The 56,753-nt window shown below is 73.6% G+C and carries 47 protein-coding genes, 1 tRNA gene and 1 pseudogene (2 of these 49 cut by a window edge); 27 read left to right on the top strand and 22 right to left on the bottom strand.

The window, feature by feature from the left end:
• Window positions 1-305 carry the start of a TetR/AcrR family transcriptional regulator gene (locus tag ACZ45Q_RS16630; RefSeq protein ID WP_468261079.1) on the bottom strand. It extends 340 nt beyond the left edge of the window, so 305 of the gene's 645 nt are visible here — the first part of the coding sequence; the start codon lies at window positions 303-305; the stop codon falls past the left edge of the window.
• A 345-nt stretch (window positions 306-650) separates the two neighbouring features.
• On the opposite strand from ACZ45Q_RS16630, the gene ACZ45Q_RS16625 reads away from it, so the two are divergent.
• From ACZ45Q_RS16625 to ACZ45Q_RS16610, 4 genes are all read left to right on the top strand, one after another.
• Window positions 651-1,931 (top strand): M6 family metalloprotease domain-containing protein, encoded by a 1,281-nt coding sequence (locus ACZ45Q_RS16625; RefSeq protein ID WP_468261075.1) that lies wholly within the window; start codon window positions 651-653, stop codon window positions 1,929-1,931.
• 247 nt (window positions 1,932-2,178) lie between these two features.
• Window positions 2,179-3,936, top strand: a complete 1,758-nt coding sequence (locus ACZ45Q_RS16620; RefSeq protein WP_468261072.1) for an IclR family transcriptional regulator domain-containing protein — start codon at window positions 2,179-2,181, stop codon at window positions 3,934-3,936.
• A gap of 84 nt (window positions 3,937-4,020) precedes the next feature.
• Window positions 4,021-4,093: transfer RNA gene (locus ACZ45Q_RS16615), tRNA-Arg, on the top strand.
• A gap of 170 nt (window positions 4,094-4,263) precedes the next feature.
• Window positions 4,264-4,878, top strand: a complete 615-nt coding sequence (locus ACZ45Q_RS16610) for a hypothetical protein (protein ID WP_468261070.1) — start codon at window positions 4,264-4,266, stop codon at window positions 4,876-4,878.
• Between the two features lie 67 nt (window positions 4,879-4,945).
• Here ACZ45Q_RS16610 and ACZ45Q_RS16605 read toward each other — a convergent pair whose 3' ends face one another.
• Entirely contained in the window at window positions 4,946-5,902 is a 957-nt protein-coding gene (locus tag ACZ45Q_RS16605; protein WP_468261067.1) for a peptidoglycan recognition protein family protein, read from the bottom strand.
• Window positions 5,903-6,187: 285 nt separating this feature from the next.
• On the opposite strand from ACZ45Q_RS16605, the gene ACZ45Q_RS16600 reads away from it, so the two are divergent.
• Window positions 6,188-7,081, top strand: a complete 894-nt coding sequence (locus ACZ45Q_RS16600; RefSeq protein ID WP_468261064.1) for a phosphorothioated DNA-binding restriction endonuclease — start codon at window positions 6,188-6,190, stop codon at window positions 7,079-7,081.
• A 109-nt stretch (window positions 7,082-7,190) separates the two neighbouring features.
• Here ACZ45Q_RS16600 and ACZ45Q_RS16595 read toward each other — a convergent pair whose 3' ends face one another.
• The gene (locus ACZ45Q_RS16595) at window positions 7,191-7,481 is read right to left on the bottom strand and encodes a GlsB/YeaQ/YmgE family stress response membrane protein (protein WP_468261061.1); all 291 of its coding nucleotides are present in this window, start codon (window positions 7,479-7,481) and stop codon (window positions 7,191-7,193) included.
• Window positions 7,482-8,031: 550 nt separating this feature from the next.
• Here ACZ45Q_RS16595 and ACZ45Q_RS16590 point away from each other — a divergent pair.
• Window positions 8,032-8,757 (top strand): hypothetical protein, encoded by a 726-nt coding sequence (locus tag ACZ45Q_RS16590; RefSeq protein WP_468261058.1) that lies wholly within the window; start codon window positions 8,032-8,034, stop codon window positions 8,755-8,757.
• A 65-nt stretch (window positions 8,758-8,822) separates the two neighbouring features.
• Here ACZ45Q_RS16590 and ACZ45Q_RS16585 read toward each other — a convergent pair whose 3' ends face one another.
• Together ACZ45Q_RS16585 and ACZ45Q_RS16580 are read right to left on the bottom strand one after the other, a co-directional pair.
• Complete coding sequence (locus ACZ45Q_RS16585) at window positions 8,823-9,887, bottom strand: PP2C family protein-serine/threonine phosphatase (protein WP_468261055.1); 1,065 nt, start codon at window positions 9,885-9,887, stop codon at window positions 8,823-8,825.
• A gap of 183 nt (window positions 9,888-10,070) precedes the next feature.
• Window positions 10,071-11,309, bottom strand: a complete 1,239-nt coding sequence (locus ACZ45Q_RS16580; protein WP_468261052.1) for an MFS transporter — start codon at window positions 11,307-11,309, stop codon at window positions 10,071-10,073.
• Between the two features lie 281 nt (window positions 11,310-11,590).
• Here ACZ45Q_RS16580 and ACZ45Q_RS16575 point away from each other — a divergent pair, with 281 nt between their 5' ends.
• The 3 genes from ACZ45Q_RS16575 (at window position 11,591) to ACZ45Q_RS16565 (ending at window position 14,270) form a co-directional block, all read left to right on the top strand.
• On the top strand, window positions 11,591-12,712 hold the full coding sequence (locus tag ACZ45Q_RS16575; protein WP_468261049.1) for an ArsR/SmtB family transcription factor: 1,122 nt from the start codon (window positions 11,591-11,593) through the stop codon (window positions 12,710-12,712).
• 9 nt (window positions 12,713-12,721) lie between these two features.
• Window positions 12,722-13,240, top strand: coding sequence for a glutathione peroxidase (locus ACZ45Q_RS16570; protein WP_468261046.1), 519 nt, complete (start codon window positions 12,722-12,724; stop codon window positions 13,238-13,240).
• An 88-nt stretch (window positions 13,241-13,328) separates the two neighbouring features.
• The gene (locus ACZ45Q_RS16565) at window positions 13,329-14,270 is read left to right on the top strand and encodes a MerR family transcriptional regulator (protein WP_468261043.1); all 942 of its coding nucleotides are present in this window, start codon (window positions 13,329-13,331) and stop codon (window positions 14,268-14,270) included.
• Between the two features lie 226 nt (window positions 14,271-14,496).
• Here the strand turns inward: ACZ45Q_RS16565 and ACZ45Q_RS16560 are convergent, their stop codons facing one another.
• From ACZ45Q_RS16560 to ACZ45Q_RS16550, 3 genes are all read right to left on the bottom strand, one after another.
• On the bottom strand, window positions 14,497-14,688 hold the full coding sequence (locus ACZ45Q_RS16560) for a DUF397 domain-containing protein (RefSeq protein WP_468261040.1): 192 nt from the start codon (window positions 14,686-14,688) through the stop codon (window positions 14,497-14,499).
• A 217-nt stretch (window positions 14,689-14,905) separates the two neighbouring features.
• The gene (locus ACZ45Q_RS16555) at window positions 14,906-15,772 is read right to left on the bottom strand and encodes a helix-turn-helix domain-containing protein (protein ID WP_468261037.1); all 867 of its coding nucleotides are present in this window, start codon (window positions 15,770-15,772) and stop codon (window positions 14,906-14,908) included.
• A gap of 351 nt (window positions 15,773-16,123) precedes the next feature.
• Entirely contained in the window at window positions 16,124-16,876 is a 753-nt protein-coding gene (locus tag ACZ45Q_RS16550) for a GOLPH3/VPS74 family protein (RefSeq protein WP_468261034.1), read from the bottom strand.
• A 178-nt stretch (window positions 16,877-17,054) separates the two neighbouring features.
• Here ACZ45Q_RS16550 and ACZ45Q_RS16545 point away from each other — a divergent pair, with 178 nt between their 5' ends.
• From ACZ45Q_RS16545 to ACZ45Q_RS16535, 3 genes are all read left to right on the top strand, one after another.
• On the top strand, window positions 17,055-19,667 hold the full coding sequence (locus ACZ45Q_RS16545; protein WP_468261031.1) for a serine hydrolase: 2,613 nt from the start codon (window positions 17,055-17,057) through the stop codon (window positions 19,665-19,667).
• 64 nt (window positions 19,668-19,731) lie between these two features.
• Window positions 19,732-21,588: an MFS transporter gene (locus ACZ45Q_RS16540; protein ID WP_468261028.1), complete on the top strand. Its 1,857-nt coding sequence runs from the start codon at window positions 19,732-19,734 to the stop codon at window positions 21,586-21,588.
• 210 nt (window positions 21,589-21,798) lie between these two features.
• Window positions 21,799-23,355, top strand: coding sequence for a sodium:solute symporter family protein (locus ACZ45Q_RS16535; RefSeq protein ID WP_468261025.1), 1,557 nt, complete (start codon window positions 21,799-21,801; stop codon window positions 23,353-23,355).
• Here the strand turns inward: ACZ45Q_RS16535 and ACZ45Q_RS16530 are convergent.
• The 4 genes from ACZ45Q_RS16530 to ACZ45Q_RS16515 all read right to left on the bottom strand — a co-directional run bounded on the left by ACZ45Q_RS16530 (window position 23,352) and on the right by ACZ45Q_RS16515 (window position 29,992).
• Window positions 23,352-25,628 carry a protein kinase domain-containing protein gene (locus ACZ45Q_RS16530; protein ID WP_468261022.1) on the bottom strand — a complete coding sequence of 759 codons (2,277 nt, stop codon included), beginning with the start codon at window positions 25,626-25,628 and terminating at the stop codon, window positions 23,352-23,354. The genes ACZ45Q_RS16535 and ACZ45Q_RS16530 overlap by 4 nt on opposite strands.
• A gap of 34 nt (window positions 25,629-25,662) precedes the next feature.
• Window positions 25,663-28,008 carry a protein kinase domain-containing protein gene (locus tag ACZ45Q_RS16525; protein WP_468261020.1) on the bottom strand — a complete coding sequence of 782 codons (2,346 nt, stop codon included), beginning with the start codon at window positions 28,006-28,008 and terminating at the stop codon, window positions 25,663-25,665.
• A 246-nt stretch (window positions 28,009-28,254) separates the two neighbouring features.
• Window positions 28,255-29,373, bottom strand: a complete 1,119-nt coding sequence (locus ACZ45Q_RS16520) for an ADP-ribosylglycohydrolase family protein (RefSeq protein ID WP_468261017.1) — start codon at window positions 29,371-29,373, stop codon at window positions 28,255-28,257.
• A 199-nt stretch (window positions 29,374-29,572) separates the two neighbouring features.
• Window positions 29,573-29,992, bottom strand: a complete 420-nt coding sequence (locus tag ACZ45Q_RS16515) for an ATP-binding protein (RefSeq protein WP_468261015.1) — start codon at window positions 29,990-29,992, stop codon at window positions 29,573-29,575.
• Between the two features lie 114 nt (window positions 29,993-30,106).
• Between ACZ45Q_RS16515 and ACZ45Q_RS16510 the strand changes: the two genes are divergently transcribed.
• Genes ACZ45Q_RS16510 through ACZ45Q_RS16500 form a run of 3 tightly spaced genes read left to right on the top strand, consistent with a single transcriptional unit; the run spans window position 30,107 to window position 31,607 of the window.
• Window positions 30,107-30,919 carry a helix-turn-helix domain-containing protein gene (locus tag ACZ45Q_RS16510; RefSeq protein ID WP_468261012.1) on the top strand — a complete coding sequence of 271 codons (813 nt, stop codon included), beginning with the start codon at window positions 30,107-30,109 and terminating at the stop codon, window positions 30,917-30,919.
• Window positions 30,916-31,110: a DUF397 domain-containing protein gene (locus ACZ45Q_RS16505; RefSeq protein ID WP_468261010.1), complete on the top strand. Its 195-nt coding sequence runs from the start codon at window positions 30,916-30,918 to the stop codon at window positions 31,108-31,110. Before ACZ45Q_RS16510 ends, ACZ45Q_RS16505 begins: the two co-directional genes overlap by 4 nt.
• Window positions 31,110-31,607, top strand: a complete 498-nt coding sequence (locus ACZ45Q_RS16500) for a DUF2165 domain-containing protein (RefSeq protein WP_468261007.1) — start codon at window positions 31,110-31,112, stop codon at window positions 31,605-31,607. The genes ACZ45Q_RS16505 and ACZ45Q_RS16500 overlap by 1 nt, the downstream gene beginning before the upstream one ends.
• Here ACZ45Q_RS16500 and ACZ45Q_RS16495 read toward each other — a convergent pair.
• Complete coding sequence (locus ACZ45Q_RS16495; RefSeq protein WP_468261004.1) at window positions 31,591-32,157, bottom strand: hypothetical protein; 567 nt, start codon at window positions 32,155-32,157, stop codon at window positions 31,591-31,593. The two genes, ACZ45Q_RS16500 and ACZ45Q_RS16495, sit on opposite strands and share 17 nt — an antisense overlap.
• 84 nt (window positions 32,158-32,241) lie before the next feature.
• Window positions 32,242-34,848: a bifunctional FO biosynthesis protein CofGH gene (locus tag ACZ45Q_RS16490; RefSeq protein ID WP_468261002.1), complete on the bottom strand. Its 2,607-nt coding sequence runs from the start codon at window positions 34,846-34,848 to the stop codon at window positions 32,242-32,244.
• A 210-nt stretch (window positions 34,849-35,058) separates the two neighbouring features.
• Between ACZ45Q_RS16490 and ACZ45Q_RS16485 the strand changes: the two genes are divergently transcribed.
• Complete coding sequence (locus ACZ45Q_RS16485) at window positions 35,059-36,579, top strand: CehA/McbA family metallohydrolase (RefSeq protein ID WP_468260999.1); 1,521 nt, start codon at window positions 35,059-35,061, stop codon at window positions 36,577-36,579.
• A 14-nt stretch (window positions 36,580-36,593) separates the two neighbouring features.
• Here the strand turns inward: ACZ45Q_RS16485 and ACZ45Q_RS16480 are convergent, their stop codons facing one another.
• Window positions 36,594-37,409: an endonuclease/exonuclease/phosphatase family protein gene (locus ACZ45Q_RS16480; RefSeq protein WP_468260996.1), complete on the bottom strand. Its 816-nt coding sequence runs from the start codon at window positions 37,407-37,409 to the stop codon at window positions 36,594-36,596.
• Between the two features lie 115 nt (window positions 37,410-37,524).
• Here ACZ45Q_RS16480 and ACZ45Q_RS16475 point away from each other — a divergent pair, with 115 nt between their 5' ends.
• The 3 genes from ACZ45Q_RS16475 (at window position 37,525) to afsS (ending at window position 41,458) form a co-directional block, all read left to right on the top strand.
• Window positions 37,525-37,932 (top strand): nitroreductase/quinone reductase family protein, encoded by a 408-nt coding sequence (locus ACZ45Q_RS16475; RefSeq protein WP_468260993.1) that lies wholly within the window; start codon window positions 37,525-37,527, stop codon window positions 37,930-37,932.
• A 164-nt stretch (window positions 37,933-38,096) separates the two neighbouring features.
• Window positions 38,097-41,060, top strand: coding sequence for an SARP-family global regulator AfsR (gene afsR / locus ACZ45Q_RS16470; RefSeq protein ID WP_468260989.1), 2,964 nt, complete (start codon window positions 38,097-38,099; stop codon window positions 41,058-41,060).
• A 212-nt stretch (window positions 41,061-41,272) separates the two neighbouring features.
• Complete coding sequence (gene afsS / locus ACZ45Q_RS16465) at window positions 41,273-41,458, top strand: regulatory protein AfsS (RefSeq protein ID WP_468260986.1); 186 nt, start codon at window positions 41,273-41,275, stop codon at window positions 41,456-41,458.
• Window positions 41,459-41,761: 303 nt separating this feature from the next.
• Here the strand turns inward: afsS and afsK are convergent, their stop codons facing one another.
• On the bottom strand, window positions 41,762-44,173 hold the full coding sequence (gene afsK / locus ACZ45Q_RS16460; RefSeq protein WP_468260983.1) for a protein serine/threonine kinase AfsK: 2,412 nt from the start codon (window positions 44,171-44,173) through the stop codon (window positions 41,762-41,764).
• A 181-nt stretch (window positions 44,174-44,354) separates the two neighbouring features.
• Window positions 44,355-45,095: an AfsK-binding protein KbpA gene (gene kbpA / locus ACZ45Q_RS16455; RefSeq protein ID WP_468260980.1), complete on the bottom strand. Its 741-nt coding sequence runs from the start codon at window positions 45,093-45,095 to the stop codon at window positions 44,355-44,357.
• A 134-nt stretch (window positions 45,096-45,229) separates the two neighbouring features.
• Between kbpA and ACZ45Q_RS16450 the strand changes: the two genes are divergently transcribed.
• A complete protein-coding gene (locus ACZ45Q_RS16450; protein WP_468261172.1) occupies window positions 45,230-45,856 on the top strand; it encodes a TetR family transcriptional regulator in 627 nt (208 codons plus the stop codon).
• Between the two features lie 193 nt (window positions 45,857-46,049).
• Here ACZ45Q_RS16450 and ACZ45Q_RS16445 read toward each other — a convergent pair whose 3' ends face one another.
• Complete coding sequence (locus ACZ45Q_RS16445) at window positions 46,050-46,502, bottom strand: Lrp/AsnC family transcriptional regulator (protein WP_468260978.1); 453 nt, start codon at window positions 46,500-46,502, stop codon at window positions 46,050-46,052.
• Between the two features lie 82 nt (window positions 46,503-46,584).
• Here ACZ45Q_RS16445 and ACZ45Q_RS16440 point away from each other — a divergent pair, with 82 nt between their 5' ends.
• The 4 genes and pseudogenes from ACZ45Q_RS16440 (at window position 46,585) to ACZ45Q_RS16425 (ending at window position 49,794) form a co-directional block, all read left to right on the top strand.
• Entirely contained in the window at window positions 46,585-47,211 is a 627-nt protein-coding gene (locus ACZ45Q_RS16440; protein ID WP_468260975.1) for a LysE family translocator, read from the top strand.
• Between the two features lie 72 nt (window positions 47,212-47,283).
• Complete coding sequence (locus tag ACZ45Q_RS16435) at window positions 47,284-47,709, top strand: pyridoxamine 5'-phosphate oxidase family protein (protein WP_468260972.1); 426 nt, start codon at window positions 47,284-47,286, stop codon at window positions 47,707-47,709.
• Between the two features lie 34 nt (window positions 47,710-47,743).
• Complete coding sequence (locus ACZ45Q_RS16430; protein ID WP_468260969.1) at window positions 47,744-48,409, top strand: pyridoxine/pyridoxamine 5'-phosphate oxidase; 666 nt, start codon at window positions 47,744-47,746, stop codon at window positions 48,407-48,409.
• A 120-nt stretch (window positions 48,410-48,529) separates the two neighbouring features.
• Window positions 48,530-49,794: pseudogene (locus tag ACZ45Q_RS16425) on the top strand (flavin-containing monooxygenase).
• Window positions 49,795-49,799: 5 nt separating this feature from the next.
• On the opposite strand, the gene ACZ45Q_RS16420 reads toward ACZ45Q_RS16425, so the two are convergent.
• Window positions 49,800-51,131 carry an MFS transporter gene (locus ACZ45Q_RS16420; protein WP_468260966.1) on the bottom strand — a complete coding sequence of 444 codons (1,332 nt, stop codon included), beginning with the start codon at window positions 51,129-51,131 and terminating at the stop codon, window positions 49,800-49,802.
• Window positions 51,132-51,203: 72 nt separating this feature from the next.
• On the opposite strand from ACZ45Q_RS16420, the gene ACZ45Q_RS16415 reads away from it, so the two are divergent.
• Window positions 51,204-52,232, top strand: a complete 1,029-nt coding sequence (locus ACZ45Q_RS16415) for a GlxA family transcriptional regulator (RefSeq protein WP_468260963.1) — start codon at window positions 51,204-51,206, stop codon at window positions 52,230-52,232.
• Window positions 52,233-52,607: 375 nt separating this feature from the next.
• On the opposite strand, the gene ACZ45Q_RS16410 is transcribed toward ACZ45Q_RS16415, so the two are convergent.
• The 3 genes from ACZ45Q_RS16410 to ACZ45Q_RS16400 form a co-directional block, all read right to left on the bottom strand.
• Window positions 52,608-53,066, bottom strand: a complete 459-nt coding sequence (locus ACZ45Q_RS16410; protein ID WP_468261169.1) for an ATP-binding protein — start codon at window positions 53,064-53,066, stop codon at window positions 52,608-52,610.
• Between the two features lie 750 nt (window positions 53,067-53,816).
• Window positions 53,817-54,329 (bottom strand): EF-hand domain-containing protein, encoded by a 513-nt coding sequence (locus ACZ45Q_RS16405; protein ID WP_468260960.1) that lies wholly within the window; start codon window positions 54,327-54,329, stop codon window positions 53,817-53,819.
• A 162-nt stretch (window positions 54,330-54,491) separates the two neighbouring features.
• Complete coding sequence (locus ACZ45Q_RS16400; protein WP_416526418.1) at window positions 54,492-54,872, bottom strand: STAS domain-containing protein; 381 nt, start codon at window positions 54,870-54,872, stop codon at window positions 54,492-54,494.
• A 331-nt stretch (window positions 54,873-55,203) separates the two neighbouring features.
• Here ACZ45Q_RS16400 and ACZ45Q_RS16395 point away from each other — a divergent pair, with 331 nt between their 5' ends.
• Window positions 55,204-55,785, top strand: a complete 582-nt coding sequence (locus tag ACZ45Q_RS16395) for a sigma-70 family RNA polymerase sigma factor (RefSeq protein WP_468260957.1) — start codon at window positions 55,204-55,206, stop codon at window positions 55,783-55,785.
• Window positions 55,782-56,753: the 5' portion of a zf-HC2 domain-containing protein gene (locus tag ACZ45Q_RS16390; RefSeq protein ID WP_468260954.1), read on the top strand. Its footprint extends 594 nt past the window's final position; only the first 972 of its 1,566 coding nucleotides appear in the window; it begins with the start codon at window positions 55,782-55,784; its stop codon lies off the right edge, out of view. The genes ACZ45Q_RS16395 and ACZ45Q_RS16390 overlap by 4 nt, the downstream gene beginning before the upstream one ends.

Below are 56,753 nucleotides of genomic sequence, written 5' to 3'. Positions count from 1 at the left end.
GCGTGCACGAAGCGCTCCAGCGCCCCGAACGCGTCGCCGTTCTCCGCGAGCGCCAGTTCGGCCGCCCGCACCGTGCGGTCCATGACCGAGCAGACGACCTCGCGGACGAGGGCGTCGCGGTCGGGAAAGTTGCGGTACACCGTGGCGTTGCCGACACCGGCCCGGCGGGCGACCTCGTCGAGCGGTACCTCGGGGCCGTGCTCGACGAACATCTCCCGGGCGGCGGCGACGATCCGCTCCCGGTTGCGCAGGGCGTCGGCGCGCGGCCGGGTCGCCTTGCGCGGCGCGGGGGTGGCGGTCTGCACGGCGTACTCCTCGAAGAGGGAGAGACTGGTGTGCGATCCGGGGACCCTCTCCCCGTTTCGCTCGGACACCTGGCTAAACGGGGAGAGGGTCCCCGGTTATTTCCCCCACCGACCCCTCTTTCCGTGACCTGCGTCACACCCCCAGTGTGCGGCGGACGCCCGCACCACAGGCCGTCGCGCACCCGCGCCACAGGCCGTCACGCGCCCGCGTCACAAACTCCCGAGCGGCTACCGCCGGGAAACCCACGATCGGTCTCCTCCAGCGCGCGCCCCCGCAGCACCCGTCGGAGGGTGAGCCCAGGGAGCAGCCGGAGACGGGCGGCTGCCGTGGCCCGGGAGGTCTGCATGCAGCCGCTGCGCCGTCGGATACGCCCGCGCCGCGTGGTCAGCCTGGCGACCGTCACCGCGGTGACCCTCGCGGTCAGCACCTCGGCCGGCACCGGGCAGCTCGCGCCGGGCGCCGCCCCGGCCGGAGCGGGTCCCGCCTCCCTCTCCCGCTCCTCGGCGCACGGCCCCTGCATGATCACCGGCGGCCCCGAGGTCCAGATGTCGGAAGGCATCCCGACCGCCGCGCACTACACCCGCTCCACCGGCACCGTCCGCGCCCTCACCCTGATGATCGACTTCTCGGACGCCCCCGGCGAGGGCAAGGCCCTGGACCGCTACGCCGAGTTCTTCCCGCAGACCGAGGAGTGGTTCCGCACCAGCTCCTACGGCCGCCTCGACTACCGCCCCGCCGTCCCCGTCCGGGACTGGCTGCGCATGCCGAAGCCCTTCACCGAGTACGGCATAGAGCGCGGCGCCCCCTTCGACCCGGGCTACCGCAAGCTCGTCGAGGACATCGTGGCGACCGCCGACACGGACGTGGACTTCAAGGCGTACGACCTGCTGAACGTGCTGGTCACCCCTAACGCGGGCCCCTCGGCCCTGGACACGGTGCTGTCCGTCACCTTCGCCGGCAACACCGAGGCACCGGTCGCCGACGGCGTGCCGGTGGCCAACGCGTCCTTCGTCTACTCCCGCCAGGACGACGGCTCCGGCTCCTACGACCGGACCGGCTACCGCGTCCTGCCCCACGAGAACGGCCACGTCTTCGGCCTGCCCGACCTGTACACGGCGGAGGGCGGCGGTGCGGTCGGCCACTGGGACATCATGAGCGAGGACTGGGGCGCCAACAACGATCTGCTCGGCTGGCACAAGTGGAAGCTGGGCTGGCTGGACGCGGACCAGGTGCACTGCGCGTCGAAGCCCGGCACGACGGAGTACGAGCTGACACCGCTGCCCCACAAGGGCGGCTCCAAGCTGGTCTTCGTGCCCCTGAACGCCCGCTCGGGCTACGCCGTCGAACTGCGCACCCGGGACGGCAACGACGAGGCGGTGTGCCGCCCCGGCGTACTGATCTACAAGGTCGACGCCGACGTGGACACCGGCATGGGACCGGTACGGGTCTACGACTCCCGCCGGGACAGCGGCGGCTGCACCCGCACCCCCAACGTCCACGCCGAACTCTCCGACGCGACGTTCATCCCGGGCGAGACCTTCAAGGACCCGCGCACGGGCGTGACGATCACGGTGGCCGGGGCGGACCTGGAGGGGGACCACCAGATCCGGGTGACCCGGAGGTGAGGCGCGGGCGGACGGACGCCCACCGCCGAGCGGGGCGTGCCGGCGGCGAGGGTCGTGCCGGCGACGGGGGCCGTCCCCGCGCCGTGCCCGCGCGGGGCGGACTACGGTAGGCCTGCCCGCCTCGACCGCCGCCCCCGGACCGACCGGACACCCACCGGAACCGACCGGAGACCACCGGAGACCACCGGAGACCGACCGGAGCCCCCCCCCCGGAGCCCCCGGAGACCGACCGGAGACCGACCCGACGATGCCCGCCCACACCCCGCCCGACACCTCGGACACCTCTGCCACCCCGGAGGCCCCCACCTCCGTGGCCCCGGCCGGCGAGGCCTCCCCGGGGTTCGAAGCGGCCCCCGCCCCGGCGGAGGCGGTCACCCCCCTCCTGCGCGGCATCACCGTCCTGCGGCACCTGACGGACGCGGACGGCACGCTCAGCCTCAGCGCACTGGAGCGCACCACGGGCCTGGCCCGCTCCACCGTCGACCGCATCACCTCGACGCTCGCCCGCATGGGATACGTCCGCCTGGACGGCCGCGACGTGACCCTGGCCCCCCGCCTGATGGAACTCGGCAACGCCTACCTGGCCGCCCTGCGCCTCCCCGCCCTGCTGTCCTGGCGGGCCGACACCCTGGCCGACGAACTGGACGAATCGGTCTCCCTGGCGGTGGGCGACCGGGACGGCATCCGCTTCATCCACCAGGCCACCCGCCGCCGCGCGATGTCCCTCAGCTTCCGCATCGGCGACCTGCTGCCCGCCGAGCGCACCGCGCCGGGCCCGCTGTTCGCCACGGAGTGGACCGAACGGGACTGGCACCGCTGGCACTCCCGCAGGGCACGCGATCCGCGGGACCACGGTTTCCCGGCCGTACCGCCGCGGGAACCCGGCGTCGCCGGCGAGGACGTCGACGGCGAGGACTTCGTGGCCCGCACCGCCCGGGCGGCGGCCGACGGCTGGGCCGTGGACGACCAGCTGATCGAACCGGGCCTGGTCGCGGTGTCGGCACCGGTACGGCACCCGGGGACCGGCCGCGTGGCCTGCGTGGCCAGCGTGGTGAGCCACACCAGCCGCCACACCGCCCAGGACCTGGTGTCGACGCTGCTGCCCCGCCTCCGTTCGGCGGTGACCACGATGGAGGAGGACCTGCGTACGGCCCCGCCCCCGGAGCCGGCGCCGCCGCCCACGGGCCTGGCCACCTGGACGTCGGCGTCGAAACAGGAACTGGGCCGGGACTTCGTCGAGTCCCTGGCCCGCGGCCTGACGGTCCTGACGGCCTTCGGCGAGGGCCGCTCCGCACTGACGCTGACGCAGGTGGCCCAGGCGACGGGCCTGGCCCGGGCGACGGCCCGCCGCGCCCTCATCACGCACGAACACGCGGGCCTGGTACGTCCGGCCCCCGACGGCCGCACCTTCCACCTCACCCCCCGGGTCCTGTCCCTGGGCTTCCCCCCGCTCTCCCGCACGTCCCTCCCCCGCATCGCCGAGCCCCACTTGGCGGAACTGGCCGAGCGGATCCGGGAAACGACCTCCCTGGCCGTCCTGACGGACTCCGGTACGGAGATCCAGTACACGGCGCGGGCTGCGACGGGCCGCGTGATGACCACGGACATCGCGGTCGGCACCCGCCTGCCGGCGTACGCGACGTCCCTCGGCCGGGTCCTCCTCGCGGCCCTCCCGGCCACGGAACGCTCGTACGGCCCCCTGCGCCCCCTCACCCCCCGCACGATCACGGCCCCGGCCCGCCTGACCGCCGCCCTCACCGACGTCCGCTCGCAGGGCTACGCCCTGGTCGACGAGGAACTCGAACCGGGCCTGCGCTCCATCGCGGTCCCGGTCCACGACCGCACGGGCCGCGTGGTCGCCGCCCTCGACGCCTCCCTGCACGCGGCCCGCCGCACCCCCGAGGCCTGCGTCGAGGACATCCTCCCGGAACTGACCCGAACGGCGTCCGCCGTCGAAACGGACCTCCGCGCAGCGGGCCGCTTCCACCGCGTCCCCCTGACCTGAACCCCCGGAACACCCCACCCGCCACCCGCTACACTGTCGGCGGTGGCACCGCCGCGCCGGCGACGCCATCGTGCACCACGACCGGCCTTCGTAGCTCAGGGGATAGAGCACCGCTCTCCTAAAGCGGGTGTCGCAGGTTCGAATCCTGCCGGGGGCACAGAGAAAGGGCCGGCCCGGGAGGGTTTCCTCCCGGGCCGGCCCTTCGTCGTGTCCGGCGTCCTTCTGGCCGCGTCGAGGTGGCGCTCGTCGGTCGGAGGTGTCACCGGAGGTGTTCAGCCGACAGGGCATCGGGTAGGGGAAAGCCGCGCTCGTGTGCGGGGAGGGGCGATGGCGACCATTCTGATCTCTGTCCTGGCCGTTCTCGTGTCCATCGGCTCGCTGGCCGTCGCCTACGCGTCCAGCCGGCGGTCCCACATGCCCGTCCTGCAGTTCATGTGGGAAAGCGGACAGGGGGGTTCGAGTGAGCCGAAGTGGTGGCTCGTCAACGTGGGGACGGGTCCGGCGACGAACATCGTGGTTGCCCAGGCCGAGAAGACCGGGCTCAGGCGCGGGCTCGACGGCGAGGTCTGGTACAACCCCGTGCTCGTGCCGTCGATCCCGGCAGGCGGAAGGCTGGCTCTCACCTGGCTCGGCGGAACCATGGGGCTGGAGTGCGGCCTGGGAGCCAGCTACACGGACGTCGAGCGCTACTTCTACACCACCAAGTGCGGGGACGACGTATCGATGTTCTTCGCGGGCCTGCACCTCCCGCGGTGGCCGCTTCTGAGACTGCACGGGAACAAGGCCGTCAAGACGTGGTGGGGTGTGGAAGACCTCTCCGGCCCTCAGTGGTCCTCGGTCGACCCCGGTCGGGTCAGGCGGCGTTGGTGGCTTCCCCGGCGCTTCGGGCTGTCCCGTCGGCTGGGGGGCTGGGCGGACCCGGTGCTGTCGTACCGGCCGTGATGACGGATCGCCCGGGTGTCGTACGCCCGTGGAAGCCACCGGGCACCGCTGAGGAGGGTGCGCCGCGTCAGCGTCGCCAGACGTGGGCCTTGATCTCGGCGCGCTCGATGGTGATCGGGGCGTTGCCGTAGTGGGCGATCTGGGCCTTCACGCGGCGGTCGGCGCCGGCGACGCCGACGATGGGTACCCAGCCGTAGGTGTCACCGCTCGTGCCGACGACCTCGACGGGCGGGAAGTGCTTCACGGTCCTGCCGTTTAAGTCGTCCTCGACCAGCCGCACCTGGATCTCGCGGCCCGCGGTGAGGCCGCCGGCCCGTACGTGGAGGGCGCCGTTGTAGTGGGCCCTGTGGGCGAAGGTCTGCCCGCCCTGGTAGTGCACGCCGGCGTCGTCGGACCATTCGGTGTCCCACACCAGGGACTTCCACCGGCCGGGCGCCAGCTCGAAAGCGCGGGTCATGCCGAGGGAGAGGTAGTCGGGCATGTCGTCCTCCTGGGGGTTGGTGGCGCGGGCGACGATTCCGGGGAACACCACCTCGCGGAACTGGCGGATGCGGGCCTTGCCGGGGCAGGCGGTGCCGGACGTCGACCACTGCGGGAACATCGAGTGGTAGCCGTAGCCGGGGTCGTCGTGGCGGCGGCAGATCCGCAGGGGGATGCCGTGCCGCTGGTGCACCCATACGCCGATGGCGATCAGGTCTTCGAGCTGTTTGGCGTTCCACGGGTCCGAGGCCGAGGTGTTCGACGCCGTCTCCACGGAGATCGCTCCGGTGCCGTCCGGCCGGCGGTTGGCACCGGCGTTGGCGTCGGCGCGGGTCTCGGTGCCGATGTACTGGCCGATGGTGCCGTGGTAGTCGACGCCGAAGTGGGATTCCAGGTTGGTGGAGTCACGCCAGTACTCGTAGGTGCGGCGGGCCGTCCACGGGGCGACGATGCTGTGGACGATGAGCTGCGTCGGACGGATCGCCGGCTGAGCGTCCGACTCCGGTTGCAGCTCCATCTTGACCGCGCCGGGATACCAGGCCAAGGGGACCTCCGGGCATCAGGCCCCTGCCATCAGGGCCGGGGCGTGGGGATGAGGAGAGGAGGGGGGCGGGGCAGGAGGGGGCGGGGCAGGTGGTGGGGATCGGGTCGTGGGGGTGCGGTGGGGAGCGGACGTAGCCCCCAGTTCGTCCGGCCGCAGAGACGTGATGCCCGCGCTCCGGCCGGTCATGCCGCTCCGGTGGCCGCTGTGCACAAGTACACCCGAAACGGCGAATTGCCGTCGGTACCGGCCGAGTCGGTGGTGGCGGGGTGCGTCTACGATCCCCGCATGGACTGGCTGGAGCGGGTCGCGGGGCTGAGGCAGTGGGCCAGGAGCGGGGTACGGGCTCCGCACAAACCGCTGCTTCTCCTGTACGCCCTCGGCCGGTTCCAGGAGGACGCGGACCGGGGCCTGCGGTACAGCGCCGTGGAGGAGGACCTGCAACGCCTGCTGGCCGAGTACGGGCCGCCGAACCGCACCACGCCCGCCTATCCCTTCCACCACCTGGTCAGCGATGGTGTGTGGGAGGTGCGCACCGACCGGGGGCCCGGTAGCCCGGGGACCGGCGTCCGGGACCTTCGGGAGACGGGGGCCACGGGGCGGCTGGCGCCCGAGTTGAGAGCGGCGCTGCTACGGGAGCCGCGGCTCGTCGGCCGGATCGCGCGGTTGCTGCTCGACCGGCACTTCCCGCCCTCCCTGCACGGCGAGTTGTGCGAAGCCGTCGGACTGGAGCTGGAACCGGCCGACGGCGAGCGGCTCGCACCGGCACGCAGGCAGCGGGACCGGCGGATGCGTGAACTGGTGCTGACCGCCTACGAGTTCCGGTGCGCGTTCTGCGGGTACGACGGCCGGATCGGCGCCGTGCCGGTCGGGCTGGAGGCCGCGCACGTGCGCTGGTGGGCGTTCGGGGGTCCCGACGAGGTCGAGAACGGGCTGTGCCTGTGCTCGTTGCACCACAAGCTCTTCGACAAGGGCGTCCTCGGCGTGGGGGACGACCACCGCATCCTGGTCTCTCAGCGCTTCGTCGGCCACAGCCCCGCGGCCCGCGAGCACGTCACGGCCCTCGCGGGCCGGCCGCTCGTCGGGCCGCAGCCCGGTGCGCGGCCGGTCGCCGCCGGTCACCGGGACTGGCACACCCGTCAGGTCTTCCACGGCGAGCCGCGTCCCGCGGCGGCGGACTGACGAGGGTTCCGGGGCCGGCGCCGCGTACGCCGACGGCTCCCGTCCCGTCGAGCGGGAGGGAGCCGTCGGGAGGTGGTCGCACGCGTGCGTCGTCAGCGGGTGACGCCGGTCACGCGTGGCGGTGCGAGTGGCGGTGCGAGTGCCGGTTGCCCGCGACGAGGCGGTACAGGCCGAGCAGGATGAGGGAGCCGACGATCGCCGCGATCCACGTGGACAGGTGGAAGAACCCGTCGATGGAGTCGACGCCGAAGATCGCCTTGCCGAGCCAGCCGCCGAGCAGACCGCCGGCGATGCCGATGAGCATGGTGATGATGATGCCGCCGGGGTCCTTGCCCGGCATGATGGCCTTGGCGATGGCACCGGCGAGCAGGCCGATGAGGATCCACGCGATGATTCCCATGAGCTGACTCCGTCTCTCCGTCTCGTCGTGCAAGAGCTGTGGTGGTTCTTCGGGTGAACCGTCATCGCCCGTACAAACGTCTGGTTTTGGCGTCCGCATTGACGTCCGCATTGACATCGGCTTTGACGTCTGGCTTTCGAGTCCGCTTCGGATCGCGGTCACGAGGGGGCGGATCACATCGTCGTCGGCCAGGGCGGAACGGCGGGCGCAGCGCAGCAAATGGCGTTCGCCTCCTCGGCGCCGGCCCCCGTCAAACCCCCCGACCTGGCTTCCCTCCGGGCCGCCCGCCGGTCTCGGTGGGCGGCCCTCGGCGAGCCCCGGTCAGTAGCTGCCGTTGGACAGGATCTCGCCGTCCTTGTCGTCGACCAGACCGCCGGTGAAGTCTGGACGGGCCCCCTCCGGCCTCGCCCTCCGCGCTCCGCCCCACGCGCTCCGCCCATGCGCTCCGTCGCGGCTCGTCCTCCCCCGGGCGATAATCGCCGCATGATCGCGCGCCCCCGCCACCGCCACCGCCACCGGCCCCAGCGCCGCTCCCCGCTCCCCCGCGCCCATGTCTGAGCCGCCCGAGGCCCTTCCGGCCGATCTCGTCGCCGCGGGGGAGCCGTACGGGCTGCTGCTGGCGGGAGGTCACGCGGCGCGGGCGCACGGGCTGGTGGAGCGCGCCGGGCCGGGTGTCACCGTCGCGTCGGACACCTCCGCGGAGATGGGTGAGGTCGTCGGCGGTGTCCGGCACGGGCTCGAGGAGCGGGGGTGGGTCGTGCCGTCCGTGGAGACGGACCCGCTGGCGGCGCGGCTGGTCGTACGGGAACCGGTCAGCGGCACCGACTTCGTCGTGGACGTGGTGAAGGAGGTGCTGTGGGGGCCGCCGGTCCGCTCGGAGCTCGGGCCCGTGCTGTCGCTGGAGGACTTCATCGGCACCGGGGTGCGGGCGCTGGTGGACCGCGGGCTCGCCCGCGACCTCGTCCATGTGCACGCCGCGTCGCGGCTGCGCAGCCGGCCCGAGCTGGAGGAGCTGGGCCGCCGCCACGCGCTCGACGCCTTCGATCTCGCCGACCTCCAGTCCCGGCTGACCGGCGCCGAGTGGGTCGACGACGGCGCGTTCGCCGCCTGCGGGCTCGACGGGGAGGCGGTCACGCGGCTGCGGCGCTGGGCGCAGGAGTGGGCCGACGACATCGCGGAGCGGCTCGCCGAGGCGGAGGTGGTGCCGGGCGAGGCGCCGGCGGAGGGGGCCGACGACTACTCCGGCGGAGGCTTCGACGGGGAGTCCGACGGGTAGTCCGAGGGGGAGTCCGACGGGGTGTGAACGGCCTCGCCGCTTCCGCGGCGGCGGGGGGCGAGGCGCTAGTGGTGGCCCTGGTAGCGCAGCAGCAGCATCGCCGCGTCGTCGTGGTGCGGGCCGGCCGCGTGGCGGACCAGGTCCTCCCGCAGGGCGTCGAGGGCGCGGTGGGCGTCGGGGTCCTTCAGCAGGTGGACGCGCTCGGCCAGCGGGTAGAAGCCGCCGTCGTGGTCGCGGGCCTCCGTGACGCCGTCGGTGTAGAGCAGCAGTTGGTCGCCGGGGGTGAAGTCGACGCGGTGCGGTTCGGGGCCGGCGCCGCTGTGGGCGCCCAGGCCGAGCGGCAGGGCGTACGACGGTGGCTGCGGGAAGTCGGCGGTGCCGTCCCGGTGGACGAGCAGCGGGGCGGGGTGGCCGTAGTTGAGGAAGACGGCCGAGCGTTCCGTGCCGATCTCCGCGAGGATCGCGGTCACGAACTTCTCGTCCTCCAGGTCCCGGGCGACGCTGCGTTCCAGCCGCTCGCCCAGTTTCACCAGGTCGGGTTCGTCGTAGGCCGCCTCCCGGAAGGCACCGAGGACCACGGCCGCCGTCTCGACGGCCGCCAGGCCCTTGCCCTGGACGTCGCCCACGATCACCCGCACGCCGTGCGGGGAGGCCACCAGCTCGTACAGGTCGCCGCCGATCCGGGCCTCCGCGACCGCCGACGTGTACGACACCGCCGCCTGGAGCGGGCCCGCGGTCAGCGGGACGGGGCGGAGCAGCACGCGCTGGGCGACCTCGGCGATCGACCGGACGCTGGCCAGCTCCGCCTCCCGGCGCGAGCGCATCACGGCCGCCGCGATGCCGACGCCGGTCACGCCCGCCACCGACGCCATGGCGCTGAAGCCCCGGCTGTTGTCGAACAGGCCGTTGTAGACGCCGAGTCCGAGGCACAGCAGCAGGGCGAGCAGTCCGATCAGCGCCGTACGCCGCCAGCCGCCGACCAGCCCGGCGAACGCCGGCCCCAGCGACACCAGCGGCAGGAAGCCGACGTCCGGCCCGGCGACGACGTCCACCACGGCCACCACCGTCATGGTCGCGACGGGCATCCAGTTCAGCGCCACGGCACTGGGTGTCGACTTCTTCGCGGTCATGACTACTCCGGCGTCGCAGCGCTCAAGGGCCACCCTCTGCGGTCGTGCACGGGCCTCAGACGCCCCTCCCCGGTCCGTTGGATCCGTCCCTTAGATTATGCAAGCGTCCTGCCTTCGCAGGTCTACCGAACGGGTCCGTAATCCGATCGAAGCCCGGGGCCCGCGCCGTCGTGCCCGTCCGGTTCAGGCCGCGTCGCCCGCGTCTGGCGCCGCCGCCGCGGGGGCCGGGGAGCGCCGTGGGAAGAGGCCGCCGTCCGGGGTCGTCGTGCGGCTTCTCTTGGTGAGGGTCAGGGTTGTCGCCAGGGACGCGAGTGCCAAGGTCGTCATCGCCGTCGCCGGGGAGGTCGCCTGGGCGAGGGTGCCGGCCAGGGTGGCGCCCACGCCCTGCATCGTGAGCATGCCGGCGGAGTGCAGGCCGAGGGCGTGGCCGGAGAGGGTGTCCGGGGTGAGGGTGACGAGGCGTTCCTGCTGGACCAGGCTCGCGGCGAAGCCGACCGAGGCCAGGGCCGCCAGCGCGGCGGCGGCCGGCAGGGGTGGGCGGAGGGCGTAGAGGAGGTAGGGGGCGGCCAGGAGGAGCAGGAGCGGGATGCCCAGGCGGGGGCGTCGGCGGGGTGGCAGGACACGGCCGACGAGTACGTCGCCGGCCAGCATGCCCAGGGCCGCGCAGGCGAAGAGGGTGCCCGCGGCCCGGGGGTCGTAGGAGACGAACAGCGACTCGCAGCCGACGATCAGGCCGTTGGGGATCCACAGGGCGAGATAGACGTGGCGGCGGGGGCGGGCGGACCACAGGGCCGCGTTCGCGCGCCAGGTCGCCGACACCGACGGGCGGCCCGTGGCACGCGGCGGGCGCCGGGTCAGGCCGAGGCGGAGGCCGGCCGCCGCGACGGCGTACAGGCAGGCGCCGAGCAGCAGGCAGGTGCGCGGCGAAAGCAGGAACACCAGGACGCCCCCGGCGGCGTAGCCGGCGATCTGCATGAGGCCGTTCATCATGTTGAAGACCGAACGGCCCAGGAGGTAGCCGTCCTTGGCCAGGATTTCGTTCAGCAGCCCCCAGCGGACCCCGCCGCCCAGCGCCGCGACCAGGCCCGTCGCCATGATCACCGTGAACATCGCGGCGAGCGGCAGACCCGGCAGGGCGAGTGCCGAGGTGGCCACCGCGAACGTCAGCGAGATGCCCGCCAGCGTCGCCCGCGGCGGCAGACGATCGGCGCCGGACAGCAGCAGGGTCGCGCCCAGCACCTGTGCCAGCGACGGGCCGAACATGCTCAGCGCGGACAGCAGCGGCGACTCGGTCGCCCGGAACACCAGCGTGCCGAGGGCCAGTCCGCTCACCGTCTGCGCGGCGACGTGCGCGGAGGACGAGAGGAAGAGCGGGGTGAACTCCGGGGTGCGGAAGAGGGATCGGTAGGTACGGGTGGACATGCGCGGAGTCTGTGACGACGCCTCACGGGGCGGTTAATGTTTCGCGCGGGTGCGAAAGAATGCGGAAGAGGCGGTTGCGCCCGGGGCCGGCGCTTGGGCTGGGGAAGAGGGTTGTACCTGGGCAGAGGGCAGAGGGCAGAGGGCAGAGGGCAGAGCAGAGGGCAGAGGGCCGCATGTGGGCACGGGGTGGAGGGGGAAGGAGGGCGGGCACGGGCTGAGGGGGCGGTGGTGCGCGGGGATCGGGGAACGGGGCGGGCGAGGGGCTGGGAGAGGGGGCGGGGATGGGATGGTGGCAGGTCAATGCCGATACGCTCGCGCGCAGCCGGTTCGTCCTCTCGCCGCTCGCCGAGACGTTCGCCTGTCTGAAGCTGCTCCACGCGGGCGTCGCCGCCCATCCCGGTGAGCGGGCCTGGCTGGACGCCCATCTGCCGGGCTACCGGCGCCGGCTGGCACGGAACCCGGTGACCGGGCTGCTCGTCCGCTCCGGGGCCGGACGGGCCTGGATCGCCGACTTCCTCACCCCCACGCCCCGGGACGGTGAGACCTTCGAGGAGGGCGTCGCCCGTGTCCGCGCGGTCTCCTCCGAGCGGGCCCGCGCCGACCTCGCCGTCTCCCTCGCCGGGCCGCTGCCCGCCGCGCTGGACCGGGACGACCTGCCCGAGCGCGCCGCCGCGCTCCTGGAGTACGTCTGGGCCGAGACCGTACGTCCGTCCTGGGACCGGCGGCGCCGCGTCCTGGAGGCCGATGTCGTCGCGCGCACCGCGCAGGTCAGCCGGGGCGGGTGGGCGTCCGTCCTGGACGCCCTGCGGCCGGGCACCCGCTGGCTCGGCGGCAACCGGCTCCAGATCAACCTGCACGCCAATCCGCCGCGCGAGATCTCCGGCGCCGAACTGGTCCTCGTACCCGTCACTCCGCAGCGGCACGGCTGGGTGTCGTGGGAGGAGGCGGAGCGGTACGCGGTCGTCTACCCGTGCGCGGGCGTGCTCGCCGACGGGGGCGGGCGGGAGGCGGTGCCCGCCGGTCTCGGCGCCCTGCTCGGGACGGCTCGGGCGGCCGTGCTGGTGCTGCTCGGCACGCCGATGAGCACCAGCCAGCTGGTCGCCGTCACCGGGCAGGGGCTCGGCTCGGTCGGGCGGCACCTGCGGCTGCTGCGGGACGCGGGACTGGTGGAGCGGCGCCGGGCGGGCCGGTCGGTGCTCTACGCGCGCACGGCCGCGGGAGAGGTCCTCGTCGAGGCGTCCGGCGCGGCCGGAGCGTCCGACGTGGCCAAGGGCTCCGGAGCGTCCGAGGTGGCCAGGGGCTCCGGAGCGTCCGACGTGGCCAAGGCCTCCGGGGCGGCCGGGGCGGCCTGGGCCTCCGAAGCGTCACGCCCCGGTCATGGTGGTGTCAGTCGCCGGAACTAGCATCCGCCCATGACTACTGACGCATCCCACACCGCCGGCTCCCCGCTCGGCGTCGAGATCGGCGCCCTCCAGGGCGGCTCGGCCGGCCTCGGGCAGTACGCCGGGCAGGTCGTGCTCGTCGTGAACGTCGCCTCCAAGTGCGGGCTGACTCCGCAGTACTCCGGTCTGGAGCAGCTGCACGAGCGGTACCGGGACCGGGGGTTCACCGTGCTCGGCGTGCCGTGCAACCAGTTCATGGGGCAGGAGCCGGGCAGCGCCGAGGAGATCGCCGAGTTCTGCTCGGCGACGTACGGCGTGACCTTCCCGATGACGGAGAAGGTCGAGGTCAACGGCGAGGGCCGGCACCCGCTGTACCGGCGGCTGGTGGACTTCGCCGACGCCGAGGGGCACAGCGGTGACGTCCGCTGGAACTTCGAGAAGTTCCTGATCGGGCGGGACGGGCAGGTCGTGGCCCGGTTCGCGCCGCAGACCGAGCCGGAGGCGGCCGAGGTCGTCGCCGCCGTCGAGAGGCAGCTCGCCGCCGCTTGACCTTCCCCCAGGGGCAGGGTCGAGCGTCCTTCTCGCCGGGCGGCACAAGGGCCGTCCGGTGACGGAGGACGCGGCACGGGGCCGCCCGGTGACGGAGGATGACGGCGTGCACGACGACCGGCTCACCGACGATCCCCATGGCGGCGAGCTGCTGACCATCGGGGCGTTCGCCGCCCGTGCCCGGCTCTCGGCGAAGGCGCTGCGGCTGTACGACCGCCTGGGCCTGCTGGTGCCGGCGCACGTGGACGAGGTGACCGGCTACCGCTACTACCGCGCCGGCCAGGTCGAACGCGCCCGGCTCGTGGCGCTGCTGCGCCAGCTGGACATGCCGCTGGCGACGGTCGCCGAGGTGGTCGACGCGGGCGAGTCGGGTGACGGCGCCGGCGCGGCCGAGCGGCTCGGTGCCTACTGGCGCGGTGTCGAGGCGCGGCTCGCCGGGCAGCGCACGCTCGCCGAGTACCTCCGTGGACGACTGTCGGGGAGGAGCTCCGAGATGTACGACAGGTTCGTGGTGGAGACGGTGGACGTGCCCGAGCAGGTGCTGATCACCGAGACACGGCACACGCTGGCGGGCGAGCTGCCGGCGTGGATCGGCGCGTCGCTGGGGCGGCTGGTGGAGGCGGCCGGGGCGTGCGGAGGGGTGACGGCGGCGCCGTTCGTCGTCTACCACGCCGAGGTGTCGATGGAGAGCGACGGCCCCGCGGAGGCGTGCGTGCCGGTCGCGGACGAGGCCGCGGCACGGGCGTGGGCCGAGGAGCGGGGGCGGGCCTGGCAGACCCGGGTGCGGGTGGAGCCGGCCAGGCGGCTCGCCTACACCCGGATCAGCAAGGCGCAGGTGGCGCATCCGCAGATCCTGGCCGCGTTCGAGGCGGTGGAGGAGTGGATCGCCGCCGAGGGGCTGACGCAGGCCGGGCCCTGCCGTGAGGTGTACTTCGCCGACTGGGACGCGGCGGGCGCGGAGGACCCGGTGTGCGACGTGGCGTTCCCCGTGGGCCGGGCGGCCCGGACGGCCCGCGCGGCCACGGTCTGAGCAGACGCCGAGCCCTCTCGGCAAGGACGGCGAAACTGGTCGAGAGGGCTCTGCTGGCGATGCTGGACGGACGATGGTCGTCGGATGGATCGGACGGGGTCTGACCGGGTCAGAGCGTCTCGGACGGTGCCGGACGGTGCCGGACGGTGTCGGACCGTGTCGGACCGTGTCGGACGGGCAGACGGTCAGACGGGATCGGACACGGTCGAACGGTCCGGTCCCGGAGTCAGGCCTTGACCGAGCTGACGAACGCCGTCCAGGCGTCCGTCGGGAAGGCGAGCGTCGGACCCTCCGGGACCTTGGAGTCACGGACGACGAGCGCCGTCTCGGCCGGGGACTTCACTTCGACGCACGCACCGTTTCCTCCGGAGTAGGAGGACTTGGTCCAGGTGTCCGTGGCGCCCTGAAGAATTGCCATGGTTGCTCCGTTTGCTCCGGTAGCGAGTTGCTGTCGCCCTGCCGTGGGTCCGGGCGGACCCGCGGCACGGTTTGCGCCAATGTCATGTGATCGTTGGCGTGATCGACGCTACTCGCTGCCCTCCTCTTTCGGAGCAGCCATTCACCCGACCGGATGGCATATTCCGGGCGAGGCTTCCAGTTCTCCCCGCCGGGGGTGTAGCATCCAGCGCTCCCCGTCAGGAGGCGTACTCGGCGTACTTCTTCGCCACGTCCTCGATGAGCTGACGCGACTGCTCCACGTTCAGCGCCTGGGCGCGCAGATGCTCGTACATCACCGTGTACTTCTGCACGTCGTGCGCCTTCTCCAGGTACAGGTCGCTGGTCACGCCCTCGATGTACACCACGCTGGAGTCGGCGGCGTCGGCGAACTCCAGGATGGAGTACTGCCCGTTGATGCCCGGGTGCGCCCCGACGTCGAACGGCAGCACCTGCACGGTGATGTGCGGCTGCTGCGACATCTCGGCGACGTGCTCCAACTGCTCGCGCATCACCTGCGGGCTGCCCACCACCCGGCGCAGCGCGGCCTCGTCGAGGACCACCCACAGCCGCAGCGGGTTGCCGTCGGCGGTGATGCGCTCCTGGCGCCGTATGCGCACCTGCACCCGCTTCTCGATGTCCGCGACCGAGGTCTCCGGCAGCGCGCCCTGGATGAGCGCCTCGGCGTACTGCCGGGTCTGGAGCAGGCCGGTGATGATCTGGGGCTCGTACGTGCGCAGCGACTCCGCGTCCGTCTCCAGGCCGATGTAGACGCTGTACGGGATGTCCCCGAAGGCGTGCCACCAGCCCTGCTGTCTGGAGTCCTTGGCCATCTGCATCAGCGAATCGACGATCCGCTGGTCCTCGACCTCGTACACCCCGCACAGGTCGCGGACGTCGCGCTGGCTGATGCTGCGGCGGCCGTTCTCCAGCCGGCTGATCTTCGACTGCGACACCAGCAGCCGCTCCGCCACCTCTTCGGCGGTCATGCCCTTCAGCTCGCGGAGCCGGCGCAGCTCCTGCCCCAGCCGGCGCCGCCTGACGGTGGGATTGACATTGGACGCCACGGGACGTGCACCTCCGGCTGCGTGCCTCGAACTTGCCACTTTGCGTATCTGCTGTTGAGCAGACTGCCACCAAGGTGCTTACTACCGCTGGGAAACGGTCGATATGCGCCGCGTACACGCCAGTTCGGGGGCTCCCCCGGACATGCGACCGCGCGGGGCGGCGGGACCGGGTCGTCGTCCGGACGTGCGGTCCTGCCACCCCGCGCGGCCTGCGGCTCCCGTACCGGTCCGGGGACGGTGGGTGCGGCTTCGGCGTGCGGTCGGTGCGAAGTGGTGCCCCGGTGCGTGGTGCGTACTGCGTGGGGCGTATCGCGTGGTGCGTACGGCGTGGTGGTGCGTCCGTGCCGTGGCTCAGTGGGCCACGGCACGCGCCATGGAGCCACGGCGCGGCTGCGCGGGAACGCCTCGGGCGGGCTCCTGCGCGGGCCTGGCCGCGGCGGCCTGGCGGCCGGCCGGACCCGGGCTGCGGCGCGGCTGGGCCGCCACGCCGTTCTGGACGTCCATCACGGCGTGCGCCACGAGGCCGCCCATGGGGTCGTGCCTGATGAGGTCCCGCAGCCGGGACCGCGACGACCTTCCCTCGTTGCCCGGGTACAGGTGCTTGCCGAGCCCCACCGCGTGGGCGAGCGCCGCCAGCGCCGCCGTCCGCGGGTCCGGCGGCACGCCGGTACGGATGGCGGAATCGAGCCGGGCCCTGATCTCCCGGCTGATCGCCGTGTCCGTCGCCTGGTAGCGCGTCGTCGGCAGAACCCCGCACATCTGGCCCTCCACGGCATGGACCATGCCGCAGCGCTCCAGGTGTGAGAGATAGGTCTGGCGGAGCCCGAGACGCGGCCCGCCGATCCAGTGCACGGCCCGTACCGGAGCGCCGCGCCTTCGCAGCAGCTCCAACGCACAGTCCAGTGTCGGATCTCCAGTCGGCCGTGGCACCACCACGGCGATACGATCCCCGTCTGGGGCTATCCGTCCGGCCAGCGCCAGCTCCACGAGCTGCGCTCCGGCCAGGCCGAGGTCGAGCGACTGCGGCTGCGCAGTGGTACCCGTGGCCGGGTCCAGTGCCAGCAGCAGAAGCTCCTCCGGAATTGTTCTGCGGCTCCTGCCCATCCATGCCTCCCCGCGTGGATGAATGACAGGGTGACCCCTCTCACATTGGTCTGTCGAGGGTGCGTGACCGGTTCGTAGTGGAACCGGTAGGTATGTCGTTCTCGTCTACCGCAGGGGTTCTCCCCGTACACAGGACACTGGTACATGGTTCGTTATGCGCACGCGGTGCGTGCGGCGCATGGAGGAGGCATCGGTGGCGGGCGAGTCCCCCGACAGGTCGAAGCAGCGCGAGTCGTCGGCAGAACCGACGTCGGGGAGCCCGGGTCCGGTTCCCGAGGCGAGGACCGAGCAGAGCGAGCCGGCCGGACCGGCCGAGAAGCACGATCCGCGGCTGGCGCTGACGCGGGAGACCGACGTCGCGGCGGTGCGCGCCGCTGCCGCCGGTGGCGCCGGTGGCGTCGACACGGCCACACGGGTGCTGTCCGTCCGTGACGCGGAGGCGGACACCGAGGCGGAGGCGGACGAGAAGGCGGACGAAACGGAACCGGAAGCCGGCTCGGCGTCGGAGACGGAGACGGAGAGGGACGGGGAGGCCGCGGACGCCGCCGGGGACGCCGGGGACGCCGGGACCACTCGGCCGGCCGAGTCCGCGGAGGCCTCCTCCACCCCCGGTACCACGGAGTCCGCCGCCGAGAGCGACGACCGGCTGCGGAACGCCGTGGCCGCCTGGGTGCGTTCCGCGGACGACGGCCCGGCGAAGGACGACGAACCCGCCGACGCCGCCCAGGCCGGTGAGGAGCCCTCCGAGGAGCCCTCCGACGAGCCCGTGGAGGCCCCCGAGGCCCCGGCCGGGGCCCCCGCCGCCGAGGACGACGCCGAGGCCCCTGAAGACGGCGGCCAGGACGCCAAGGACGACAGCCGATCCGCGCAGGACGACGAGGACGACGAGGACGACGAGGGCGACGAGGGCGACGAGGACGACGAGGACCACGACGCCCACGACGCCCGCGATGCCCGCGAGGACTCCGAAGCCGACGAGGACCCCGGGGACGACAAGGCCGGCGGCCGCCCCGTCGACCAGCCCACCGCCGTCTTCAAGGCCGTACGCCCCGCCGCGCCCGCCGTCGACCAGCCGACGACCACGCTGAAGCTGGGCGACGGCAAGGCACCCGGCAGCAAGGACGGCGGCGGCAAGGCCCCCGGCGGCAAGGACGGCGAGGGCAAGGACGCCGAGGGCGAGTCCGCCGACGAGGCCCCCGCCGGGTCCGACGAGGCCCCCGCCGAGCGCACCAGCAAGTTCGTCGCGCTCAAGCCGCTCGACGATCCGTCGACCCGCAAGCCGCCGCCCGCCGCCGAGGCCACCACCGCGCTGCCGCGGGTGAACCGGCCCGCGCAGCCCTCCCGGCCGGCGGAGCCGCCGAAGGAGCCGCGGTCCCCGAAGGAGCCGCGGCCCTCGCAGGGCCCCCGGCCCCCGCAGGACTCCGGGTCCCCGAAGGCGGTCCCCGCCGAGGCCACCACCTCGGTCCCGCAGGTCGGACCCGAGCGGACGACGCAGCAGCCGCTGCCGCCGAAGCCGCCGCTGGACCTGCTGGCGGAGCTGACGAACACCCCGCCGCCGCCGGAGACGCCGCTGCGCACGGCCGTGCGCCGGGTCAAGATCTGGACGCCGCTGGTGGTGCTGCTGCTCATCGTGTTCGCGGTGGTGCAGGGGATGCGCCCGCTGCCGGAGCCCACGCTCGACCTGACGGCCGAGGAGAGCTTCACCTTCGAGGGCGGCAAGCCCGAGATCCCGTGGCCCTCCGCCGGGCAGGCGGCCCTCGACGTGCAGGGCATCGGCTCGTTCGGCTCGTCGGGCGAGCAGAAGCCCGTGCCGATCGCGAGCGTCGCCAAGGTGATGACCGCGTACGTCATCCTGCGCGAGCACGAGCTGGGCAGCGGCGAGGAAGGCCCGAAGATCCCGATCGACCAGGCCGCCGAGGACCAGTCGGACGCCGGTCAGGAGTCGACCGTCAACGTCTACGCGGGCGACTCGATCTCGCAGCGCGAGGCCCTGGAGAGCATCCTGATCGCGTCCGCGAACAACGTGGCGCGGCTGCTGGCCCGCTGGGACGCCGGGTCGGAGAAGGCGTTCGTGGAGAAGATGAACGCCACCGCCGAGGAACTCGGCATGACCAACACGACGTACACCGATCCGTCGGGGCTGAACGACACGACGGTGAGCACGGCCGTCGACCAGGTGAAGCTGGCCAAGGCCGCGATGAAGGAGCCGGCGTTCCGCGAGGTCGCGGCGATGATGTCGTACGACGACTACAAGGGCGTCAACCACTCCAACTGGAACCACCTGGTCGGTCACAACGGCGTCGTCGGCATCAAGACCGGCACCACCACCTCGGCGCTGGGCAACCTCGTCTTCGCGGCGAAGAAGGAGGTCGGCGGCGAGACCCGGACCATCATCGGTGCCGTGGTGCGCCAGCCCGCCGGCGGCAGGGACAACACCATCCTCGGTGCCGCGCTGGACTCGTCCGACAAGCTGATCCGCGCCGCGCAGGACACGCTGGAGTCGGCGACGATCCTGAAGAAGGGCGAGGTCGTCGGGTACGTGGACGACGGCCTGGGCGGCCGTACGCCGGTCGTGGCCACGCAGGACGTCAAGGCGGTCGGCTGGTCGGGCCTGACGGTGAAGCTGACGTTCGCGGCGGACGAGGTGCCGCACACCGCCGCCGCGGGCACGAAGGTGGGCACGCTGACCGTGGGAGACGGCGGCACCAGCGGGGCCGTGAAGGTCCCGGTCGCCCTCCAGCGGGACCTCGCCGAGCCCGGGTTCACGGACAAGCTGACCCGCATCGGCTGACGGGCCCGGCTGCGGGGCGAGAATAGGGGGCGGACGGACAACGGGACACGGGGAGTGCCTACAGGTGGCCACTGCGGAGCCGACACACGCCGACGACGCCGGTCGGGACCCGGGCGCGCGCCCGCGAATACAGCACGGCGACGGCGGCGGCCGGGACCACGGCGGGGCGCCGGCGCCTCCCGCGTCCCGGCTCCGCTCCGCAGCGCGGGCGCTGCACGAGTGGGCCGCGGTGCGCCACCCCGTGCTCTTCGTCACCGGTCTGGCCGGGGTGCTGCACATCGTCTGGTTCTTCACCTTCGCGAACAGCGGCGGTGACCTGGCGGCGCAGGACGCGTGGGCGGAGTTCGTCGGCCGCAACCCCGGCAGCGCGTACAACCTCGCCTGGTACGGCGGCATGCACCCGGTGTCGTACAGCGTGGTGTCGCCGTACCTGATGTCGGTCCTCGGTGTCCGCACGACGATGATGCTCGCCGGCACGGTCTCCGCCGGGCTGCTGACGCTGGTCCTGGTGCGCAGCCGGACGGTGCGCAACGTGCTGCCGGCCGCGCTGACGGGCCTGTTCGGGCTGCTGGGCAACGCGGTGTCGGGGCGGGTGACCTTCGGACTCGGCACCATGTTCGCGCTGGGCGCGGTCGCCGCGGTGTTCTGCTGGCCGCACCGCTGGCGGTACAAGCGGTGGGCGAAGGCCGCGTGCGCGGCGCCGCTGGCGGCGCTGTCCACCATGGCCTCGCCGGTCTCGGGCCTGTTCGTGGGTCTGGTGGCGGTGGCGCTGTTCCTGTCCCGGCGACGGCCGGGTGCCTGGACGCTGGGGGTGCCGCCGAGCATCGTGGTGGCGCTGTCGGCCTGGTGGTTCCCGTTCTCCGGGACCCAGCCGATGTCCTTCGGTTCGGCGAGCCTGCCGCTGGTGTACGCGGCGCTGGTGGCGCTGCTCGTGCCGCGGGAGTGGGTGACGGTACGGATCACGGCGGCGGTGTACGGCCTGTCGGTGCTGCTGGTGTGGCTGATCAGCTCGCAGATCGGCTCGAACATCACCCGGCTGTCGATGCTGTTCGCGGGGGCGGCGCTGGTGGCGGCGCTGCCGTTCACGGTGCCGCGGTCGCGCAAGTGGTTCGCGCTGGTGCTGGCGATCGCCGGTTTCTTCGTGTGGATCGGCGTCAAGTCGGTCAACGACGTCGTGCACACCACGCCGCGCGCCTCGTGGGCGCGTGAGCTGGCGCCGCTGGTCAACGAGTTGCAGGAGGTCGGCGCCGAGCGCGGCCGGGTGGAGGTCGTCCCGGCCCGCTCGCACCGCGAGGCCTCGGCGCTCGACACGTACGTGAACCTGGCCCGGGGCTGGAACCGCCAGGCCGACATGGAGCGCAACCCGCTCTTCTACGACGACACGCTCAACTCGGCGAACTACCACGAGTGGCTCAAGCGCTGGGCCGTGCACTACGTGGTGCTGCCCAAGGACGAGCCGGACGGCGACGGCGGCCGGCGGGAGCGGGAGCTGGTGCAGCGGGGGCTGCCGTATCTGAAGCAGATCTGGGGCGACGCCAACTGGCAGCTGTTCGAGGTGCGCGACCCCTCCCCGCTGGCCGAGCCGCACGCGGTGGTGGAGCAGGCGGCGCAGGAGCGGTGGACGATCCGGGTGCAGCAGGCGGGTCGCATCCTGGTGCGCATGCCGTACTCGCCGTGGCTGAGCCTGGTCGACGCCGACGGCGAGAAGCTCCCGCCGCCGCAGGAGACCGAGGCGTCCGAGGACCGTCCGGAGGGGGAGCCGAAGGAGTACGACAACGTGCACGGCTGCCTGATGGAGACGGAGGAGGACGTCCACGGCGACCGGTGGACGGTGCTGCTCGCCCCGGAGCCGGGCACCTACCGGCTGACGGCGCCCTACGACGTGCCGCGCGGGACGCCGTGCCCCAAGGAGTGGCGCTGAGTCCTCAGGAGTGGCGCTGAGTCCTCCGCCCCTGGTCGACGCGGGGAGGAGGCGGGGACGATCACACCTCGCAGGCGTTCACATCACTGAACGGTAGTCATCTCGCAGAACATTTTTGCTCGCCCTTGACCCTCCCCTTGCTTGTCGTGCCCGCGTCGACGCGCCGACGATGAGCGGGCTGTTCACATGACGGACCCTGGGAGGGGGCACATGAACAGTCTCGACTGGGCCGTGCTCATCGGCTACTTCGCCGTGATGGTCGCCATCGGCCTGTGGTCGCACAAACGCGTCGACGACGTCAGCGACTTCTTCACGGCCGGCGGCAAGATGCCCTGGTGGCTGTCCGGCATCTCGCACCACATGTCGGGCTACAGCGCGGTGATGTTCACCGGGTACGCGGGCATCGCCTACACCTACGGCGTCACGTCGTTCGTCACCTGGTCGTTCCCCATCGCCCTCGGCATCGCCATCGGGTCGAAGCTGTTCGCGCCGCGCATCAACCGGCTGCGTTCCCGGCTGCACGTGGCCTCCCCGCTGGAGTACCTGAAGAACCGGTACGACCTGCCCACCCAGCAGGCGCTCGCCTGGTCCGGCATGCTGCTGAAGATCGTGGACGTGGGCGCGAAGTGGGCGGCCATCGCCACGCTGCTGTCGGTGTTCACCGGCGTCTCCCTCAACCAGGGCATCCTCATCACCGGCGTGGTCACCGGGATCTACTGCACGATCGGCGGCCTGTGGGCGGACGCGCTGACCGAACTGGGCCAGTTCGTCATCCAGTTGCTGGCCGGGCTGGCGATGTTCTTCGCCGTCCTGGTCGAACTCGGCGACCATGGCGGCTTCTTCGGCGTCTGGGACGAACCGGAACTCCAGGGCCACGCCGAGCCGCTGGTCGGCCCCTACGGCACGGTGTTCCTGCTCGCCTTCCTGTTCATCAAGCTCTTCGAGTACAACGGCGGCATGCTCAACCAGGCCCAGCGCTACATGGCCACCCCCACCGCGCGCGAGGCCGAGCGGTCGGCGCGGCTGTCGGCGGTGCTGTGGCTGGTCTGGCCGCTGGTGCTGTTCTTCCCCATGTGGATGTCGCCGCTCCTGGTGGAGTCGCAGAAGGCGGACGGCTCCGACTCCTACGCCCTGATGACCGAACAGCTCCTCCCGCACGGCCTGCTGGGCCTGGTCATCGTCGGCTTCTTCTCGCACACCATGGCCATGTGCTCCTCCGACGCCAACGCGATCGCCGCGGTGTTCACCCGGGACGTGGCGCCGGTGCTGTGGGCGCGGGCCCGCGCCTGGAGCGACCGGTCCGGCCTGCTGGCGGCGCGGCTGACGACGGTCGTCTTCCTCGCCCTGTCGATGGCGGTGGCCACCCAGGTCAACTCACCCGCGTTCAAGGACATCATCACGGTCGTCATCAAGTGGGTGGCCGGTCTGATGGGCCCGATCGCCATCCCGATGATGCTCGGCCTGCTCCGCCCGTTCCGCCGCTCGGGACCGACGGCCGCGCTCACCAGCTGGGCCGCCGGTCTGCTCGCGTTCTGGCTGGTCAACTACCCGGTCCACTGGAGCGTCGAGGGTGGCGTACCGCTGGAGTACCAGGTGTCGATCCCGCTGGCGGTGTCGCTGGTGCTCTACGTCCTGATCGGCTACCTGAAGCCGGAGGACACCCCGGAGCGGCTGGCGATCATCGAGCGCGTCAACACCGACGGCGACGGCCCCGGCTCGACGGGAGCCGCGGCGGCGGTCCCCGCTCCCGCGGGCCGGCGCGCCTAGGGCAGCAGCAGGGACAGCACCGTGCCGTCCTCGAAGGTGACGAAGAGGGCCCCGCCGTGCACCAGCCCGCTGGTGGGCGGCAGGCCGCCCTCCCCGCCGTCCCGCTGCGGCCAGCCGCTGAAGGTGGACGGGATGCCGCCGACGCCGTCGGCCAGCTCCAGCAGCCGTACGCCGTCCCCGTCGGCCGTGACCACCTTGTCCCCGGCCATCCGCGCGACGCCGTCGCCCGACCACGGCTCCGCCCACCGCACCCGGCCCGTGGCGAGGTCACGGGCGGCGAGTTCCGCGTCGAAGCCCTCCGAGGTGCTCCTCCTGGTGAACAGCAGCGTGCCGTCGCGGCCGACCGCCACGGGGCGGCCGGCCAGGTCGGCGGGGGTGGCCGGCTTCAGCGTCCGGCCGTCGCGGACCCCGGACGGACAGGTCACGTACGCGGTGTCGGCGGCCAGGGGCGCGCACCGCTCGGAGGCCTGGGCGAGCGTCCTGCCGGTCGCCGGGTCGAGGGCGAGGGTCGTGGTGCGGCCGTGGAGGTGCACCCGGTCGTCGGCGGCCTCCAGGGAGCCGGGGTCCGCCCCGTCGACGCGGCGTTCCCACAGCTGCTCGCGGTCGCCGGTGGCGGAGTAGGCGCGGAGCAGGGTGCCGTCGCCGTCCCCGTGGGCGGCGAACAGCCGGTTCCCGCCGACGCGGAGCTTCCGCGGCGGGTCCCCCTGCGCGGCGCCCACGGTGGCCGCGGGCTCGCCGTCGGACAGACGCAGCACGCTGATGCCGTCCCGCTCCGGCGACGACGCGTAGGCGTACGCGCCGTCCACGTCCGGTTCGGCCACGTCGGTCCCGGCCGTCGTGCCGTCGGCCGGGTAGCGCCACAGGAAGGCGCCGTCGTCGGCGTTCCGCGCCTCCAGCGAGACGCGGCCCTGCTCCTGGTGCAGCCGGCACACCAGGGTGGTGTCGCTGAGCAGGCAGCCGCGCGGCTCGCCGTCGCTCTCGAACCGGGCCTGCCAGGGGGACCAGTCGCCCGACAGCTTCGAGCGGTCCAGCGCGTCGGGCCCGAAGTCACCGATGTCGCTGCTGACGAGCACACCCGGCGCCGCCCCGGCGGTACGGTCCGGTCCCTCGGCACCGTTCCCGCCTCCGCCCGAGCCGTCGGCACCGCCGCCGTCGAGTACGGACAGCACCACGGCCGTGGCCACGCCGACCAGGACTCCGGCCGTGATCCCCGCCGCCCAGCGGAGACGGGCGGACCGGCGCGGTCGGGGCGGGGCGGTGGCCGGGGACGCGGGCCCGGGGGCCGGGTGCGGCGGCGGGGTCTCGGCGGCCGGGCCGGGCGGGCGCTGCGGAGCGGGCGGTGCCAGCAGGGCCCGGCCCACCGCCGTCTCGTACTCGCCGATCAGCCGTGCCACCCCGTCCGGCCAGGGGAAGGCACCGGTGCGCGGTGCGGGGGCCACGCCGGGCCGGGCGTTTGCGGCGGCCGGGTCCAGGTCCCGGACGAGCTGGGTGGTCGTCGGCCGGGCGGCCGGGTCGGGTGCGAGGCAGCGGGCGACGAGGTCGCGCAGTTCGCCGGGGACGTCCGTCAGGTCGGGGCGGCCCTGGGCGATGCGGTGGACGATCGCGGCCAGTTCGGTGTCGTGGAAGGGACCCCGGCCGGTCGCGGCGAAGCACAGGACCGCGCCGAGGCAGAACACGTCCGACGCGGCGGTCACCGACCGGTCGCCCGCGACGTGTTCGGGCGACATGAAGCCGGGCGAGCCGACCATGATGCCCGTCGCGGTCAGCGCGGTGGCGTCGTAGGCCTGGGCGATGCCGAAGTCGATGAGGCGGGGCCCGCGGGCGCCCAGGACGACGTTGCCCGGTTTCAGGTCCCGGTGCACCAGCCGCGCCCCGTGCACGGCGGCCAGTCCGCGGGCCAGGTCGGCGCCGAGTTCCCTGACCACCGGCGCGGGCAGCGGGCCGACGCGGTCCACGGCCTCGTCGAGGGGCGGTCCGGCGACGTACTCGGTGGCCAGCCACGGACGTTCGGCGTCCGGGTCGGCCGCGACCAGCGCGGACACGTACGGGCTGCGCACGGCCCCGGCGGCCTCGGCCTCCCGCCGGAAGCGCAGCCGGAAGTCCGGGTGCAGCTCCAGGTCCCGGCGGACCGTCTTCAGGGCGACCAGGTCGTCGGGGCCGCCGTCGGGCGGCAGGGCGAGGTGCACCGTCCCCATGCCGCCGGAGCCCAGGCCGCCGAGGAGACGGTAGGGGCCGGTGTCGTAGGGGGCGTTGGCGTCGAGCGGGCGCAGCACGTCGGGTCTCCAGTCCGGGGCTTCGGCGGGGCGGTCAAACCCTCGGCAGTTCGAGGGACCGTACGGTGCCGTCGTGGAAGGCGAGGTAGAGCACCCCGCCGAGCGAGATGAGCTGCGGCGCCCACGTGTCGAGGGCGAAGCCCGCGTCCGTGAACCGGTGCGCGTTCCCGGGGGCGTCCTCGATGCGGTGGCGCTCGCGGTCGCCGCCGCCGCGCGGCTCGGTGTACAGGTACTCGTTGTCCACGGTCACCGGTGTGCCGCCGACGGTGGAGGTCACCGTGTACCTCGCCTCGTCCGGCAGGGGGCCGCCGTCCGGCGACGGGGTGGGGGACGGCGGCGGTGCGTCGTCCACCGGCCGGAGCGTCTTCTCGTCCAGCGTCACGGTCGTGTCGCCGGTGATGCACAGCACCCGGCCGCCGGTCGCCCGGACCCTTTCGCAGCCGCCGCCGTCCTCGTCGGCGTAGTGGGTGGCCTTGCCGGTCCGTGCCTCGAAGCCGATCAGTCCGCGGTCGGTGCTGGCCAGGACCCGGCCGCCCGCGACGTCCCACGCCATGTGGTGCGAGCCGACCGACGAGATGCCGCTCTGCGTGGAAACCGTCCGCTTCCACAGCGCTTCGCCGGTGTCCGCGTCGAAGGCGTGGACGGTGACCCCGCCGTTGCTCTGTCCGGTGAGGAACACGGCCCCCTCCCCCACGAGCACGTCGGCCCTGGGGGCTCCCTCGGCCTCCGGCATGTCCGCCTCCCAGCGGACTTCGCCGTCGGCTGCGGACCTGCCCCGCACCTTGCCGCTCGCGTAGGACACCACCAGGTCGCCGTAGACGACGGGCTCCTTCGCCACGCCGGGGAGTATCAGGCCCAGGAGGGGGTGCTGATGCGCCTTCGAGCCGGGCGCGGTGGACGCCGCCCGCCAGCGGAGCCTGCCGTCGGCGGCGCCGACCGCGGCCATGCCGCCGTCCAGCATGCGGCACACCAGGACCTCGGCGCCGAGGGAGCAGCCGGTGGGCCGGCCGGGCAGTTTCGCGGTCCACGCCTTCCAGCCGTCCGGGCGGGCCGACGGGTCGGCGGGGAAGGACCGGTCGCCGTCCACGCCCGTCTCGTCGAGACCGACGGGCCGCTCCGGTTCGGCCGAGGCCGGCGCCGAGCCGGACGCGGCGGGCGAGGGGCTCCCGCCGCCGGCCTCCGGGGCCCCGTCGCCCTGCACCGCGCGCAGCCCGAACGCCCCGAGCACGCCGACCGCCACGGCGGCGGCGAGCACCGTCAGGACCGTGCGCCTCGGCATGCGGGCCGGGCGCGGTGGCGGTCCCGGCGGGGGTGCGGGCGCCGGTCCGGTGACCGTCTCGGCGCTGTGGACCGGGGCGGCGCCCGGCATCGTGGGGACCCGGCCCGTCGCCGGTGCCGCATGGGCCAGGACGCGTGCGAGATCCGCCTCGTACCGCTCGACCAGGGCCTGCACGGCCGCCGGCCAGCGGACCCCGTCCGCCGGTGTCGCCGCCGATGCCGCGTCGGCCCTTTCGCCGGGCCCCGCGTCGGCCCGCTCGCCCGCCGCCGCGTCCACCGCCGCCCGGAAGCGCGCTTCGAGGGCGACGGCGTCGGGCCGGGCGAACGGGTCGGCGTCCAGACAGTCCGCGACCAGCTCCCGCACCCGCTCGGGCACCGCGCTCAGATCGGCGTCGGCCTGCGAGATGCGGTACAGGACGGCGGCCACCGGGCCGTCGCCGAAGGGCGTCCCGCCCGTCGCCGCGTAACACACCACGGTGGCCAGGCAGAAGATGTCGGACGCGGCGACGACGTGACGGCCGCCCAGGACATGCTCGGGCGACATGAAGCCGGGCGAGCCGACCATGGCGCCCGTCGCCGTCATCGTGCTGGCGCCGAAGTCGCGGGCGATGCCGAAGTCGATGACCCTGGGGCCGTCGGCGGCCAGCAGGACGTTCGCCGGTTTCAGGTCGCGGTGCCGGACCCGGGCGTGGTGGATGCCGCGCAGCGCACGGGCGAGGCCGAGCCCCAGGCGGAGCACGGTGCCGACGGGTAGCGGGCCCGTCTCCCGGACGGCGCGCTCCAGCGTCGGTCCGGCCACGTACTCGGTGGCCATCCAGGGCCGGCCGGCCTCCGCGTCCCCGGCCAGCAGCCGTGCGGTGGACCGGCCCTCGACCGTGCGCGCGGTCTCGATCTCCCGGCGGAACCGGTCCCGGAAGGAGGCGTCACCGCCCACGTCGGCCCGCATCACCTTGACGGCGGCCAGCCGCGGCCCGGCGCCGGACGGATCGGGGCGCACGTCAGCGCCCAGAAACACCTCGCCCATGCCGCCGGCGCCGAGCCGGGCGAGAATCCGGTACGGACCCACCTGACGCGGTGCTCCCGCGTCGAGCTCAGCCAGCATGCCGCCCCCCTGTCGGTCTCACGCCGCCCCCCTTGCCGGTGATCCACTTTCACATCCCCGGGCATGACGCGTCCACAGCACATCCGCACCGCATCACACGATCGCGACGGCATCAGGACTTCGGCGTGACACGTCCGCGCGCGTCCGTGCGCATTTGCGCGCGTCCCCGCGCGGCCAGGGGCCTGTCCGAAGATTCCCGTCGCCGGCCCGGAGGTCGCGGGGCAGGCGGGAATCGTCCGACAGGCCCTAGGCCCTCGGGTACCGGGCCAGCCAGCCCGGTGACGACCCGGTCGGGCCGTGCAGGGCGGGGCCCTGGGTCATCTCCATGGCGAAGTCGTCGGCCAGCTCCAGGATCGTCGGCCGGCCCTCCAGCTCGGCCAGCCAGCCCGGCGGGAGGGCCGTCTCACCGTGCAGGGCGCCGAGCAGTCCGCCCGCGAGGGCTCCGGTCACGGCCGAGGGGCCGCCGTGGTTGACGGCCAGGCGCAGTCCGTGCCGGACGTCCTCGCCGACGAGGGTGCAGTAGACGGCGGCGGCCACGGCCCCCTCGGCGGTGCCCTCGCCGACCAGCCCGGTGACGCGGTCGGGCGTGGGCAGCCCCTGCCGCACGGCACCGAGCGCGTGCTGCAACGCCTCCGACACCGGCTGGTGCCCGGGCCGGGCGGCGAGCAGCGCGAGGGCCCGCTGCACGGCCCCGTCGAGGCTCTCCCCCCGGGCCAGCCCGTGCACGATCACGGCGTACGCCCCCGCCGCCAGACCGGCCGTGGGGTGGCCGTGGGTCTGGGCCGCGCACTCGACGGCGAGCTGGGCGACGAGCTGCGGTTCCCAGCCGACGAGCAGCCCGAAGGGCGCCGACCGGGCGGCGGCCTCCGGTCCGGGCTCGCCGGGGTTCTTCGGCACGTCCGGCGTGCCCATGACCTCGTCCCCCAGCCCGAGCAGCAACGCCCGGGCCGGGTCCCGCCGGGCGTACAGCCACTCCTCGCGGGCCAGCCAGCCGTCGTCCTTGCGGCGCTCGTCCGGGCCCCAGTCGTGCTGGGTGGCGAACCAGCGGCGGTAGGCCCGGTGCAGGTCGGTCGGCGGGTGCCAGGCGCCGGTGTCGCGGCGCACCTGGGCGCGGATCAGCCCGTCGACGGAGAAGAGGGTGAGCTGCGTGAGGTGCGTGACGGCGCCGCGCCGCCCGTAGGCGGAGGCGAGGTCGGCCAGTCCCTCGGCGCCGTGCGCCTGCCGGATCGCGTCCAGGTCCAGCCCGGCGAGGGGCGCCCCGAACGCGTCCCCGACGGCCACGCCGAGCAGGGTCCCGCGCACCCGGCTGCGGAAGTCCTGCTGTTCGGCGCGCCCCCAGACGGCACCGGCTGCCCCACCGCCCACCCCGACCTCCCGGTGCCCCGTCCGTCCGCAGTCGCCAGCACTGTAATCGAACGGACGCGGTCGGTTCAGGGGGACGGGACGGCCGGCTCCGCGGCGAGCCGCTGCACCTCCGTACCACCGCGTCCGGCTACCCTCCTGCGACGTACTCCCGGCTCGGCCCCCGGGGTTCTTTGGTCTTCTGGCGTCGCGCCCGACCGGGTCACGCCCCGCCGCGACCCGGTGCCAGTTCCGCCCAGACCGTCTTGGCGGGGGCGGGTGTCCGGTCCACGCCCCAGCGGTCCGCGTACGCCGCGACGATGTGCAGGCCCCGGCCGCCCTCCCGCCCCTCCACCGGGTCCTGGAGACACGGGACCCGGTCGCCCCGGGCGTCGGTGACCTCGATACGGAGGGCCCCGGCGTCCATCAGGTGCAGGCCCAGCCGGAAGTCGCGGCCCGGCACGCGGCCGTGCAGCACGGCGTTGGCGGCCAGTTCGGCCACCACCTGCACCGCCTCCTCGAACGGCAGCCCCCAGGCGCACAGTTGGCGTTCCGTGAGCAGCCTCGCCAGCCGGGCGCCGCGCCGCGTGGCGGACAACTGGACGGTGAACGTGGTGATCCGGGGGAGCAATTCGTGACTCATGTCACCCAGCGTGGCCATCCGTCCCTACTCTGAACAGCGAAGACCTCGGTACGGAGCGTCACTGTCCGTGCGCCCGCCGTGGTCGTACGGGTCGTACGTCAGGAGGGGTGAGAGGTGGAGGACGAGGAGGCCATGGCCGTACTCAGGGCGGTCGGGCGGCAGATCAAGGTGTGGCGTGAGGCCGCCGGACTACGGCAGGCGGAGCTCGGCGCCGCGATCGGGTACGGCGAGGACATGGTCTCGTCCGTGGAACGGGCACGACGGATTCCCCAGCCCGACTTCCTCGACAAGGCCGATGAGGTGCTGGGAGCGGAAGGCAAGCTCGCCGCCATGAAGGAGGACGTGGAGAGGACCCGGTACCCGAAGAACGCACGGAACCTGGCGAAGCTGGAGGACGAGGCCGTCGAGCTGGGGGCCTACGACGGCCTGAACATGGACGGCCTGCTGCAAACACCGGAGTACGCGCGGGCCCTGTACGCGATGAGACAGCCCGTGTACACCGAGGACGAGATCGAGCGTCACGTGGCCGCCCGCTTGGCACGGCAACACGTCTTCGAGCGGACCCCGCCACCGTTCCTCTCCTTCGTCCAGGAAGAGGTGACGTTGCGGCGGCCCGTCGGGGGCAGAATGGTCCTTCGACGCCAGCTCGAACACCTGCTGGAGATCGCGGAGTTGCGCCACGTCGAGATCCAGGTGATGCCGACCGACAGGGAGGAACACTCGGGAATGATGGGGCCGCTACGGGTGCTGAAACTCCGGAACGGCAAGACCCTGGGGCACTCGGAGGGCCAACTCTTCAGCCGCGTGATCAGCGAGCCTCGAGACGTCCAGGTGCTGGAGATGCGCTATGGCATGATCCGGGCGCAGGCCCTCTCGCCCCGGGAGTCACGGGGCTTCATCGAGAAAGTGTTGGGAGAAGAGACATGACCCCCGGCCTGGAGTGGCGCAAGAGCAGCTACAGCGGCAACGACGACTCGGCCTGCTTGGAAGTCGCCATATCCCCCATCACCCCATCCGCCACCATCCACGTCCGCGACTCCAAGATCCGGGACGGCGCTCACCTCTCCTTCACCGCCGCCAGTTGGACCCGGTTCCTCACGCTCACCACGGAACCGTGATGCCGCGCCCCCTGCCGCTGGCCGCCACCCTGCTCACCGGCACCGTCGCCCTCTACATGACGCTCGTCGCCTTCGGGAACATCACCGACTTCGGCACCAACCAGCAGTTCGTCCGCCATGTGCTCGCGATGGACACCACGTTCAAGGACGAGGACCTGATGTGGCGGGCGATCACCACGGAGTGGATCCAGGACGCGGCGTACGTCGCGATCATCGTGTGGGAGACGCTGGCCGCGCTCGTCCTGCTCTACGGCACGTGGCTGTGGGCGCGGAAGGACGTGCCGGGCGCCCGGCGGTTCTCCACCTACGGGCTGCTGATGGTGATGCTGCTGTTCGGCGCCGGGTTCATCGGGATCGGCGGTGAGTGGTTCGCGATGTGGCAGTCGGAGAACTGGAACGGGCTGGAGGCGGCGACGCGGATCTTCCTGCTGAGCGGTGTCGTGCTGATCGTCGACCACCTGCCGTCCGCCGGCGGCGAGGTCACTCGACGACCGTGACCGTCGTCCCCTTCGTGCCGAACGCCCACAGCGCCTCGCCGTCCGCCTTCTGCACCCGGATGCCGCCCGTCTTGGCGCCCGGGTCGGGGGGCGGGGGCGAGGAGCCGTCGACGGCGTTGGAGAAGCCCACCGAGATCCCGTCGGCCAGGGCGAAGTAGACGATGTGCTCGACCTGCACCCCGTCGGAGCCCGTCGTCGCCTCCCGGCGGCTGCCGATCGTGTAGGTGCCGGGCGCCGGGTCGATCGTGCCCGGCCAGACGGCGAAGCTGCGCCGGGCCGCGTCACTGGCGTCCACCAGCCACACCCGGTCCTGGGCGAGGGAGTAGACGATCCGGCGTCCGGTGCCGGAGCCGTCCGGCACCGCGGCCGGCGCGGACTCCCGCGGGGTGGGCTGCGCCGACGCCGACGCGCTCGGCCGGGCCGCCGCCGCGGGGGCCGGCCGCGGACCCTGGTCGGCCTGGACGGCCAGGACCGCCACCGCCGCGATCGCCCCCACGGTCAGACCGGAGACCCAGGCCCACGAGGGAAGTCGGGCAGGCACGGCACGCATCTCCTCAGCTACGAAGAACCCCGACACACCGGGGGTCCGATCATCGTACTGTGCGCGCCGTGCCCGTCTCGGGCCCCGCCCGTCTCAGTCCAGCACCGGCAGCAGCTCCGGCAGGTGGCCGTCCGACGCCTGCGCCGTCCGCCGCCGTTCCTCGGGGACCTCGCCGTAGAGGGTGGTGCGGGGCCTGGCGGGGCGGCCGGCCGCCTCGGCGACGGCGATCAGGTCCTTGACGGACTTGTACGAGCCGTAGGAGGAGCCCGCCATGCGGGAGATCGTCTCCTCCATCAGCGTGCCGCCGAGGTCGTTGGCGCCGGAGCGGAGCATCTCCGCGGCACCCTCCGTGCCCAGTTTGACCCAGCTTGTCTGGATGTTGGGGATGTGGGGGTGGAGGAGCAGCCGGGCCATCGCGGTGACCGCGCGGTTGTCGCGCGTCGTGGGGCCGGGGCGGGCGATGCCGGCCAGGTAGACGGGTGCGTTGGTGTGGATGAAGGGGAGCGTGACGAACTCCGTGAAGCCGCCCGTGCGCTGCTGGATCGACGCCAGCGTCCTGAAGTGGCCGAGCCAGTGCCGGGGCTGGTCGACGTGGCCGTACATCATCGTCGAGGACGAGCGGATGCCCAGTTCGTGGGCCGTCTCGACGACCTCGATCCAGGTCGCCGTCGGCAGCTTGCCCTTGGTGAGGATCCAGCGGACCTCGTCGTCCAGGATCTCGGCCGCCGTGCCCGGGATGGAGTCCAGGCCGGCTTCCTTGGCCGCGGTCAGCCACTCGCGGATCGACAGGCTGGTGCGGGTGGCGCCGTTGACGACCTCCATCGGGGAGAAGGCGTGCACGTGCATGCCGGGGACGCGTTCCTTCACCGCCCGCGCGATGTCGAAGTACGCGGTGCCGGGCAGGTCGGGGTGGATGCCGCCCTGCATGCACACCTCCACCGCGCCGACGTCCCAGGCCTGCTGGGCGCGGTCGGCGACCTGTTCCAGGGAGAGGGTGTAGGCGTCGGCGTCGGTGCGGCGCTGGGCGAAGGCGCAGAACCGGCAGCCCGTGTAGCAGACGTTGGTGAAGTTGATGTTGCGGGTGACGATGTAGGTGACGTCGTCGCCGACCGCGGACCTGCGTACGTCGTCCGCCACCTTGCACAGGGCGTCCAGCGCCGGGCCGTCGGCGTGCAGCAGGGCGAGGGCCTCGTCGTCCGTGAGCTTGGTCGGGTCGTCGGCGGCCGTGGCCAGCGCCGCGCGGACGTCGGTGTCGATGCGCTCCGGTGCCATGCCGGGCGCGGCGGCCTCGCGCAGGGCGCCCCAGTCGCCGTACACCTCGTCGAAGTCGTCGCGGCGGTCGCCGGTGCGGCCGTCGGTGTCGATGGTGCGGTGCAGGTCGGTGCGGCCGGTGGCGGTGAACACCTCGTCCGGTTCCTGCCAGGGGCGGCCCTCGACCACGGCGTCCGGGCGGGCGAGGCCCGTCTCCGGGTCGGCGAGCGCCGTGACGTGCGGGCGCAGGCGCGGGTCCAGCCAGGGCTCGCCGCGCCGGACGAACTCCGGGTAGACGCAGAGGCGTTCGCGCAGCTCGAAGCCCGCGGCGCGGGACTTGGCGGCCAGTTCCTCGATCTGCGGCCAGGGGCGCTCGGGGTTGACGTGGTCGATGGTCAGCGGGGAGACCCCGCCCCAGTCGTCGATGCCGGCGCCGATCAGGCGCGCGTACTCGGCGTCGACCAGGTTCGGCGGCGCCTGGAGGCAGGCCGAGGGGCCCATGATGTGCCGGGCGACGGCCACCGTGGCGACCAGGTCGTCCAGCTCCGCGTCCGGCATGCCGCGCATCGCGGTGTCCGGCTTGGCGCGGAAGTTCTGGATGATCAGTTCCTGGATGCCGTGGTAGGCGCGGGAGACCTTCCGCAGCGCGAACAGGGACTCCGCGCGCTCCTCGTGGGTCTCGCCGATGCCGATGAGCAGCCCGGAGGTGAACGGCACCGACGAGCGGCCGGCGTCCTCCAGGACCCGCAGCCGCACCGCCGGTTCCTTGTCCGGGGAGCCGTGGTGGGGGCCGCCGGGCTCGGACCACAGGCGGGTCGCGGTCGTCTCCAGCATCATCCCCATCGACGGCGCCACCGGCTTCAGCCGCTGGAAGTCCGTCCAGGTCAGCACGCCCGGGTTGAGATGCGGCAGCAGGCCGGTCTCCTCCAGGATCCGGACGGAGACGGCGCGGACGTAGGCGACGGTGTCGTCGTAGCCGTGCGCGTCGAGCCACTCGCGCGCCTCGGGCCAGCGGTCCTCGGGCTTGTCCCCGAGGGTGATCAGGGCTTCCTTGCAGCCGAGCGCGGCACCGCGCCGGGCGATGTCCAGGACCTCGTCCGGCGACATGAACATCCCGTGCCCGGCCCGGCGCAGCTTGCCGGGCACGGTGACGAAGGTGCAGTAGTGGCACTTGTCCCGGCACAGCCGGGTCAGCGGCACGAAGACGCTCTTGGAGTAGGTGATGACGCCGGGGCGGCCCGCCGCCTCCAGGCCCGCGTCCCGCACCCGGGCGGCGGAGGCGGCCAGGTCGTCCAGGTGCTCGCCGCGGGCCTGGAGCAGCACCGCGGCCTCGGAGACGTCGAGGGCGACGCCGTCCCGGGCGCGTTTGAGGGCGCGACGCATGGAGTTCTCGGTGGGGCGGCCGGTGGGGCCGGTGGAGCCGGTTCCGGAGGTCGCGGAAGTCGTCATCCTTCGAGCATACGAGCGGTGTGATCAACCGGTCCCGGCACCGCCCCCGCCCCCCCGGCCCGGCCCCCGGTCCGGCCCCGGACGGACGCCGGACGGACGCCTGCCCAACCCCGTTGCCTTTCCCGGGGATTCACGGCTCAATACCAAGGTTGCACGCACCACCCCTGCACCACCCATGCCAGGTCATCGCGACGCCTTGGGAGCAGCAGCATGTGCGAGGAACACCACGCCGGTGACACGTCCGGAGTCGGCAGACGCGCCCTGTTCGTGACGGGGGCCGCCGCCGCGCTTACGTTGGGAAGCGTGAGCTTCGCGGCGGCCGAGGGCCGGGACCGGCAGACGAGGACCCTGCGCGGCACCCTGCCGCCGGGGGCACCGGACTTCGTGTACGTCCCGGTCGACGTCCCGCGCGGGGTGCGGGAGATCCGGGTCTCCTACACCTACGACCGGCCCGCCGTCCCGGCGGGCACGCAGGGCAACGCCCTCGACATCGGCCTCTTCGACGAGCGCGGCACCGAGCTGGGCGGCCGGGGCTTCCGCGGCTGGTCGGGCGGGGCCCGCTCGGAGTTCTTCGTCCGGGCAGACGACGCGACGCCCGGCTACCTGCCGGGTCCGGTGCGGCCGGGCACCTGGCACATCGCCCTCGGCCCGTACACCGTGGCCCCGCAGGGCCTGTCGTACGAGATCACGGTCACGCTGGTGCACGGCGAGCCCGGCGAGACCCCCCGGCCGGCGTACCCGCCCGAGCGGGCCGCGGGACGGGGACGGGCCTGGTACCGGGGCGACTGCCACCTGCACTCCTGGTACTCCGACGGCCGCCGCACCCCCGCCGAGATCGGGGCGCTGGCGCGGGCGGCCGGGCTGGACTTCATCAACTCCGCCGAGCACAACACGCACGCCGCCCACGCCCACTGGGCGGACGTCGCCGGCGACGACCTGCTGGTGCTGCTCGGCGAGGAGGTGACCACCAGGAACGGGCACGTCGTCGCGCTCGGCACCGACCCGGGCACGTTCGTGGACTGGCGCTACCGGGCCCGCGACAACCGCTTCGGGCACTTCGCCCGCCGCATCCGCCGCGCGGGCGGCCTGGTGGTCCCGGCCCACCCGCACGCCACCTGCATCGGCTGCAACTGGAAGTTCGGCTTCGGCGAGGCCGACGCGGTGGAGGTGTGGAACGGGCCGTACACGCCCGACGACGAGGTCGCGCTGGCCGACTGGGACGGGATGCTGACCGCGTCGGTGCGGGACGGGCGGGGCTGGGTCCCGGCGATGGGCAGCAGCGACGCCCACCGGGACCCGGACGTGGTCGGGCGGCCCCAGACCGTCGTCCTGGCCGAGGACCTGACCCGGGAGGCGATCCTGCACGGCATCCGGGCCGGCCGGTCCTACGTCGCCGAGTCGGCGCGGGTGTCGCTGGCGTTCACCGCGTCCGGCGGGCGCGGCGGGCACGCCGGCATCGGGGAGCGGCTGCGGGTGGACGGCGACGACCCGGTGACCGTCCGCCTGGAGGTGAGGGGCGCCCCGCGCTGCACGGTCCGCTTCGTCACCGACCAGGGCGTGCTGTTCACCAGCGCCCCGCTGCCGGTGTCGGGCGAGGGCGTCGTCGAGTGGCGGACGACCGCCTCCTACGCGGCGTACGTCCGTGCGGAGGTGCGCCACGAAGCGGCGGCCGGCCCGCTGCCGGGCGCGCTGGCGGCGTTCACCAACCCGGTCTTCCTCGGCCGGCGCTGACGCCTGCGCGGGTTCTAAGGGACCAGGTCGGCGACGACCGCCGCGTGGTCCGACGGCCACACCCCGTCGACGGGTGCCGCGCCCGCCCGCCGTACCGCGCGGACGCGGCCCAGGCCGGCCGGGCCGGGCGGTCCGACGCGGATCTGGTCGATCCGCACACCCGGCTCCCCGAGGCAGGCGATGTACGGGTTGGCCGGGTCCCAGGTCGCGGACGGGGCGGCCGGGTCGGCGTACTCCCAGGCGTCGAGCAGCACCAGGCCGGGCACGGCGGGGGCGGTGCGGTACCCGCCGAGCAGGCGCATCTCGTCGGAGTCGGGCCAGGCGTTGAAGTCGCCGGTGACGACGGGCGGGAAGCCGGTGCCGTGCCGGTGGGCGTCGACGAACCGGGCGAGTGCGGCGACCTGCTCGCAGCGCACCGCCGAGGCGTGCACGGGCGAGGTCAGGTGGGCGGTGAAGAACGGCACCGGGTGGCCGGGGGCGTCCAGCCGGGCGTACAGGGCGAGCCGCCCGTCGTCCAGGTCGGCGGGGGCGGGCAGGCGCAGCACGGCCTGCTCCAGCACCGGACGGCGGCTGAGGACCGCGTTGCCTATGCCGACGGTGTCGTCGCCGATGCGCCGCTGCCAGCGCCCGGGGGCGGGCGAGGGGGCCCAGGCCCAGTGCAGGCCCAGCTCGTCGGCCAGCCACCCGGCGAGGTTCTCGCCGCCCGCCTCCCACACCTCCTGGAGCCCGACGACATCGGGGTCCAGGTCGCGCAGCACCGCGAGGATCGCCTTGCGCCGCTCCTCCCACGGACCGAACCGCCACCACAGGTTCCAGGTCACCACCCGCACGCCCGCACCACCCGTCTCTGTCGTCTCCGTCGTCTCTCTCGTCGTATCCGCTCGCCCTACCCCGCAGGTTTTCCGGAGAACATGGAGCGACACGAGACGGGAGCGTGAACACCTCATGTCCAGAACGCCGTCCCCCGCCGAACGCAAGTACCGGGCCGTCACGGCCTTCCAGCGCCGGATCGGCAACCCGGTGCTGCGCCGGCTGCCCTTCCAGACCCTCCTGGAGACGACAGGCCGCGTCTCCGGCCTGCCCCGCCGCACACCCGTGGGCGGGCGCCGGGTCGGGGACTCCTTCTGGCTGGTGTCGGAGTTCGGCGGGCGCTCGCAGTACGTGCGCAACATCCAGGCCGACCCGCGCGTGCGGGTGCGGGTCCGGGGCCGCTGGTACCGCGGCACGGCCCACCTGCTGCCCGACGACGACCCCGTGGCCCGGCTGCGGACGCTGCCCCGGCTGAACAGCGCGGGGGTGCGGGTGATGGGGGCCGGGCTGCTGACGGTGCGGATCGATCTGGAGGTTCGCTGACGTGCCGTCACTTCCGGTGCCGTCCCGGCCGGATGGGGAGGGCCTGTGAGAGGGATGTGTCCCGTCACGTTTCGGCCTGTGATCGGCGTCTCGCACGGCTGACGTGGTCGCCATGGGCAGGGCAAACTGACAGGGTTGCTCAGGATGTCTAGGGGGACGACGGCATGGACGGTGAACCGCGGGTCCCGGAGCAGCGGCACGCCGGCGGCACCTCGCCCGAACCGGCGGCGCCCCTGCGTTTCGGTGTGCTCGGCCCGGTGCGTGCCTGGCGCGGCGAGGAACCGCTGGCCACCGGCTCCCCCCAGCAGCGCGCACTGCTGGCCGCCCTGCTGCTGCGCGAGGGCCGTACGGCCACGGCGGCCGAGCTGATCGACGCCCTGTGGGGCGAGGAGCCACCGTCGCAGGCGCTGGCGGCGGTACGGACGTACGCGTCCCGGCTGCGCAAGGTGCTCGACCCCGGCGTGCTGGTGAGCGAGTCGGGCGGGTACGCCGTGCGCGGACCGGCCGACGGCGCCCTGGACCTGGCCGTCGCCCAGGACCTCGCGGCGCGGGCGGAGAAGGCCAGGAGCTCCGGTGACCTGTGCCAGGCGCGGGAGACCCTGCGCCGGGCGCTGGCCCTGTGGGACGGCGAGGCGCTGGCCGGCGTCCCCGGCCCGTACGCGGAGGCGCAGCGGGTGCGGCTGGAGGAGTGGCGCCTGCAACTCCTGGAGTCCCGCCTGGACATGGACCTGGAGCAGGGCTGCCACGCCGAGGCGGTCTCGGAACTCACGGCGCTGACGGCGGCACACCCGCTCCGCGAGCGCCTGCGCGAACTGCTGATGCTCGCCCTGTACCGCAGCGGACGCCAGGCGGAGGCCCTGGCGGTGTACGCGGACACCCGGCGGCTGCTGGCGGAGGAACTGGGCGTCGACCCGGGCCCCGCGCTGCGCGAACTCCAGCAGCGGGTGCTGCGCGCGGACCCGGCCCTGGCGGAACCGTCGTCCCCCGCGGCGGAACCGGCGGCGGCCCCGGTCCGCCCGGCCCAGCTCCCGGCGAGCGTGCCGGACTTCACCGGGCGGGCCTCCTTCGTCCGCGAACTGAGCGACGTCCTGGCGTCGGCGACCGGCGCCGAGGGCCAGGTGATGGCGGTGTCGGCGCTGGCGGGCATCGGCGGCGTGGGCAAGACGACCCTGGCGGTGCACGTGGCCCACGGCGCGCGGGCCGCCTTCCCCGACGGGCAGCTGTACGTCGACCTCCAGGGCGCCGGCGCCCGCGCCGCCGAACCGGAGACGGTCCTCGGCTCCTTCCTCCGCGCCCTGGGCACACCGGACGCGGCGATCCCGGACACGCTTCAGGAGCGGGCGGCGCTGTACCGGTCGGTCCTGGACGGCCGCCGGGTCCTGGTCCTGCTGGACAACGCCCGCGACGCGGCCCAGGTCCGCCCGCTGCTGCCCGGCACGGCGGGCTGCGCGTGCCTGGTGACGTCGCGGGTCCGCATGGTGGACCTCGCCGGGGCGCACCTGGTCGACCTGGACGTGATGTCGCCCGACGAGGCGCTGGCCCTGTTCACGAAGATCGTGGGCGAGGAGAGGGTGGCCTCGGAGCGGCAGGCGGCCCTGGACGTGGTGGCGGCGTGCGGCTTCCTGCCGCTGGCGATCCGCATCGCGGCGTCCCGCCTGGCGGCGCGCCGCACCTGGACGGTGTCGGTCCTGGCGGCCAAACTGGCGGACGAGCGCCGCAGACTGGACGAACTCCAGGCCGGCGACCTGGCGGTCAAGGCGACCTTCGAACTCGGCTACGGCCAGCTGGAACCGGCCCAGGCCCGCGCCTTCCGGCTGCTGGGCCTGGCCGACGGCCCGGACATCTCCCTGGCCGCGGCGGCAGCGGTCCTGGACCTCCCGCCGGAGGAGACGGAGGACCTGCTGGAGTCCCTGGTCGACACGTCCCTCCTGGAATCGGCGGCCCCGGGCCGCTACCGCTTCCACGACCTGGTACGCCTCTACGCGCGTGCCTGCGCCGAACGCGACGAACACCCCGTCGGCGAACGCGAGGCGGCCCTCTCCCGCCTCCTGGACTTCTACCTGGCGACGGCGGCACGGGTGTACGCCATCGAGCGGCCGGGGGACCGGCTGGTGGACGACCTGGAACCGACGCGGTATCCCGGCATGCGTTTCACCTCCGGTTCCGAAGCGCTGGACTGGCTCTACAGCGAAGCCGCGCCCGTCCTGGCCTGCGTACGGCAGGCGGCGGGCACGGACCGCCTCAGGCGTGCGGTCGATCTGCTCTGGGCGGCCAAGGACTTGACGGAGTCAGGGGCCAACTCCCACCAGTACGAGACGACGGCCAGGGCCATGTGCGACGCCACCCGCGCGGCGGGAGACGTCCGCGCCGAAGGGAGAGCGCGCACGACCCTCACCAACGTCCTGCTCGTCTACGGGCGCATCGAGGACGCGGAGGAGGAGGCGCACAGCGCGATGGAGCTCGCGACCTCGGCACAGGACGCGACCGCGGTCAGCTGGGTGGCGAACGACCGGGGGCTGATCTGCCTGCACCAGGGACGCCACGCAGACGGCGAAACGCTGTTCAAGCAGGCGATCGAGGGCCATCGGGCCGCGGGCAACCGACTCGGTGAAGCGGTGACACTGGCCAACCTCTCGCGGGCCTACCTGGGCATGGACGACGTCTCCAGGGCGGTGGCCATCGCACGGCACAGCCTGACCGTCCACTCGGAGCTGGGCAAGCCCATGCGCCGGGCCAGCGCGCACTTCGCCCTGGGGCTGGCGCTGGCCAAGGCCTGCCGCCACGACGAAGCGCTCGGACAGTTCACGGACGCCCAGAACATCTTCAGCGAACACCGCCAGCGGCTCTGGGTCGGCAACACCCACTTCCGGATCGCGGAGGTGCACTTGGCGGCCGGCGAGCCCGCCCTGGCGGCTCAGCATGCCGATCAGGCGCTCACGTTGGGTTGTGTCGGCGGGGACAGGATGCGAGGCAACATCGTGTCCCTCCTGGGCCGGGCACTGTCCGCGCTGGGACAGGCCGACCGGGCCAGGGCGTGCTGGCGGGACGCGCTCCGCCTCTACGAGCAGAGCGGCGCCGTCGAAGCGGCCTCCGTGCGCGCCTTGTTGAGCCCGGACCCGGCCGGGTGACCGGACTGCTCCAGCAGTCGGGGGCGGACGTTCAGCATTCGTTTATCCCGGTCCGGCACTCTCGAATCAGTCGGACCGTCGCGTCGGGGGGCAGGCGGTCCGGAAGGAGCCCGACAGGCTAGTGTGCGGCTCCGAACGCCCGTCCGGTGACCCTCGGGGGAGTTTCCGGGCGGGCGTTCCCGACTCGTCACGAACGCAGAGGAAGCCGACCCATGAGCGACGCGAAGAAGGACACGGACGCCACCACGCAGGACAACAGCATGCCCGCTCCGCCCAAGGACGGCGGCGCGACCACGCAGGACAACAGCATGCCGACCGAGCCTGCCAAGAACGAGGGCATCACCACGCTGGACAACAGCATGCCCGCCCCGCCCGCCCTGGACCGCGACGGTCAGTAGACCCACTCCCCAGCGGGGGTCGGCCGCGGCGGCGCGGAGGGGGAGCCGCCGCGGCCGATGCATGCCAAGAGGCGGGGCCCGGAGATGATTCCGGGCCCCGCCTCTCGTCACGGGATCACGCGCAACTGAAGTCCGAGGTGAGGATCAGCAGCCTGGTCGCTCCCGTCATCCGCACCGATCGAACCATCGCGTACATGACCTCACCTCCTTCGATGAGCGCATGCCTCCACGATACTGACGGTCTGTCACAGACAGGTCATCGTGACGCCACAACCGCGTATCCGCGGCAACCGCGCGCCCCGGTCACGCCGTGCGCGCCGTGCCCGTCCCCTTCTCCGCGTCCAGCGCGTACACGCACCGGTCCTTGCTGCACGCGTACACGATCCCGTCGCGGACGACCGGGGACCCGGTGATCTCCCCGCCGGTCGCCAGCTTCCAGCGCAGCCGGCCGTCGTCCGCCTTGAGCGTGTAGAGGAGGTGGTCCGTGGAGCCGAAGTGGATGCGGCCCTCGGCCACCGCGGGAGCGCCGACGATGTCCCCGCCGGCCTGGAAGCGCCACTTGGGCGTGCCGGTGACCGCGTCGAGCGTGTACAGGCCCTTGCCGCTGCCGACGTGGACGTGGCCCGCGGCGACCAGCACCGGGTCGGTCGAGGTCCGGGACTCGGTGGCGATGCGCCAGCGGTCCCGGCCGTCGGACGCGTCGAGGGCGTAGACGGTGCCGAGGTAGTCGGCCAGGTAGACCCCGCCGCCGGCGACGGCCGGGCCCGGCACGAAGGCGGGCGGGGAGAGGAAGACCGCCGGTGCCTCGAAGTGCCATTTGACGTGGCCGCTGCCCACGTCCAGGGCGAGGACGCGGGTGCCGGCGGAGACGTACGCGTAGCCGTCGGGCGCCTGCGCCACCCGGACCGGCACACCGCCGCAGGAGGCCGCGTCGCCGATCGGGTACGACCAGCGCTCGTCGCCCGTACGGGCGTCCAGGGCGCGCAGCCGGGCGTCCTGCCAGACGTACACCGTGCCGTCGTGGAGCACCGGGCCGGCCTCCGGCGACTCGAAGTCGGTCTGGCAGCCGGTGATCTCCCACAGCTTCTGGCCGCCTGCGGCCTCCCAGCCCTGGACGCCGCCGCCGCGGGTGCCGGTGACGACCGTGCCCCGGCCGGCCTTCAGGGAGTAGACCCAGGCATCGGTCTGGAGGCGCCACAGGTCCGTGCCCTCGCGCGCGTCGAGCGCGAAGAGGGTGGGGCCGTCGGAGGCGTGCACCCGGCCGTCCGCGACCGCCATGGACCAGGCCACGTCCCGGGTCTTGAAGCGGCGGCGGCCGGTCGCCACGTCCAGGGCGTGCACCTCGAAGGAGGTGACGTAGACCAGGTCGCCGGCGACGGACGGGGTGCCCCAGACGTCGTTGGACATCCGGAAGCGCCAGGGACGCCAGCCGGTGGCCGCCGCTTCCGGGGGCACGGCGGGGGCGGGCGGCGCGGGCGGTGCGGCGGCGGCGCCGGCGGGGTCCGCGCCATTGACGCCGGGGCGCGGCCTGGACCAGGAGCCGGCCAGGGCGGCCTCCGGGGGCGGCGCCTGCACGGCGGCGGCGCGCATGGCGGCGGCCCGGGGGCCGGGGCCGATGGGCACGGCGGCGCCGGCCAGCCGCACGGGCCCGGTGTCGGGGGCGCCGACCGCCGCGGGCACCGGCGCGGCCTGCGCCGCGGCATCCTGCGCGGACGCCGGGACGACGGGGTCGTGCGCCGGCGGGGGCGGTACGGCGGGCGGGCGGTGACCGCCGCTGCCGCCGCTCCGGGCGCCGCCGTGGGCGGTCTTGGCGGGCGGGCGGCCGTTGCGGCGGGCCTCGATCAGGCTCACCGCCCGCTCGGGCAGCCACGCCGACGCCGTACCGCTGTCGTCGGAGCCGGAGCCGAACAGGTGCGGGGCCAGCTGCGCCTGGAGGTCGGCCGGGCTGGGGCGGGCGGCGGCCTCCATCTGCATGCAGGACTCGATCAGCGGGCGCAGCTCCTCGGGCAGACCGTCCAGGTCGGGGCCCTCGCGCAGCAGCATGAACACGGTCTCGACGGGGTTGGCGCCGTGGAAGGGGGCGTGCCCGGTGGCGGCGAAGACGAGGGTGGAGCCGAGCGAGAAGACGTCGCTGGCGCCGGTGACGCTGCGGGAGTCCTTGGCCTGCTCCGGGGACATGTAGGCGGGCGTGCCGACGGCGACGTTGGTCATCGTCAGACGGGTGTTCGAAACACCCGAGGCGATACCGAAGTCGATCACCCGGGGGCCGTCCTCGACGACCAGGACGTTGGACGGCTTGAGGTCGCGGTGGACCAGCCCCGCACCGTGGATCGACTGGAGGGCCTCGGCGACGCCGGCCGCCAGCCAGCGCACGGCCTGGGCCGGCAGCGGCCCGCACTCGTTCACTATCTCCTCGAGGGAGGGCGCGGGCACGTACGCGGTGGCCAGCCAGGGCACGGCCGCGCGGGGATCGGCGTCGACCACGGCCGCCGTGTAGAAGCCGGAGACCGCGCGCGCCGCCTCCACCTCCCGGGTGAAGCGGACGCGGAACAGCTGGTCCTCGGCGAGTTCCGTCCGGACCGTCTTGATCGCCACGCGGCGCCCGGACGCCGACCGCGCGAGATAGACCAGCCCCATGCCGCCGGCCCCCAGCCGTCCCAGCACCTCGAACGGCCCGATCCGCCGAGGATCGTGCTGCGTCAGCTGATCCACCACTTGCCTGCCACCTCCCCGTACGAGCCGCGTCACCCACTTATGTACGCGACCGAGTGCAGCGTCTCACCACCGCACCGCCGCGGCGGCACGCACCCCGATTCTTCCTGGCCGGAGCGCTGCTGGCGAACCCTCGGACAAATGGGGTGTCCCACCCCAAAGAGCATGGCTGGAGAGGGTGGGTTCAGCGCTGGAGCAGCGCGAACGACGCCCCCTGGTCGTCCGTGACCACGGCCACCGAGCCGTACGACGTCTCGAAGGGCGGAACCTGCACCCGGCCGCCGAGCCGGGCCACCTCCCCGAGCGCCGCCTCGCGGTCGGCCACGGCGAAGTGGACGAGGAAGTGCGGCGGCATCTCGGCCGGGAAGACGCCGGAGACCGGGGCGCGTCCGAAGTCGGGGTCGGCGCCGGGCCCGAACAGGGCTTCGTGGAAGAGGTCCCCGTAGAAGGTGTTGGCGGCCTCGGTGTCCCGGGTGTACAGCTCGGCCCAGGCGAAGCTGCCCGGCTCGTGCCGCCGGCCGAAACCGGCGTGGCCGCCGGGCTGCCACAGGCCGAAGACGGCGCCCTGGGGATCGGCTGCCAGGGCGGCGACGCCGCGGTCGCCGACCGTCGCGGGCCCGGTGACGAGCTGGCCGCCGCCGGCCGTGATCCGGCCGGCCAGCGCACGCGCGTCCGGGGTGTGGAAGTACACCGTCCACACCGTGGGCATCCGCCCGTCGGTCTTGCGCACCAGCGCGGCCACCGGCTCCCCGTCCAGCCGGGCCTCGACGCTCCCGCCGCCCTCCCCCGCACCGTCCGCCGCGTCGGGGAACGTCCACCCGAAAAGCTCGCCGTAGAAGCGCTTGCCCGCCTCGACGTCGGGAAGCTGCGCGTCCACCCAGCAGGGGACGCCCTCGGTGTACGCGGATGCGCTGTTCTCGGCCATGTCGCCAAAGTAACCGCGGCTCCCGCACCCCGCAGACCAGGCACACCAGCCCCTGAGCACCCGTGCACCCCATTTGCAGTCGGCCAAATCGCGCCAGGATCACCCGTCGGTAAGCTGACGGCATGACAGGACAAGTGCGTACCGTCGACGGCCGCGTGGCCGGCCGACGTGGGCAGGCGACCCGGCAGAAGCTGCTCGACTGCCTCAGCGAGATGCTCAGCTCCTCCCCCTACCGGGACGTCAAGGTCATCGATGTCGCCAGGAAGGCGGGCACTTCGCCCGCGACGTTCTACCAGTACTTCCCGGATGTCGAAGGCGCCGTCCTGGAGATCGCCGAGCACATGGCCGCCGAGGGAGCCGGGCTGGCCGAGCTGGTCGAGGGCCGCTCGTGGACCGGCAAGGCCGGGTGGCAGTCCGCGCAGGAACTGGTCGACGGATTCCTGGACTTCTGGAAGAAGAACGACGCCATCCTGCGCGTCGTGGACCTCGGGGCCGCGGAGGGCGACAAGCGGTTCTACAAGATCCGCACGAAGATCCTGAACTCGGTGAACAGCTCCCTGGCCGACTCCGTCGCCGAGTTGCAGGCCAAGGGCAAGGTCGACAAGGACGTGAACCCCGGGGCGATCGCCGGTTCCCTGGTGGCGATGCTCGCCGCGGTCGCCTCGCACCAGAAGGGCCTTGGTGTGAAGCAGGCGGAACTCAAGCCGAACCTGGCCCTGTTGGTCCACCTGGGCATCACCGGCAGGAAGCCGACGAAGTAGCCCGAAGGCGGCGGACGCCGCCCCTTGCAAGTCCTGTCAGCCAGGCGGCGGTTCTCCCGGTGAGCCCGCCGCCTGTCGCGTTCCGGCACGGAGTTCCGCGGCGGCCGGGCCCCGCCAGGCGGACAGCGGCCTGCGCGGGCGACTGCCCACGCGGGCATCGGCCTACGTCCGCATCGGCCTCGCGGCCGGCCGCCTACGCGGGCAGCGGACGGTCGTGCACCACGTGCTTCATCACCAGCGTCGAGGTCAGCCGCTGCACACCCGGCAGGGTGGCCAGCCGCTCGTCGTAGAGCCGCTGGTAGGCGGCGAGGTCGGCGGCGACCACCCGCAGCAGATAGTCCGGTTCCCCGAACAGCCGCTGCGCCTCGAGCACCTCCGCCACCTCGCTCACGGCCCGCTCGAACTCCGCGACCGTCTCCCGGTCCTCCTGCCGCATCGACACGAAGACCAGCGCCTCGAAGGTCAGCCCCACCGACGCCGGGTCCACCACCGCCCGGTAGCCGCTGATCGCCCCCGACCGCTCCAGCTCCCGCAGCCGCCGGTGACACGGGGAGACGCTCAGCCGCACCCGGGCGGCCAGCTCGGTCACGGTCAGCCGCCCGTCCTGCTGGAGCTCGGCAAGAATCTTCCGGTCCACGTCATCCATGGAGGAAATCTTTCCACCTGGACGGCATCTTGCGGCAAACTCCGGGAACACCTTCGGGCCATATCGGCCTAATCTTCCCCTCATGGACGCCGGAACGCTGATCTCCTTCCTCGCCCTGGACCTGCTGCTGGTGTGCGTGCCGGGCGCGGACTGGGCGTACGCGATCTCCGCCGGACTGCGCGAGAGGTCCGTGACGTGGGCGGTGGGCGGGCTGGTCGCCGGGTACGCGCTGCACACGGTGCTGGCGGCGGCCGGGCTCGCGGTCCTCGTCGCCGGGTCGCCGGCGCTGCTCACCGCGCTGACCGTGGCGGGTGCGGCGTACCTCGTGTGGCTGGGCTGGGGCGTCCTGCGCCGGCCGGCCACGCCGGGGGCCGGCGACGGCACGGGGGCCGCGGCGAGCCGCTCCCGGGTCTTCCTGCGCGGGGCCACGATCAGCGGACTGAACCCCAAGGGCCTGCTGCTGTACCTCTCCCTCCTGCCGCAGTTCCTGTCCACCGGGGGCGGGCACCTGCCGGTGCCGGTGCAGACCGTGACCCTGGGCCTGCTGCACATGGCGTGCTGCGCCGCCGTCTACCTCACGGTGGGGATCGCCGCCCGTGCCGTCCTGGGCGCCCGCCCGGCGGCGGCCCGTGCGGTGGCCCGCACGTCCGGGGCGGCGATGCTGGGCATCGGCGCCTTCCTGCTGGCGCAGCGGCTGGCGACGTTCTGAACCGGGAACACCTGCGCGTCCGGCGACGTTGAGTGGTCAGTCGGTGACGCCCGCGCTGCTGAGGAGAGCTGAATGGCCCTGACCCGTGAAGAGCGTGCACAGTTCCTGGCCGAGCCCCACATCGCCGCGTTCTCGGTCGACGCGGGCCCAGGACGCGCCCCGCTCACGGTGCCGATCTGGTACCAGTACGAGCCCGGCGGCGACGTCTGGATCATGACGGGGGTCGACTCCCGCAAATACGAGCTGATCAAGGCCGCCGGCCGGTTCTCGCTGATGGTCGACCGGCTCGAACCCACCGTGCGGTACGTGTCGGTGGAGGGACCGGTCGTCGACATCGCGACCGGTACGGTCGAGCAGCTCAGGGAGATCTCCGCCCGCTACCTCCCCGCCGAGAAGGTCGACGGCTACGTCGAGTCGTTCTCGGACAGCGAGGGCGAGCAGGCGGTCGTCCGGATGCGGCCCGAGCGCTGGCTGTCGGCCGATCTGGGGACGGTCTGAGGCCCTGCCGGACCCGACGGGCGACAATCGGCGCATGGAATCGGAGTTCCCCGAAGTGCTGAGGTCGCTGCGGGTGTGGGACCCCGCCGTCACCACGCTGGCGCCGTTCGATCCGGAGTCCGCGCCCGCCGACCCGCTGCCGCTGTTCACCCAGTGGTTCGCGGCGGCGGTCGCGGCCGGCCAGACCGAGCCGCACACCATGTCGCTGGCGACGGCGGACGCGGACGGTCTGCCGGACGTGCGCATCGTGATGCTGCACGGCGCGGACGCCGACGGCTGGTCCTTCGCCACGCACGCCGACAGCCGCAAGGGCGGCCACCTGGCCGCCCGCCCCTACGCCGCGCTCGTCTTCTACTGGCCGGTCCTGGGCCGCCAGGTCCGCGTGCGCGGCCCGGTCACCGCCGCGCCGGCCGCCGAGGGCCAAGCCGATCTGCACGCCCGCTCCACCGGCGCCCTCGCCGCCGCACTGACCGGCCGTCAGAGCCGGCCGCTGGGCTCGCTGGACGAGCTGGCGGACGCGTCGCGGGAGGCGTGGGAGCGAGCCGCCCGGGACCCGGACGCCCCGGTGCCGACCTGGACGCTGTACCGCCTGTCCCCCGACGAGGTCGAGTTCTTCCAGGGCGACGAACGCCGCCGCCACGTCCGCCTGACCTACCGCCGCGGCGAGCAGGGCTGGACCCGCCGCCTGCTGTGGCCCTGACCGGGCCCACCCGTGGCCGACTGTTCCCCGTGGCCGGCCCCTCCCGTCTCGTGACCGATCCGCAATCACTTTCCGTCTTGACCGAGACCCATCAACCTGGTCCGCGATTACGCTCGCCGCATGGTCGACTCCACAGCGTCCCACGCTCCGCCCGCCGAAGTGGCCGCCGAACCGGCCGCCGCCCCCGCGGCACGGAACCGCGAGACCCCCGCCGACCCGCCCGCGCGGCCCGTGTACGTCATCGGCGGCGGCCCCGGCGGCCTCGCCGCCGCGTACGCGCTGCGCGCGCCCGGGGCATGCGCGCCGTCGTCCTGGAGCGTTCCGACCGGGTCGGCGCCTCCTGGCGGGGCCACTACGACCGGCTGCGCCTGCACACCACCCGCCGTCTGTCGAGCCTGCCCGGACTGCCGATGCCGCGCGGATTCGGGCGCTGGCCGGCCCGCGACGACGTGGTGCGGTACCTGGAGACGTACGCCGAGCACCACGCCCTGGAGATCGTCACCGGCGTCGAGGTCTCCCGCGTGGAGCGCACCCCCGACGGCACCGGCTGGCTGCTGCGCGCCACGGGCGGGCGCGAGCTGACCGGCGCCGCGGTGGTGGTCGCCACGGGCCACAACCACACTCCCCGGCTGCCGGACTGGCCCGGCCGGGACACCTACCCCGGCGAGCTGCTGCACGCCGCCGCCTACCGCAACGCGCGCCCCTACGCAGGCCGCGACGTCCTGGTCGTCGGCGCCGGCAACACCGGCGCCGAGATCGCCGTCGACCTGGTGGAGGGCGGCGCCGCCCGGGTGCGGCTCGCGGTGCGCACCGCCCCGCACCTGGTGCGGCGTTCGGCGGTCTGGTGGGCCGCCCAGCACACCGGCGTCCTCGTGCGGCACCTGCCCGTCCGGCTCGCCGACGGTCTCGTCCGGCCGCTGACCGGGCTCACCGTGCCCGATCTGTCGGCCCACGGGCTGCCCCGGCCGGACTCCGGCCTCTTCAGCCGCGCGGCCGAGGGCGCGATCCCGGTGCAGGACGTCGGCATCGTCGACGCCGTGCGCCGGGGCCGGGTGGGGATCGTCGCCGCCGTGGAGGGCTTCGAGGACGGCGAGGTGGCCCTCGCCGACGGCACCCGCGTCGTCCCGGACGCCGTGATCGCCGCCACCGGCTACGCCCGCGGCCTGGAGCCGCTCGTCGGTCACCTCGGAGTGCTCGACGCCCGCGGCGCGCCGGTGGTGCGCGGTGCCCGTTCCCCTGAGGACGCGCCGGGCCTGTACTTCACCGGCTTCACCAACCCCGTCAGCGGCATGCTCCGCGAACTGCGCCTCGACGCGGCACGGATCGCCCGCGCCGTGGCCGGGCAGTGCGGGGAGCGGGTCGCCCGGCTGCCGGCGGGCGGATAGACGGATCAGGCCAGGGCGGTGGGCACCGCCCGCTCCGGGCGGCGGCGGATCACCAGGGCCATCAGCGCCGCCGCCGCGCACAGCGCACCGGAGGCGTACCAGACCACGTCGTACGAGCCGAAGGCGTCGCGGGCGACGCCGCCGAGGAACGCGACCAGCGCGGCACCGACCTGGTGCGAGGCGAGCACCCAGCCGAAGACGATCGCGCTGTCGTCGCCGTAGTGCTCCCGGCACAGGGCCAGGGTGGGCGGCACGGTGGCGACCCAGTCGAGGCCGTAGAAGACGATGAAGAAGACCATCGGTATCTCGACCGTCGGGGCCAGAAGCAGCGGCAGGAACAGGAGCGAGACGCCGCGCAGGGCGTAGTAGACGGCCAGCAGGCGGCGCGGTTCGAAGCGGTCGGTGAACCAGCCGGAGGCGATCGTGCCGACCACGTCGAAGACGCCGATGACGGCGAGCAGCGAGGCGGCCGCCGTGACGGGCATGTGGTGGTCGTGCGCGGCGGGGATGAAGTGGGTCTGGATCAGGCCGTTGGTCGAGGCGCCGCAGATGGCGAAGGTGCCGGCCAGCAGCCAGAACGGGCCGGTGCGCATCGCCGAGAACAGGACCTTCACCGCCCGCCGGGCGGCGCCGGGCACGGGGGCGGGCTTGGGGACGAACTCCGCGGCCCCGTAGGGCTTCTGGCCCACGTCGGCCGGGTGGTCGTGCAGCAGCAGCCAGACGAAGGGGACGACGGCGAGCGCGGCGAGCGCGACCGTGACGGCGGCCGGCCGCCAGTCGTGCCGGTCGACGATCCAGGACAGCAGGGGCAGGAAGATCAGCTGCCCGGACGCGGAGGCGGCGGTGAGGATGCCGCTGACCAGGCCGCGCCGCTCGGTGAACCAGCGGTTGGTGACCGTGGCCGCGAACGCCAGTGCCATCGATCCCGACCCCAGGCCGACCAGCAGGCCCCAGCACAGGATCAGCTGCCAGGCGGAGTCCATCCACACGGTGAGCCCGGAACCGAGGGCGATCAGCGTCAGGGCGACGGCGACCACCCGCCGGATGCCGAAGCGGTCCATCAGCGCCGCCGCGAAGGGGGCGGTCAGCCCGTACAGCGCGAGGTTGACGGAGACCGCGGCGCCGATCGTGCCGCGCGACCAGCCGAAGTCCTGGTGGAGCGGGTCGATGAGGATGCCGGGGACGGAACGGAAGGCGGCGGCGCCGATGATCGTCACGAAGGTCACGGCGGCCACGAACCAGGCGCGGTGCACCCGGGTGCGGCCCGGACGGGAGCGGCGCGGGCGGGCGGGGTCGGGCTGCCCCACGGCTGCCGCGGTGTCGGTTGTCTGGGTCACGTCACAGAGCTTCCGGTACGCGGTGTGCCCGGGACGAGTGGCCCGGAAGTCACTGTTCGCTAGGATCGGGCCATGACGTCGCAGCGGACACACCCCCGGCACCGCGTCGTGGTCCTCGCCCTCGACGGCCTGCTCCCCTTCGAACTGGGCATCCCCCAGCGCATCTTCGGCCTCGCCAGGGACGCGGCCGGACGCCGGCTCTACGAGGTCGTGACCTGCTCGGTCCGGCCGCCCGGGCCGGTGGCCACCGACGCCGACTTCGCGGTGCTCGTCGAGAACGGACCCGAGGCCCTGGCCACCGCCGACACCGTCGTCGTCCCGGCCTCCTACGAGCTGGGCCCGGTCCACGAGGACGGCGTCCTCACCCCGGAACTGGCCGCCGCCCTCGACCGGGTCCACCCCGGCACCCGACTCGTCGCCATCTGCACCGGCGGCTACGTCCTTGCCGCCGCCGGGTACCTCGACGGCCGCCCGGCGACCACGCACTGGGCCTCCGCCGAGCACTTCCAGCGGCTGTTCCCCAAGGTCCGGGTCGACGCGGACGTGCTGTTCATCGACGACGGGGACGTGCTGACCTCGGCCGGGGTCGCCGCCGGCATCGACCTGTGCGTGCACATCGTGCGCCGCGACCACGGCACGGCCGTCGCCAACGAGGTGGCCCGCCGCACGGTCGTGCCGCCCTACCGGGACGGCGGGCAGGCGCAGTACATCGAGCGCCCCGTGCCCGACCCGCAGCAGGCGACCACCACGGGCGCCCGCGCCTGGGCGCTGGAGCGCCTGCACGAGCCCATCCAGCTGCGGGACATGGCCGAGCAGGAGGCGATGTCGGTCCGCACCTTCACCCGCCGCTTCCGCGAGGAGGTCGGCATCAGCCCCGGTCAGTGGCTGACCCAGCAGCGCGTCGAACGCGCCCGGCACCTGCTGGAGTCCACCGACCTGTCCGTCGACCAGATCGCCGCCGACGCGGGCTTCGGCACGGCCCAGTCGATGCGCCAACACCTCCAGTCGGCCCTGGGCGTCACCCCCACCGCTTACCGTCGCACCTTCCGCAGCAGAGGCGCCGCAAAGGTCGGCCGCGACCGGAGCGGTATCGCCGGATAGTTGTCCACAGCCTGTGGACAACGCGGGAACGGCCGACCGGCGGCGCGGCGTTGTCCGCCCCGAGCGCGGCACCGCGCGCCGCCGACCCGACCCGGCGTTCCCACCCCTGCTTCCCGTGGCCCTGCGGGAAGCGACACCGGATCACGACCCACACTCGTCGAGGGTTCCCGTCACCGAACCCTCGTCGTCCCCTCACGGCGAATCGTTGACCCCAAGCGTGATCAAACGGTCACGAGCCGTCAACACCCAACAGGGAATTCCTCACCGGCACCGTGCTCACGACGGACGCGCACGGAAGCACACACCGGCGCACAGCCGTCTCCACCGCTCGCGGGGCGGCGGGCCCGTGCACCTCTGCACCGCCGCGCCGGGCCGCTACACCGCCTCGTAGGCGAACCCTTCGTAGGCCACCGTGCCGCCGCAGGGTGCCGCCGGTTCCGCGGCCTGGGAACACCGGTCGAGTTCGCACCAGATCTGCTTGCCGCCGTCCTCACGGCTCCAGCCCCAGCGGTCGGCGAGCCCGTCGACGAGGGCCAGTCCCCGGCCGCCGGTCGCCTCGCCGCCCACGCACCGGGGCACCGGGGCGCGTTCGCTGTTGTCGGCCACCTCCAGGCGCACGGTGGCGTCCTCGGCCTCCGACGGGGGCAGGGAGAGCCGGAGCACGGCCGGACAGCCGGTGTGCACCACGGCGTTGGTGACCAGTTCGGAGACGAGCAGGACCAGCGTCTCGGCGAGCGGCTCGTCGACCGCTATCCCCGACCCGGCAAGCCTAGAGCGGGCCCACCTGCGGGCCCGACCGACCTCCGCGGGGTCGGGCCGGATCTCCAGCTGCACTTGAAGCACCTGCACCGCTCACACCATCCGAACCGGCGGACACAAAGGCTCGCGCCTCACGAAGGCCACGATCGTAGCCATTTTCTGCATGGCCAGAACAACGGCCGGGGCAGGGATCACGGAACGTGAGTCCCCTGTGAGACAGCATGGTTGACGTACAGTCACCCCAACAAGCGCTTCGGGCATATTCCAGCGCGAAGGAGTACCCGTGCGGCATACTGTGCGACGCTCGTTGCGGGGAGTCGAACAGGCGGCGGCCGACGGCCGATCCGCCCTGCGAGCGGCGGTGCGCACCGCCGGTTCCGGAGCCGCCCCAGGGGCAACACCGGCACGGTTCGCGCTCGGGACCACTCGCATCCCCCACAAGGTACCGGAGCACGGCCCCGACTCCGGCCCGTTACGGGTCACGCGTAGGACACAACCCGGCATCGACGCTCCGTGACAACGCCGTGCCACGATCCGTGACATCCATGGGTGTCGTGTGTCGATCCCGCAGTACAGGGCGGTGCGGCCGGCGGGGGCGCGGCGATCGGGGGCGAGGGCGGGATCACCGTGCGTAGTGGGTCCGATGCGGCAGGTGGTGACCAGGGGAGCGCCGGGTGCGGGCGGTCCCCCGGTGCGGGCGGTCCCGGTGTGCGTACACCGGTGTCGCGGCGCATGCGGGAGCGGCCGCCGGGGAGTTCCCGGCGGCCGCTCGAACTTTTCCCGGGGCCGGGCGTGTTGCGGCGCCTCGGGCCTGCGCTGTCGGCGCTATTCCGGAACGGTGAAGTAGCGGGCGAAGGCGGGGATGACCTCGTCCTCGCCGATCCTGCCGTCGCCGTCGGTGTCGAGTGCGGCGGCGGCCGATCTGGCGGTGTTCTCGGGCACGCCGAACACGGTGAGCACGCGCGCGGTGTCGGCCACGGTGACGGCTCCGTCGCCGTCGGTGTCGGCGACGTCCAGGGCGGCGTGCAGGAAGGGGCGGGCGATCTCGGCGAACCCGTCGGGGTTGTCGCGCAGCCGCTTGACCGCGCCGGTGACGAACTCCTCGCGCGTGATGCGCTGGTCGCCGTCCCGGTCCGCGATCCCGGCCATGCCCTGCCAGAACGCCTCGGCGCCGACGTAGAGGGCCTGCCCCTTGTCGGAGCGGGCGGGGGTGCCGAACTCGGCGAGCAGCGCCTTGGCCGCGCCGTTGAAGTCCTGCCGGTTGATGTAGCCGTTGCCGTCCTGGTCGAAGGTGGCGAACCGGGCGGCGATCCTGCGCTCGTACTCGCTGCTGACCATGTCTTTCGAGCCGCCTTTACGTCACGTGGATGGGGTACGTCTCGCACGGAGCGTACGACGCCGGGGGCCGGCGCGGAGCCGGAAGGCGACGCCTGTGCCAAGACCGGGGGAATTCCGGGACAACACCGGAACGCGTCGGACGGGTCCCTCCGGGCGGACGCGCTACGCGGACAGGGGGCGCGGTTCGTCGCCGGTGGCGGAGGCCAGGTCGGGGTGGACGTCGAACAGGCGGCGGACACCGAGGGCGCCGAGGACCCGGTTGACGTGGGAGCCGTCGGCGGCGCCCCGGGCCGGCAGGATCAGGCGCAGGCTGCCCTGGCAGGAACGTATGAGCCGGCGGGAGGCGATGAGGACCCCGACGCCGCTGGAATCGCAGAAGAGCACCTGGGAGAGGTCCAGCACGAGACTGTGGCGCCCCTCGGCCACCACGTCGTGGACCCGCTGACGCAGCACGGGCGACGTCACGAGGTCCAGTTCGCCCGACACCTGGAGCACGGCCCACTCGCCCTGCTCGGCTCCGGTCACATTGAACGCCACCACCATGCCCTTCACTCGGCGATTCGTCCGGGTTCGTCCGAAACGGAAGCAGTGCCTACGCTTCTTGGGCGCGCGCCTGCCCACCGGCCGTGCCCGCAAACACGGCGCCGGAAACGGCCATCGATCGGAAGAGGCTTGTTTTAGTCGCTTTCGATCCTGTTCGATCGTATCCGGCCGCACGCTGGAGGGGACGAGGGGCCCGCGTGGCCCTACCACCCACCGGACCACCGGGGGCGCGCTTTGTCACAAAGGGGCGTGCGCCGTCGGCGGTGCCGACTACATTCGAGGGGACGAGGGCCGCAGGCTGGAGGGGACGAGCAGGGGGTGAAGGGGCCGCATGGCGAAAAGGGACGCACCGCTGCGCTGGGACCGCAAGATGCAGCAGCGGCTCGCACGCGGCGAGGCCGCCGCCCTCGGCGAGCTCTACGACCGGTTCGCATCGCTCGTGCACGGTCTCGCCCACCGGGTGCTCGGTGACGAGCGCGCCGCCGACGGCATCACGCGCGACGTCTTCGCACACGTCTGGGAGCACCCGGACGCCTACGACCCCCGGCAGGGGCCGCTGCGCAGCTGGGTCGCCGCGCTGACCCACCGGCTGGCGGTCCAGCGGCTGCGCGCGACGGAGACCGCCGCCCTCGAGCGCGGCGCCGCCGGCAGCGCCGAGGAACTGGAGAGCAAGGTGCGCCGGGCCTCGGTCGCCGCCCGCGCCGACTACATCGTCCAGTCCATGCCGGCTCCGCTGCGCGCCGCCCTGGAGCTGGCCTACTTCCAGCGCCGCGACTACCGCCAGACCGCCGCCGACCTCGGGGTCACCGAGGACGAGGCCCGCCGCCGGCTCCGTCTGGGCCTGCAACTGCTGTCCACGGCCCACAACGCGGGAGCGCCCGGGGCACCGCCCGGCTACGGGGGCGCGGCATGAGCGAGTACGGCGGGCTGGAACGGCACGAGGAACCCGACGGCACGGAGGGCACCGCCCAGGGCGCCTTCGGGCCGGCCTTCGACGGAGGCCCGGAGGACGCCGACGGGAACCGGCCCGGGCGTGCCCCGGGGTCCGAAGGCGGTGGCAGGCTCGGGGCCGGTGACGGCTCCTGGAGCAGTGACCGCCCCGGCACCGGCGGCAGGCCCGGGACCGGTGACAGGTCCGGCACCGGCGGCAGGCCCGGCACCGGTGACGGCTCCCCGGGCGGTGGGGGGTCTGGCAGCGGTGACGGCTCCGGCAGCAATGACGGCTCCGGGGCCGTGGGCGGCCCCGGTGGTGCGGGGCACGGGCCGCCCCGGATCCCGCTGCCGCGTGCCGCCGTCGAGGACTCGCCGGTGCCGCTGCCCCCTCCCTCGCAGGTCATCGAGGACGCGGAACGGAACGGACCGCTGGTGCTGGAACACGACGTCCTGAAGTCGCTCCTCGGGGCCTGGGCGCTGGCCGCCTGTTCCCCGGCGGAGGCCGAGGCCGTCGAGGAGCACCTCGGCCTGTGCGGCGCCTGCGCCGAGGAGGCGCTGCGGCTGCGCGACGCCGTCGGGCTGCTCCAGCGCGCGGAGACCCTGGACTTGGACCCGGCCCTGCGCACCCGCGTCCTGGAGAGCTGCCTGGAGCGGCGCCCGCCACGCATCCCGGTGCCCGAGTGGGCCGTCCCGTACGACGCCGAGACGGCGCGGCTCGACGCCCTGCTTCAGGACTTCGGCGACGCCGAGTGGCACGCCCCGGTACGGCTGCGCTGGTTCGAGGGCGACGGCACCGCCAGCCGCCGGACCACCGTCGCCGGGGTCATCGCGCATCTGCTGACCGTCGACGGGCTGGTGGCCGTCGCCCTCGGCCTGGACGACCCGCTCGGCGAGATCGCCGCGCGGTCCCCGGCGCCCGCGAGCCGCACCGAGGCGTACTGGCGCGCC

The organism is Streptomyces sp. NPDC031049 (genome assembly GCF_055571015.1).
This window is presented reverse-complemented; position numbering and strand designations above follow the sequence as displayed.

Coding starts and splice junctions, on each gene's coding strand:
- ACZ45Q_RS16435 (WP_468260972.1), top strand. CDS start 47,284: ATGGCCCTGACCCGTGAAGAGCGTGCACAGTTCCTGGCCGAGCCCCAC.
- ACZ45Q_RS16535 (WP_468261025.1), top strand. CDS start 21,799: ATGAACAGTCTCGACTGGGCCGTGCTCATCGGCTACTTCGCCGTGATG.
- ACZ45Q_RS16500 (WP_468261007.1), top strand. CDS start 31,110: ATGCCGCGCCCCCTGCCGCTGGCCGCCACCCTGCTCACCGGCACCGTC.
- afsS (WP_468260986.1), top strand. CDS start 41,273: ATGAGCGACGCGAAGAAGGACACGGACGCCACCACGCAGGACAACAGC.
- ACZ45Q_RS16505 (WP_468261010.1), top strand. CDS start 30,916: ATGACCCCCGGCCTGGAGTGGCGCAAGAGCAGCTACAGCGGCAACGAC.
- ACZ45Q_RS16620 (WP_468261072.1), top strand. CDS start 2,179: ATGCCCGCCCACACCCCGCCCGACACCTCGGACACCTCTGCCACCCCG.
- ACZ45Q_RS16560 (WP_468261040.1), bottom strand. CDS start 14,688: ATGGCAATTCTTCAGGGCGCCACGGACACCTGGACCAAGTCCTCCTAC.
- ACZ45Q_RS16405 (WP_468260960.1), bottom strand. CDS start 54,329: ATGGTCAGCAGCGAGTACGAGCGCAGGATCGCCGCCCGGTTCGCCACC.
- ACZ45Q_RS16445 (WP_468260978.1), bottom strand. CDS start 46,502: ATGGATGACGTGGACCGGAAGATTCTTGCCGAGCTCCAGCAGGACGGG.
- ACZ45Q_RS16550 (WP_468261034.1), bottom strand. CDS start 16,876: ATGGGCAGGAGCCGCAGAACAATTCCGGAGGAGCTTCTGCTGCTGGCA.
- ACZ45Q_RS16625 (WP_468261075.1), top strand. CDS start 651: ATGCAGCCGCTGCGCCGTCGGATACGCCCGCGCCGCGTGGTCAGCCTG.
- kbpA (WP_468260980.1), bottom strand. CDS start 45,095: ATGGCCGAGAACAGCGCATCCGCGTACACCGAGGGCGTCCCCTGCTGG.
- ACZ45Q_RS16525 (WP_468261020.1), bottom strand. CDS start 28,008: ATGCTGGCTGAGCTCGACGCGGGAGCACCGCGTCAGGTGGGTCCGTAC.
- ACZ45Q_RS16415 (WP_468260963.1), top strand. CDS start 51,204: ATGACGTCGCAGCGGACACACCCCCGGCACCGCGTCGTGGTCCTCGCC.
- ACZ45Q_RS16440 (WP_468260975.1), top strand. CDS start 46,585: ATGGACGCCGGAACGCTGATCTCCTTCCTCGCCCTGGACCTGCTGCTG.
- ACZ45Q_RS16575 (WP_468261049.1), top strand. CDS start 11,591: ATGGGATGGTGGCAGGTCAATGCCGATACGCTCGCGCGCAGCCGGTTC.
- ACZ45Q_RS16545 (WP_468261031.1), top strand. CDS start 17,055: ATGGAGGAGGCATCGGTGGCGGGCGAGTCCCCCGACAGGTCGAAGCAG.
- ACZ45Q_RS16590 (WP_468261058.1), top strand. CDS start 8,032: ATGTCTGAGCCGCCCGAGGCCCTTCCGGCCGATCTCGTCGCCGCGGGG.
- ACZ45Q_RS16395 (WP_468260957.1), top strand. CDS start 55,204: ATGGCGAAAAGGGACGCACCGCTGCGCTGGGACCGCAAGATGCAGCAG.
- ACZ45Q_RS16580 (WP_468261052.1), bottom strand. CDS start 11,309: ATGTCCACCCGTACCTACCGATCCCTCTTCCGCACCCCGGAGTTCACC.
- ACZ45Q_RS16495 (WP_468261004.1), bottom strand. CDS start 32,157: ATGCGTGCCGTGCCTGCCCGACTTCCCTCGTGGGCCTGGGTCTCCGGT.
- ACZ45Q_RS16400 (WP_416526418.1), bottom strand. CDS start 54,872: ATGGTGGTGGCGTTCAATGTGACCGGAGCCGAGCAGGGCGAGTGGGCC.
- ACZ45Q_RS16600 (WP_468261064.1), top strand. CDS start 6,188: ATGGACTGGCTGGAGCGGGTCGCGGGGCTGAGGCAGTGGGCCAGGAGC.
- ACZ45Q_RS16570 (WP_468261046.1), top strand. CDS start 12,722: ATGACTACTGACGCATCCCACACCGCCGGCTCCCCGCTCGGCGTCGAG.
- ACZ45Q_RS16610 (WP_468261070.1), top strand. CDS start 4,264: ATGGCGACCATTCTGATCTCTGTCCTGGCCGTTCTCGTGTCCATCGGC.
- afsR (WP_468260989.1), top strand. CDS start 38,097: ATGGACGGTGAACCGCGGGTCCCGGAGCAGCGGCACGCCGGCGGCACC.
- ACZ45Q_RS16515 (WP_468261015.1), bottom strand. CDS start 29,992: ATGAGTCACGAATTGCTCCCCCGGATCACCACGTTCACCGTCCAGTTG.
- ACZ45Q_RS16485 (WP_468260999.1), top strand. CDS start 35,059: ATGTGCGAGGAACACCACGCCGGTGACACGTCCGGAGTCGGCAGACGC.
- ACZ45Q_RS16490 (WP_468261002.1), bottom strand. CDS start 34,848: ATGACGACTTCCGCGACCTCCGGAACCGGCTCCACCGGCCCCACCGGC.
- ACZ45Q_RS16475 (WP_468260993.1), top strand. CDS start 37,525: ATGTCCAGAACGCCGTCCCCCGCCGAACGCAAGTACCGGGCCGTCACG.
- ACZ45Q_RS16595 (WP_468261061.1), bottom strand. CDS start 7,481: ATGGGAATCATCGCGTGGATCCTCATCGGCCTGCTCGCCGGTGCCATC.
- ACZ45Q_RS16430 (WP_468260969.1), top strand. CDS start 47,744: ATGGAATCGGAGTTCCCCGAAGTGCTGAGGTCGCTGCGGGTGTGGGAC.
- ACZ45Q_RS16585 (WP_468261055.1), bottom strand. CDS start 9,887: ATGACCGCGAAGAAGTCGACACCCAGTGCCGTGGCGCTGAACTGGATG.